The following is a 56,797-nucleotide window of genomic DNA, read 5'->3' on the forward strand; positions in this document are numbered from 1 at the left end:
TTCGAATTCACCCACCGCGAATTCAACAAGCTGTGGTCGCGCGGCTCCGAGCACGTGAGCGTGTACGAGTCGTTCGCCTGGTTCTACGCGGTGAACACCGGCCAGATCTCGATCCGGCACGGCATGCGGGGACCGAGCAGTGCGCTGGTCGCCGATCAGGCCGGCGGCCTGGACGCGGTCGGCCATGCCCGGCGCACCGTGCGCCGCGGCACACCCCTGGTCGTCACCGGTGGCGTCGATTCGGCGCTCGACCCGTGGGGTTGGGTCTCCCACATCGCGGCCGGAACGGTCAGTACCGCAACCGATCCCGCGCGCGCCTATCTGCCGTTCGACGCGCAGGCGGCGGGCAACGTGCCGGGCGAGGGCGGAGCCATGCTGGTCCTCGAGGACGCAGCGGCGGCCCAGGCCCGGGGTGTGCCCGACTGTTACGGCGAAATCGCCGGCTACGCGCAGACATTCGATCCGCCGCCGGGTTCGCCGCGCCCGCCGGGACTGCAGCGGGCCATCGAGCTGGCGCTCGCCGATGCCGGACTGCGCAACGACGACATCGATGTCGTCTTCGCCGATGCCGCCGGTGTCCCCGACGCCGACCGTGCCGAGGCGGCGGCACTCGAGGCCGTCTTCGGTCCGGGCGGGGTAGCGGTGACCGCCACGAAACCGCTCACCGGGCGGCTGTTCTCCGGCGCGGGCCCCCTCGACATCGTCACCTGCCTGCTGGCCATGCGCGACGCGGTGATCCCGCCGACCGTGGCTACCACCGAACTCGCCGAAGGATGCCGGATCGATCTGGTCCGCGGCGAACCGCGCTCGGCCGACCTCGGCGCCGGGTTGGTGCTCGCGCGCGGCCGGTGGGGTTTCAACTCCGCGGTGGTCGTCCGCGCCCACCCGCGCTGACCCCGCAACAACAGCAACCGCACTATCCGTTCGAATGCACTCAGGAGCAGATCATGACCATCACCATCGACACCCTGCGCCGAATTCTCGTGGCCTGCGCCGGCGGCGACGAGGACGCCCCCGAACTCGCCGGCGACATCGCCGAGGTCGAGTTCGAGGAACTCGGCTACGACTCGCTGGCCCTGATCGAAACCGCCTCGCGTATCCAGCGCGAGTTCGGGGTGACGGTCCCCGAGGAACAGCTCATCGACGTCAAAACCCCGCAGGAGCTGATCGACATCGTCAACCAGCAGTTGGCGGGTGTGGCATGACCATCCGCACGACTCACACCCGTGTCGTCGAGGCGCCCGCGGACGAGGTCTACGGGCTGGTCGCCGACGTCGGCCGCTGGCCGGTGATCTTCGAACCCAGTGTGCTGGTGCGGCATCTGCACCGGGGCGCCGACGAGGAGCGGTTCCGGCTGTGGGCGACGGTGAACGGGCAGGTCACCGACTGGACCTCGCGCCGGACCCTGGACTCCGCCGGGCGGCGCATCACCTTCGAACAGGAACGCAGCCGGGCGCCGATCGCCTCCATGGGCGGGCAGTGGAGGTTCGACGAAACCGGTCCGCGCACAACGACTGTCACCCTCGACCACCACTTCACCGTGGCCGACGGTGTGGATCCGGACGTGATCACCGGCGCGGTCGACCGCAACAGCGTGGCCGAGCTGGCGGCGCTGGCACGGATCGCCGAGCTGGGCCATCCGGTCGACGACATCATCGTCACCTTCGAGGATCGCGTGACACTGGACGCAACGGCAGCCGAGCTCTACGACTTCGTCTATCACAGCGACCGCTGGCCCGATCACGTACCGCACGTCGGCCGGGTGGATCTGACCGAGGACGCCGACGGGGTGCAGCTGATGGAGATGGACACCGTCACCGAGGGCGGTATCCCGCACACCACCCGGTCGGTCCGAATCTGTGTCCCGGCCGAGCGCATCGACTACAAACAGCAGCTGCCGCCCGCGATGCTGTTCGGGCACAGTGGCGCATGGGAATTCGCCGACGATCCCGCCGGCGTGGTGGTCACCGCCCGCCACACGGTGGCGATCAACCCCGCCGCCGCGCGCGAAATCCTCGGTCCCGGTACCGGACTCGCCGAGGCACGCGCCTATCTCGGCGAGGCGCTGGGCACCAACAGCCGCAACACCCTGCTGTGCGCGGTGCGATACATCGCGGCCCGCCGCGCCGAATCCGCGAAAGCCCCGTCATGACGGCGACCGGAAGTTCGCGCCTGGCCGAGCCGGTGGTGCAGGAGGTGGCCGACGGTGTCTTCGCCTACACCCACGGCCACGGCGGCTGGTGCGTCAGCAACGCCGGCGTCGTCGCCGGGCCCGACGGTGCGCTCGTGATCGACACGCTCGCCACCGAGGACCGCACCCGCGGCCTGATCGAACACGTCGATCGGGTCGCCGGCGGGCCGGCGCGCACCGTGGTCAACACCCATCACCACGGCGACCACAATTTCGGCAACCATCTGTTCGGGCCCGCCGCGGTCCGCATCGGACACGACCGGATCCGCGCCGAGATGATCGAGACCGGGCTGGCCCTGACGCAATTGTGGCCGCAGGTCCGCTGGGGCGACGTACGAGTCACGCCACCCGCCGTCACCTTCTCCGACCGGCTGACCCTCCACGTCGGCGACCGGCGAGTCGAGCTGATCCATCTGGGTCCGGCGGCGCACACCACCAACGACGTGGTGGCCTGGCTGCCCGCGGAGAAGGTGCTGTTCGCCGGGGATCTGGTGATGTCGGGTGCGGCACCGTTCTGCTTGTTCGGTTCGGTCGAGGGCACCCTCGCCGCGGTCCGGACACTGGCCGAGCTGGGCGCGGAAACCGTTGTGGCGGGCCACGGCCCGGTCACCGGACCGGGGATCTTCGAGGACACGATCCGGTACCTGGAGTGGATCGGCAGGTTGGCGCTCGACGGCCGGGCATTGGGGCTGACTCCGCTCGGCATCGCCCTCGAGGCCGATCCCGGCGAGTTCGCCGATCTGGTGGATGCCGAACGAGTGGTCGGCAATCTGCATCGCGCATACGCCGAAGCGGACGGCGCGGCACCGGGGGCGCCGCTGGATGTGCTCGCCATCTTCGACGAGATGGTCGGTTACAACCACGGCCGGGTACCGGCGTGCCTGGCATGAGCGAGCGGGAAATAGGCACAGCCGAGCGGGAAATAGGCAGCGCCGAGCGGGAAATAGGCAGCGCCGAGCGGGAAATAGGCAGCGCCGAGCGGGAAATAGGCACCGAGACCGTCGATGCGTGTGTGGTCGGCGGCGGACCGGCGGGGCTGGTCGCCGGTGTGCTGCTGGCCCGGTCCGGAGCGAAAGTTATCGTGCTGGAGAAACATCCGGACTTCCTGCGCGACTTCCGCGGTGACACGGTTCATCCGTCGACGCTGACGGTGATGGACGAGCTCGGGCTCGCCGAGGAGTTTCTCCGGCTGCCGCATGTGCGGGCTCCGCAGCTGCCGATGGCGACCGCGCTGGGGCCGGTCGTGTTCGCGGACTTCCGCCGGCTGCCCGGCCGGTTTCCGTTCGTGGCGTTCATGCCGCAGTGGGACGTGTTGAACTTCCTCGCCGAAACCGGTCGCCGGTATCCGGGATTCCGTCTGCTGCAGCGGGCGGAGGTCACCGAACTGCTCGAGTCCGGCGGCACCGTCACCGGCGTGCGCGCTGCCACCCCGGACGGTCCGGTCGAGGTGCGAGCCCGTCTCGTGATCGCCGCCGACGGACGTCATTCGCTGGTGCGCACCAGCGGTACGCTCGCGGTGGCGGCCAGCCGGGCGCCGATGGACGTGTTGTGGTTCCGGGTGGGCAAACCGGCGGGCGAGAGCCTGCCGACGGTCCGCAGCGGCAAGGGCTTCTTCATCGTCTGCATCGATCGCGGCGACTACCTGCAGGTCGCCTACATGATCCCCAAAGGCGGATTCGAGGCGATCCGGGCCGGCGGGCTGCCCGGGTTCCGGGCGCAGCTCGCGGCCATCTATCCGGTGCTGGCGCCGGGTCTCGAGGCCGCGATCCGCGACTGGGACGATGTGAAGCCGCTCGATGTGCGGGTGGACCGGCTGCGCCACTGGTGCGGGCCCGGTCTGCTGGCGATCGGTGATGCCGCGCACGCGATGTCGCCGGCGGGCGGTGTCGGTATCAACCTCGCGGTCCAGGACGCGGTCGCCGCCGCGCGGCTGCTGGCGCCCACGCTGGCCGCCGGCGGTGTGCCGAGTCTCGCGCAGTTGCGCGCGGTGCAGCGCCGCCGCGAATTTCCCATGCGGGTGGTGCAATTCGCGCAGTTGCGACTGCTCGCCGACCTGTATCCGAACGCGGGCGGACCCAGCACCGACAAGCCGCTGCTGGCCCGGCTGCTGCGTCGCTTCCCCGGACTCTCGCACGTGGTGGCACGGGTGATCGGCCTCGGGATCCGGCCCGAGCACATCCCGCCGGCACACGGCGACCGTCTCATCGTTTCCGGTACCCAGTTTCGAGCACCCACCTAGTTCCGAGCACCACCTAGTTCCGAGCACCACCTAGTTCCGAGCACCCAGGAGGACCTGTCGTGTCGACCTATCTCCTCGTTCACGGCGCGTTTCACGGCGGCTGGGCCTGGCAGCGGGTGACCCCGCTGCTCACCGCGGCCGGCCACCGTGTCTTCGCGCCCTCACTCGCCGGCATGGGCGAACGCGCCGACGAACTCACCCCCGACGTGGGACTCGACACCCACGTCGACGATCTCGCCGACCTGATCGTCGCCGAGGATCTGCGGGAGCTGATCCTGGTGGGCCACAGCTATGCCGGGATCGTCGTCACCGCGCTCGCGGACCGGTTCCCGGACCGCATCGCCGAGCTGATCTACGTGGATACCTTCGTGCCACGAGACGGCGAAGCCGTCGCCGACATCATGCCGGAGATGGTCGAGGCGTTCACCACCGCGGCCGCCGCCGTCGGAGACGGCTGGCGCGTGCCCCCGCCGACCGAGCCGATGGGTGACAGCGGAATCAACGGCGTCACCGAGGAACCCGATCTGAGCTGGGTGGCCTCGATGCTGACGGCCCAGTCGCTGAAGACTTTCCACCAGCCGCTGACGCTGCGCAATCCGGACGATCTGGCGCTCGTTCCCGTCACTCACATCCACTGCAGTGAGGGCGGCGAGGCCTTCCAGGCGATGCGAGCGGCGATGCCGCGGACACTTCCCCCGGCGGACCTGCCCGCCGAACGGCTCAAGGTCCTGCCGACCGGCCACGACTGCATGATCACCATGCCGCGCGAATTCGCCGAGCTGCTGCTGGAGTCGGCGGCTCAGCGTTCGCCCGCGTCGTAGGCGGCGCGAGCCGCCAGCACCTCCGCCAGGTGCTCGTTCGACCACCGCGCGAGACCGTCGAACAACGGAGTGAGGGTGCCGGCCAGCGCGGTGGCCGCGTACTCGACGCGAGGGGGGACCTCGGGGTGGTAGGTGCGCCGCACCAGACCGTCGCGTTCGAGCTGGCGCAGCCGCTGGGTCAGCACCTTGGGCGTGACGCCCGGAATACGTTGCTGCACTTCGTTGAAACGCATCCGTCCGTCGTGGATCAGCACCCACAGCACCTGGGTGGACCAGCGGCCGAAGAACAGGTCGACCACCGGCGAGATCGGGCACGGATCCGCGACGGGCGGCGGCGTGACGGGCGTCATGAGCCCTCCTGGGCACTTTCCATTTGGTAACTACTATACTTTGGAAACTACTGTGTGACCAGAAGCCTTCACCGGCGCGAGAGGAGCACAGTGATGACTGCGACGGCACCGCACGGAAACCCGCGCCTGCCCCGGCGGCGCGGCGAACGCCCGCTCACCCGGCCACACAATCCGCATCAGCAGCTCACCCAGAATCCGGACGTCCGGCTCCAGGAAGCACTGTGGGCGCGCATGGCCACACTCGATGGCGTGCTGGCCGCCCGCAGTACGGTCTCGCTGCCCGACACCCGCGCCCTGCATCTGCATCCCGATCTCGCACACGGCCCCGAGGACGCCTTCCTGGCCGGCACCGAATTCGCGCACCTACACGGGCACGCCGACGGCAGCCTGCATCTGCGCCTGCCGGAATCCGCTGCCGCCGAGGCTATTTCGGCCGGCTGGGCCGAACAGCATCCGATGGCTCGCGCCGGCGTCCTGCCGGCGACGCTGCTGATGGTCTACGGCCCGCGCGACGCCGACGAACTGGAACAGGTCTGGCAACTGGTGCGCGCCTCCTACGACTACGCCCGCGGGAACGCTCGAGCATGATTCGAGCGGCGGCACGCATCGTGAGGACCATGACTGCGACTGATCTCGTCGGCACCTGGGAACTGGTGTCCTACTACGACATCGACGACGCGGACGTGCGCAGCGAGGGGCCACTGGGCCCGGCGCCGCGTGGTCTGCTGATCTATACCGCACAGGGCTCGGTCTCGGTGAGCATGATGCGCACCGGCGACACCGCCGCGGCGACCCCGTTCATGGGCTACGCCGGAACCTGGCGCACGGCGGGAACGGCGGTGGTGCACGCGATCAGTGTCTGCTCCAATCCGGCCTGGGCCGGCACCGAGCAGGTACGCCAGATGTCACTCGACGGTGACGTGCTGACCCTGATCGGCGCCGCGCAGGTGGACGGGCGGACCCAGCGCCGCATTCTCACCTGGCGCAGGTCCACCCGTCCGTGGTGATCACTCCGGCGAGTACGAGAACAGAGGTTCGTCGAATTGCACGGATTCACCGTCCTGTTTGAGGATCGCGGTGACGACCCCGCCCGCCTCGGCCGTCACCGGGATCATCAGCTTCATCGCCTCCACGATGCCGACCTGACGCCCCGGCGACACACGGTCGCCGACCGCCACGAACGGCTCGGCACCGGGCTGCGGGCTCCGATAGAACACTCCCACGCTGGGTGCGCGGATCACCGGATCGGCGACCGTCACCTCGCTCGCGGAATCGGTCGCGGGTGCCGGGGCCGCGCCCGCACCCACGACCGCCTCCGCCGGCCCCTGTGGCCACTGGGCCTCGACGGTCACCGCACCGACCTGGATCCGCAACCCGCTGGGCTGTGCGGGGAAGCCGGCCAGCAGCCGCAGCGCGCCCGACTGGATGGCGTCGAGCACTTGCAGATAGTCGTGCTGAGCGGCATCGAGTTCCCGTGCAGGGGTGACGTTCTCGTCCATTGTTGTCATGACGGCGCTCCGTGGTCAGTAGTTGCCCAGGCCGCCACAGACATTCAATGCCTGTGCGGTCACGGCGGTGGCGGCCGGCGAGATCAGGTAGTCGATCATCGCGGCCACCTCGTCGACCCGGACATAGCGGCCGATCGGCACGCGGGCGCTCACCTGCGCGTGTACCTCGTCGGTGTCGACACCCCACAGACCCGAGTACACCTCCCGAACCCGTTCGGCCATCGGCGTTTCCACGAACCCCGGGCAGACCGCGTTCACCGTGATTCCGGTCTTGGCCAGCTCCAGCCCCAGCGCCTTGGTGAAGCCGACGACCCCGTGCTTGGAGGCCGAATAGGGCGCGCCGTGGAGGACACCCTGCTTACCCCCGGTCGAGGCGATGTTGACGATCCGCCCGCTGCCCCGGTCGAGCATGCCGCCGGCCGTGAGCGCGGCCTTGGTGGCATAGAAGACGCTGTGCAGGTTGGTTTCGATCACATCGAGCCACAGCTCGTCCTCGATCTGCGCGGTCACGCCGCCACCGCTGCGCCCGGCGTTGTTGACCAGGATGTCGACCGGCCCGAATCGCCGTACCCCGGCGTCGACGTACTCCCGGATCTGGGCGGCGTCGCGGACGTCGCAGCCCACTCCGTCCACCGCGAATCCGTCGTCCTGCAACTGCTTGGCCGTATCGGCCACCCGCTGCTCGTCCCGGGCACAGATGAACACCGCAACACCCTGTGCCGCCAGGTTTTTCGTGATCTGCAAGCCCATCCCGCTGGTCGCTCCGCTGACCAACGCCACGCGCTGACTGTCCGCCATATCTCCTCCATCGGTGCTGGATCCGGTTACACCGGCCCGTCCGGCCACCAGCGTCGCGAAAGGCCCTATAAGACCGGTCAAACCGGTGCGGGCTCGACCGAATCTCGAGTGCCGTCGGCGACCGTGGAGCGCGATCGAGGTCCGCCCGGAATCCCGGCGGCCGCCACACCGTCTTCCGAGGAGCCGTCCATGACCACTGTCGCCAGCCGTGCCGAGCTGTACGCCGAGGTCCAGCAGTTCTACGCCGATCAGATGCAGCGCCTGGACAACCGCGACATCACCGGCTACGCCGAAACCTTCACCGAAGACGCCGAATTCGAGCACACACCGGGCCGCCCGCCCGCGCGCACCCGCGCCGGGATCGTGTCGGATCTGGTGGAGTTCCACAAACGCTTCGACAGCGATCCGATGCAACGCCGGCACTGGTTCAACATGATCAACCTCTCCCCGCGCGAGGACGGCAGCATCGTCGCCACGATGTACTGCCTGGTGGTCAAGATCCGGCCCGGCGCCGCGCCGGAGATCGCGCCGAGCTGTGTGGTGCACGACGTGCTCGTCCGCATCGACGGTGAACTGCGCACCCGCTCCCGCCGAGTCACCCACGACTGACCGAAACCACAACCCCGACAAGGAGTTACGCTGTGAGCACCGCTCAACCCACCACCCGCCTGACCCTCGCGGCGCAAGCCCAGGACCTGCTGTTCCGCACGGCCCGCACCGCCAACACCTTCACCGACGAACCGGTGAGCGACGAGCAGATCCGCGACATCTACGACCTGATCAAATACGCGCCGACCTCGATGAATCAGCAGCCGCTGCGTATCGTGCTGGTGCGCGGCGCCGAGGCCCGCGCCGCCCTCGTCGAGCATATGCTCGACAACAACAAGCCCAAGACCGAGAAGGCGCCGCTGACCGCGATTCTGGCCGCAGACCTGAACTTCCACGACCACCTGCCGAAGGTCTTCCCGCACGCGCCCGACGCCAAGGACTACTTCGCCGACGACGACTACCGGGCCGAATCGGCACGGTTCAACGCACTGATCCAGGTGGGCTACTTCATCCTCGGCGTCCGCGCCGCGGGCCTGGCCGCCGGTCCGATGAACGGGTTCGACGCCGCCGGTGTCGACAAGGAGTTCTTCCCCGAGGGCACGCACCGTGCGCTGGTCGTGGTCAATATCGGCAAGCCGGGCCCCGACGCCTGGTACCCGCGCTCCCCGCGGCTGGAGTACGACGAGGTCGTCACAACCGTCTGACCTCGGCCCCCCGAAGCCCGATCGGAATATCCGATCGGGCATTTCGTGGTTTCTCGAAGGGACTTTCGGCTCTTGGGCGCCACCGTCGGCGTCGGCACAGTTGTCGTGCGTCGAAACGGGTCGGGTGAGCGAAAGAGGGCGAGCGGGTGTTGCGGGAATCTCAGGCATGGTCGTCGGCAGCGTTCCCGGACATCGTCATCTTCACCTGCGGGCCGGTACCCGCACTCGAGGCCGAGCGCGTGGCCGGGGCGGTGGGCCGGCTGCTGGCGCGCCACACCGTTACCGGCGGCGCCCGGGTACGGGTGACCGCCGCTCCCGGTGAGACCGAATCCCTGCTGGTTCAAGTGAATCTCGTACTACCCGATCGCCCGGTCCGGATGCAGGTGCGCACCCGCGGGCCCAACGAGGTGCTGTCGGTGGTGGTCCGGCTGGAACGGCAACTCACCGGCGCAACCGCCCGGGAGTGGCCGGATCCGGCGCGACCGGCGCTGGCCGACCCTGGAGTCGGAAAGATCGTGCGCCGCAAGGTGTTCCCACTCGACACCGTGCGCCCGAAGTCGGCCGCGGCGATGATGGACACGCTCGACTTCGACGTGCACCTGTTCGTCGACGCCGAAACCGGTGAGGATGCCGTCGTCTACCGCGCGGGCCCGTCGGGGCTGCGGCTGGCGCGCCGGTCGCGGATGCATCCGCCGTCCGATACCGGGGGCCGGGTCTTCACGGTGCACTCGCGCCCGACACCCATCCTCACCGAAGCCGCGGCGGTGGAGCGCCTGTGCGAGCACGGCCTGCCGTTCCTGTTCTACGCCGACGCCTGCACCGGGCGGGGACATCTGCTGTACCGCCGCTACGACGCGGACCTCACCCTCGTCACACCCTGTGCCGAGGTCGCATTCGACACCGAAAGGTAGATCACCAGCGTGGCACGCGAGTTGACGCAACGGGAAATCCTCACCGAACTCGAACCGGTCGCCGCCACGGCAGTGGACCGGCATCTGTCGATGGTCAAGGAGTGGCATCCGCACGACTACGTCCCCTGGGACGTCGGCCGCAACTTCGCCATGCTGGGCGGAACCGATTGGGAGCCCGGGCAATCCACGCTCAGCGAGGTGGCGAAGGCGGCGCTAGTGACCAACCTGCTCACCGAGGACAACCTGCCCTCCTACCACCGCGAGATCGCCGAGAACTTCTCTCAGGACGGCGCCTGGGGAACGTGGGTGGGCCGCTGGACCGCCGAGGAGAACCGCCACTCCGTCGTGCTGCGCGACTACCTCGTGATCACCCGTGGCGTCGACCCGGTCGCGCTCGAGAACACCCGCATGACCCATATGACCAACGGCTTCACCCCGGGGGTGGCCCGGCTCCTCGACGGCGAAGCGGGTTTCCTGTATTCGGTTGCGTACGTCAGCTTTCAGGAACTGGCCACCCGCGTCAGCCACCGCAACACCGCCAAGGTGTGCGCCGATCCGATCGCCGACCGCATGTTGCAGCGCGTCGCGCTCGACGAGAACCTGCACATGATCTTCTACCGGACCATGTGCGCCGCCGCGTTGGATCTCGTTCCCGATCAGGCGATGACGGCCATCGACATCATCGTCGAGAACTTCAAGATGCCCGGCGCCGGAATGCCCAACTTCCGCCGCAACGGAGTGCTGATGGCCAAACACGGCGTCTACGATCTGCGCCAGCACTACGAGGACGTGCTCGAACCGGTGATCCGGCAATGGGACATCTTCGGCCGCAACGACTTCGGTCCACGCGGCGAACAGGCCCGGGAACGACTGGGCGCCTTTCTGGAGAATATGGAACTGGTGCAGATCCCGCGCTTCGAGGAGCACCGCGATCGATCCCTGGCCCGCGAGCGGGCCCGCGCCTGATTCAGCGGGGACGGCGCGGTATGCGGGTGTGAGCGGTGAGCAGCAGGTGGTCGAAGGCGGTGAGCGTGTGCGGCTGCGCTTCCGGAAGCGTCTCCAGTTCGGCGACCAGCTGGGCGGCCAGGTCGCGGAGTTTGGTGTTGGTCTCCTGAGAGCGCCAGGACAGAATCTTGAACGCTTGTTCGGCATTGACGCGATACATCCACATCAGCACACCCTTGGCCTGTTCGATCACCGCGCGGTGCTCGATCACGTCGGGCAGGGCCGCCGACAGAGTTTCGCGCTCGCTCTCGGCCAGGGTCTCGGTGAGGTCGATGTAGAAGCCGGCCGTACCGATGACTGCTCCGGCATCGTCGTAGAGGCGGTCGGCGACCACCATCACGTGGTGCACCTGCCCTGCGGTGTCGATGAACCGATGCCGGCTGGAGAACGATTCGCCCATATCGACCGCGCGGGCGATGCGAGCCGCCACATCGTCGCGGTCGTCGGGGTGTTTGTGCGAGAGCAGCAGCTCGGTGGTCGGCACCACGCTGCCGGGGCGGTAGCCGTGCATCCGGTACACCTCTTCCGACCACTCCCAGCACCGCGTCGCGAACCAGAACCGGAAGGATCCGACCCGCGGCACAATGCTCGGATCAGCTGCTGCCGTTTCTCCCGCCGTGTGCTCGGGGTCGTTGTCCATGCCGTTGCGCCGCACGACACAATTATGGCCGGTGGAGATCGTTCCGGTAGCGCGGTCCGTGACGACTCTTCACATGAAGGGCCACAGGTCCGCATCGCGGTGGGTGGACCGCGCCAGCCGGGGATCGTCGGCCGAACGCAGCCAGCGCACCGGTACCCGGATCGGTTCGATCGAGGGCAGGCACGCCACTCGGCCGGTACGGTCCACGAGTGATCCCACCATGCGATATCCCTGTTTCGTTGCCAAGCCCAGGGCTGCGGCCTGGTCGTCGGTGAGCGTGATCTCGGTGTGCGAGCGTTCGATGAGTCGCAGACCCTCGACCGTCACCGGATCGGTGTCGTAGTCGACGTTGGAGACCGTGAGCCGGAAACGGGCGCCGGTGAGCAGGCTCGCCACCCACATCGATGTCCCCAGTCGCTCGCGGTCGGGATAGCGGGCGACCGGCAGTCGATGCGGGACCAGCACCACATAGGTATGCCCGATCTCCACGTCACGGGCGCGCATGGCTTCCAGAATCGTCCTCCCGGCGTGCCAGTGCAACGTTGCCGTTACAAGGCTCGCCGCGGTATCGCCCGCCTCGACCAGCGCGTCGGCGCTCCCGTGGGTTACGCCACCCGGCGGCGTTCTGCCGTCGGGTCAGCGCGCGGCGACGCCGGCACTGGGCAGATCGTCGTACACCGAGACCATCCGATCCAGGCCGGTGACCTGGATGACCCGTTTGGCGGCCCCGGACGCGACCACCCGCAACCGGCGGGGAGTCACCGTGGTCGCGGCCGCGTGCAGCACGCTCAGACCGGCTGAGCCCAGGAAACCCACTCCGGACAGATCGATCACCGGCGCGGCCTGATCGGCATCCTCGAACGCCGCGCTCATCCGGTCGAGCACACGCTGCAACTGATCGGCCGTCATCGCGTCGACATCGCCGTGCGCCGATATGACGAGCGCGCCGCCGGTCCGGTCGACCTCGACGCTCAAGCCGCTGTCATCCACCAAGACACTCATCTCCTCGCCACCGCCGTACATCACACTCGTATACAACCCCCGCCGCGCGGGCCCAAACCTCTTTTTTCTCGGCGCTCGTCGGCGGCTGTGTGCTGTTCCCACGTCGGCCGCGTATTTTCGTGATATCCACGCGAGTGGATCCGAACCGCCGAACAGTCACGGGCGGGCCGGTAGCTTGGCCTCGCCTCGCCCCACTCGGTCCGGCGCGGTGAGCGGCAGGTCCGAACGGATGGAGGTGTATCAGTGAGCAACCGGGTTCCCCACGGCCGTATCTCGCGTGGCAGCAAAGTGGGCCGGCTCGCCGCGGGACAGGCGCTGCGCGGGGTCGGCACCCGGCTGTCGATGGTGGGCCGCACCGAAGAAGCGCGCCGGCGCTTGAGTGAACGCTCGGCGATGCAGGCCGCCCAGCAGCTGGTCACCGTGCTCGGCGGGATGAAGGGCGCGGCGATGAAGCTCGGGCAGATGCTGTCGGTGCTCGACCTCGACCTCCTTCCCGAAGAACAACGCGAGATGTTCCGCACCAAACTCGCGCAACTGCGCGACCAGGCGCCGGCGTTCCCGTTCCCCGCCATGCGCGCGGTGATCGAGAACGATCTCGGCCCGATGGCGCGGATCTTCGCCGACTTCGACGAAACGCCGATCGCCGCCGCCTCCATCGGGCAGGTCTACCGCGCGCGACTACGCGACGGACGAGCGGTCGCGGTCAAGGTCAAATACCCCGGCGTCGACCGCGCCGTCGACGCCGATATGCGCAACCTGATGATGATCAGCCGCCTGTGGAAGGCGATCCTGCCCAGCGCCGCCGACGACGACGTGCTCGCCGAAATCGCCCGCAACATCGGCAGCGAACTCGACTACCACCGCGAGGCCCGCACCCAGCACCACGTCGCGACCCGTTACCGCGGCCATCCCTACATCAGCGTGCCCGACAGCATCGAACACTGCTGCGGACCCAACGTTCTGGTCACCGAGCTGGTCGTCGGCGAACCGTTCCAGCACCTGCAATCCCTGCCCGACGCCGACCGCACCCGCATCGGCGAGCTGATCTACCGCTTCTACATCACTTCCCTGTTCACCGACCACGAGTTCTGCGGCGACCCGCATCCGGGCAATATTCTGCTCACCTCGGACGGGCGACTCGCGTTCGTCGATTTCGGGCTCTACACCGCCATGAGTCCCGCCGACGTCGAACTCGAACGCGAGATCATCCGCGCCGCAGGCGAATACCGCGCCGAGCACATCTACCACTCCTGGGTCGCACGGGGCATCGTCGATCCCGACGCCGGAGTCACGCCCGAGGAATGCCTCGGCTACATCTGGGCCGCGACCGGCTGGCACCTGATCGACGAGGACATCACCGTCACCCCCGAATTGGCCACCAGCGCAGTGGTTCTCGCCGTCGACCCCCGCACGGCCGAGTTCCGCGGCATGCGCCACCAGCGCCTCCCACCCGAGCACGTGTTCTCCCGCCGCGCGGACCTGTTCACCTACGCCGTACTCGGACAACTACACACCACCAACAACTGGCACCGCCTCGCCCGCGAATGGCTCTATCACGAACCACCCGCGACCGACATCGGCGCCGATATCGCCCGCTGGCGGTTCACGGCACGATCGTCGTGATCGGCACCGCGCCGGGATAGCCTCCGTCGCGGGCATACCAGCACAGGAAGCCGTCACTGTCGGCCCACAGATCGGTCACCCACCAGCGTTCCATCCCGCCCACAGCGGAAACCGCCACCACCGCGTGATCAACAGCACGAGCAGCCCGCCACCAAGGATCGACAACTCACGTCATGCGAACGGGGGCAGGTGATCCGAGGCGTGACCCAGCAGTGGCAATGGCGGCGCTCATCGGCGCCCCTCCCACCGCGCAGACCCGACGGGCGGCATATCGGCAGCCCTACGATCGATCAGATACTGTGTCCGACAACGACTTTCGTCTCGATCACTGCTGTCGGTCACAGCGTTCCCCGGCCGCCTTCCGGGACGAATGCCGAGGTGCGCCAGCACGAGCTTCGGCCGTGGGCTGCACCAGGTAGGGGTGCGCGTTCTCCGGACCGGGCCGGCCGTACGCCCCATTCGGGTCACGTGCGGGCGCACACCGCGGCGTCGAATACGTGCTGCAGGGCTGTGGCGGAGGCGGGATCGGTGGGTCGCTGATTGGCCACCACGGTCACCGCGCGGCCCACGGCTGTGACCCCCGCGTAGGTGCGAAAGCCTGGGATCGATCCGCCGTGCCCCCACACCTGGGTGTCGCACGGTACTGCCAACCGGGCCAGGCCGAGTCCGTAGTCGATACCGGCGGGCCGGTTGGTGAGTGGTGCGATGTCGCGTTGCATCTGCGCCAGTTGGGTCGGCGCCACGAGTTTTCCGGCGAGCAGCGCGGTGAAGAATCGGTTCAGCTCCTCGCCGGTGGAGACCAGCGCACCGGCTGCTCCCGCCCAGGTGGTGTCCAACCGCGTGACGTCGACGCGGGCGCCGTTGTCGTCTTCATAGCTCTGTGGATGCGGGTCGCGCAGCCCGAGGTCACCGGCGGCCGGAAAATACGTGTGGCGCAAATCGAGTGGCTCGATGATTCGGCGGGTGACCTCTTCGCCGACGGGATGCCCGGTTACCTTTTCGAGGACCATCCCCACCAGCAGATAGTTGGTGTTGCTGTACTCGGCCTTCTCGCCCGGAGGGAAGTGCGCCGGCATGGTCGACAGCGCGCGTTGCACCAGATCGGCGGCGTCGTGGTGTTGGGTGAGCATCACGTCGTAGTCGACGTCGAGCTCCGGTAGCTCCAGATACTCCGGCACACCGCTGGTGTGCTGCATCAGATTTCGCACGGTGATGCGGCTGCCCTCGATCCTCTCGCCTCGCACCGTTCCCGGCAGATACCTTTCCACCGGTGCATCCAGGTCGACCCGCCCCTCGGCCACCAGCTGCATCATCGCCGCGGCGACGAAGGCCTTGGTGTTGCTGCCGGCCCGGACGACAGCATGATTCGGGAACGGCGCCGCGGAATCGATGTTTCCCACACCTGCCGAGGCGGTCCAGTCCCGGCCGCCCTCGGTGACGACCACTTGCACACCGGGCAGACCGGTCGCCACCGCCGCGTCCAGCGCCTGCCGCACCGCGGCCCGATCACTGTCGGAAAGCGGTTGCACATCGGTATTGCGACCCGAGTCGCAGGCCGTCAGGGCGAACATCGCGGCGACCCCGCCCGCCACGATCCGCCGAATCCTCCGCATCGAACCCATACCTGCACGGTGACACGACCACACCGAGCCCCGCATCGCCCGCAGGTCTGACCCGACCACAGGGAATGCCCCGACCCCACCCTGAGCCCGAGACCGTTCGTGTGTCCTCGAGCTGGAACGACGATCCGAATGAACAGGCGTGCGGTTGGTCAACTTCCGAGGCCCACGCCGAGTTCTGGTCCGCGAGATGAGCTGGCAGTTCCGGGCGCTGACGGCCGCATCGAAGATCCCCGCCGTGCTATCCCGATTCGGGAAAAGGCGTAATGGGCGGCCGACGCCCTGCCCACTGCTGAGAGCTTCGATTCGCCGCTGACCGGCCACGACCCGCGCCGGTCCCCGCGTCGAAGGCCGTGCGCTGTATCGTCCGACTGGCGTGACACCACAACGTGGAGGAGCAGCATGACAGGGGCGAAAGGCACCATCGGAGGCGGCCCCGCGTTCGAGGTGGAACCAGGTCAGCCGCCGAGCCAGCGCGATACCGTGCGCTGGGGTGTCGTGGTCGGCGCCCTGGGCGTGGTGTTCGGCGATATCGGGACGAGCCCGATCTACACCCTGCAAACCGTCTTCGACCCCGGCGACCCCCATCCCGTGCCGGTGAACACGAGCAACGTGTTCGGCGTGGTGTCGTTGGTGTTCTGGTCGGTGATGATCATCGTCACCGTCACCTACGTTCTGCTCGCGATGCGCGCCGACAACGACGGCGAGGGCGGCATCATGGCCTTGATCACGCTACTGCGCCGGTGGAGTTCACCACGCGGGCGAAAGACGGCCATCGGCCTGGCCGCGCTCGGAATCTTCGGCGCCTCATTGTTTTTCGGTGACAGCATGATCACGCCGGCAATCTCGGTACTGTCCTCGGTCGAGGGCATCAAGGTCGTCGAGCCGGCGTTGAAAGACCTTGTCATCCCGGTGACGGTCGTGATCATCGTGGCGCTGTTCATCGTGCAACGCCGCGGCACCGCCACGGTCGGACGGCTGTTCGGCCCCATCATGATCGCCTGGTTCCTCACCATCGGGACCTGCGGCATCGGCGGCATCGCGCACAATCCCCGCATCCTGCAAGCGCTTTCGCCCACGTATGCGCTGGGGTTTCTGGCCGGACACTTCGGGACCGCGTTCTTCGCGCTCGCCGCGATCGTGCTCGCGGTGACCGGCGCCGAGGCGCTCTACGCGGACATGGGGCATTTCGGGCGTCGCTCCATCACCCGCGCGTGGCTGATCCTCGTCTTTCCCGCCTGCACACTCAGCTACCTCGGGCAAGGCGCCCTCATCCTCGACGACGCCGGGAATATCAGCAGCCCCTTCTTCCTGTTGGCACCGGGCTGGGCACGACTGCCACTGGTGCTGCTGGCCACCGCCGCCACGGTCATCGCCTCACAAGCGGTGATCACCGGCGCGTATTCCGTCGCCTCCCAGGCCGCGCAACTGGGCTACCTGCCGCGGCTGCGCATCGCCCACACCTCCGAATCCACGATCGGCCAGATCTACGTCCCGTGGATCAACTGGTTGCTGATGGTCTCGGTACTCACCCTCGTCTTCGCGTTCCGCAGCTCGACCGCGCTGGCCTTCGCCTTCGGCATGGCCGTGACGGGAACCATCACCATCACCACCCTGCTCTTCTTCTACGTCGCACGAAGCCGCTGGCACATCCCCCACTGGATACTCGCCGCCGGAGCACTCCCCCTGCTGACCGTCGATCTGCTGTTCGTCGCCGCCAATCTCACCAAATTCGCGCACGGCGCATGGCTGCCACTGCTGATCGGCCTCACCGCATTCACAGTCATGACAACGTGGCAACGCGGCCGCCAGATCGTGACCGCCGAACGAATCCGACGAGAAGGATCACTGCGGCAATTCGTCGACGAACTCGCCGAAGGCACACCCACCGCGACGCTTGTTCCCGGCACCGCCATCTTCCTCAACCGCGGCAAGGAAACCGCTCCACTCGCGTTGCGGGCCAACGTCGAACACAACCACGTGCGCCACCACCACATCGTGATCCTGTCCATTCACACCGAACCCGTCCCCCGCATCCCCGACAGTGAACGCATCACCACCGACCCGCTGGGGCCGCCCGACGACGGCATCACCCACGTCACCGCCCGCTACGGCTACATGGAAACCCCCGACATTCCCCACGCACTCACACTCGTCGACCCACGAGACACCGAAGGCCCCCTCGACCTCGACCGCGCCTCGTACTTCCTGTCCACCATCGAACTCCGCCGCGGCGCCGCGCCCACCATGGCCTCATGGCGCAAACGCCTGTTCATCGCCACCTCCTACATCACCGCCGACGCCGCCGACTACTTCGGCCTCCCGCGCGACCGGACCATCATCATGGGCTCACAAATCGAGGTATAGACCGCGAGACCGATGCCCGAATCCGAAAGCCCTTGCCCCGGCGTGACGAGTCACAGGCACCTTCGGGAGGTCGAGCACCACACGCACTCCGCCATGGGGTGAGCCGCCGACGGGCCCTGCCGACACTGGACGGCTCAGATCGGCGCGTGGGTCCACCAGTTGTCATAGACATCGGCTGCACCCGAGCCGCCCGAGGCCGTCACCACGCAGAAATCGCGGCCCGGATCGTCGAATGCCACCGATAACAAGCCGAATCCGGAATAGCTGTCACTGGCCCAGCGCACAGTTCCGGTGCCGGAGGTCCGAGTCCAGCGCTGCTCGTGCACGTCCGCCAAGCCCGGATCGGCGGAGTAGGTTTGCGGCGTCCGACCCGGATCACACCATATATTGACGCTGAAACCCTGCTCCGACGGACAGTGCAGGCGGCGCGCGTCGGATTCCCCGAGATCGCACCGTAGGCCTTGATAGCCGGTGCCGTCCGGGGTGGCCGGCAATAGCCCCGGAAAAGTGTCGACGATATAGGCGACCGGTCCCCACGCCGCCGATCCTTGGGCGGTGGTCGTCACCGTCGCGCTGAAACGCCCGGTACTCGGTTCGGTTGCCACCGCTGACGTGGTGACGGGGGCAGCGGTTGCGGTGTCTGACGGGATGGCACGGCCGGAACCGAAGGCACCGAATCGCACGGCGATCGCGATCACCACCGCGATCAGAACCACCGCGGCGAGGCCACCACCGATCAGCATCAGCCGGGAACTTCCGGACGCGGGCCCAGGCCTCCCTCCGCGCGCAGGATGCGTCGTGGCACCGCCGGGCCGCTGTAACGCGCGATTGCCGACCCCGCCGATAGTTTGCGCCGATCCGGAAGAGCTACCGGTGCCGAACGTCGCATGCGTTCTCTCGCTCGGGAACACCTGGCCGCCTCGAGGATTCACGCGCCCGCCGAGGCCGATGCCCGCACCCGAGGATCCCTCCCCGGGAACCGGTATCGGTCCGCCTCGGGAAATGACAGATGTGTTGGGCTGCGGCACAGGGTTGTTCATGCTCGAAGGTGGCAGCCCTTCGACCGATGCCCGCCGCGCCGCATCCGCCAGTTCAGCACAGCTGGAATACCGTTCGCGCGGGTTCTTCGCCATCGCTCGGGCTATGACCTCGTCCATCGCTACGGGAAGGTGGCCGCCCGCTGTGGAGGGTCGCGGCGGTGGCGCGCTCAGATGCGCGGCCATGATCGCGGCGGGTGCTCGTCCAGCGAATGGAGCTGTGCCGGTGAGTAATTCGTACAATGTCGCGCCGAGTGCGTAGACGTCGGCGCGGTGGTCGATCGCCCCGCCCTCGAATTGTTCCGGCGCCGCATACGCGATACTGGCCAGGATCGTGCCGGTGCGGGTCAGCGCGGTGCCGGATTCAGCCGGGCGGGCAATGCCGAAATCGGTGATGCGTACCGCACCGTCGGTGGACAGTAGAATGTTGGGCGGTTTCACGTCTCGATGGAGTAGTCCGGCCTGGTGCACCGCGTCCAGTCCTGCTGCCGCCTCGGTGATGATTCGTACCGCCCGCTCCGGCGACAGCGGTCCCTGTGCACGTAGCAGTGCCGCCGCGTCCTGGCCCTCGACGTATTGCATCGCGATCCAAGCCAGATCCCCCTCCACACCACGATCGCGTACCGCGACCACGTTCGGATGGTCGATGCGCGCCGCCAACTCGGCCTCACGCTGGAAACGCGCCCGAAACTCCGGATCGGTGGCCAGTTCTGGAGCCAGGATCTTGATCGCGTCGAGGCGCGGTAGTCGCGGATGCTCCGCAACGTACACCGTGCCCATTCCGCCGGCCCCAAGCCGCCGCACAATCCGATAGCCGGCGAATATCTCGCCGGGCAGCAATCGCGTCACCACCCGTACCTCCCGGCGGGCACCTTATCGCACCCGGACTGGAATGCCTCACGAACCGGACATACCGCAGAAGACGACAAGGATCTGTTAAGCAGCGTCCACGATAATCGGGCCACTCTCCGTACAACCGAAAGCAGTGAGGCCATGAAAGCAGCGAAACCGGCATCGGCAGTGAGCAGTTCGACGCAGCGACATACCGTAGCGGCCCGCCCGTCGAACGAACCGGCTGCCCTCTCGAATCGAGCTAGAACGTCTGCGCCGCAGGGCGGCCCGAATTCCAGTCACCCAGCCTCCGAGCATGATTCGACGCGCAACCGCCGGAGGCTACAGCGGCTCACCACGACGGTCGCGGCGCCCGTCGCGCTACTCGTCGCGGCGGCCGGGGCGGCGTGGGCCCACCCCGGCGGAGATCAGCACTCCTACAGCGCGTTTCGCACACCGTCGTCGAATATCGCCTGCGCTATCGAATCCGACGGCACCGGCGTGCGCTGCGACATCGTGGACTACACATTCACCCCGCCACCACGTCCCGCCGGCGGCTGCGGCGACACCGGTTACGGCCACTCGGTCGCGATGTCGGTCGATCGAGCCCCGCAGTTCATTTGCGCCGGCGATACCGTCGCCGCGCCCGATCTACCGGTCCTCGACTACGGCCAGACCACCCGCCTCGGCCACGTGGAGTGCTACTCCACCACCGACTACGTGTACTGCGACATCGACGACGGCCGCACCTCGTTCCAACTCGCCCGCGACTTCTACCGGCTCTGACAGCGAAACCGGACATCGCGGACGAGAATCTCCGGAATGTACACCGATGTACGTTCCCGAGACAACCAACTATTGATCATTGGCGGTTGCTGCCGTTAGCAGTGCTGCTTGTTCGGAAATGACACGACACCGTTCTGCAAGGTGGGTATCACCTCAACCCGACGGCACCCGCTCCTATGACGGCCTCGATGTGTTTCTGAGAGTGGGCGAGATGTTCGCGCACAGCCTCTCCCGCTGCGACCGCGTCTCGGCGCCGCAGAGCGGCGGTTATCTTGCGGTGTTCGGTATCGGCTTCAGCGCGATAGCCGCTGCCGCTCGATGCAGCCTGGGAAAGAAACCGAAGATACACGGCAGAGGCGTCGCGGAGCTGATCGATGATCCCCGACAGGCGGGGGCGATCGGCCTTGGCGTAGATCTGTGCGTGCAACTCGCGGTTGAGCCGGTCACGACGGATAGGATCGGTCGTCTCGTGCATCTCGGTGATGATTGCGTCGAGCATGTCGATGTCGACATCGGCGAGTCGGGGTGTCGCAAGCCGTGTAGCCAGAGGCTCCAGTTCGAGACGAATCTCGTATGTCTCGCGCAGTTCATGAACTGACGGTTCGAAGACAACGACGCCGCGATTCGCGTCGCGCCGCATCAGCCCCTCCTGGGACAGTGTCGCGAATGCCTCTCGAACCGGGGTGGTACTCACTCCGAATCGAGCGGCAACCTCGCTCTGCCGAAGCCGTGCGCCAGGTTTGATTACTCCCTGCAGCACCTCCTGCCGCAGGCGCTCGGCGACTTCGAGCGAACGGGTGGCCTGCGCTCTCGACGCGACACCCGGTCCGAAAGCTGTCATGCGCCGATTTTAGCCCAATCCATCGGTCGCTCAGCACACCGAACATGTCGATTGTGTACAATATCGCATCGGTTGCGCGACACTGAGCGGTCGAGCGCCGGGGATGCACTGGGAACCGCCCCTGGTTCGAATACAGCCGAATCCATTGCGCAACCAAGTCGAAAGATATGCGATTTCGACCGCAGTGCACTATTTGAGCAGTTGACATACAATTCGGCGAAGCTTGCCTTGCAAGGAGATCGACCCATGACGAGTACATCGACGGGGGATTACGGACGGTCGTAGTTACCGGGTGTAGTTCCGGAATCGGCGCGGCGACGGCCACTCAGTTGCTGGAGCGCGGCGCCCGAGTCATCGGACTGGACTTGAAGGCGCCGGCACTGGGCTTCGAATTCCATCAGGTCGATCTCGACGAACCGGAATCGATCGCGGCAGCGGCCCGGAAGATCGGAGACGGCGTCGACGGCTTGGTCAGGGGCGGGTTACAACCTCGCCAAGGAGGCGGTGGTTTGCTACACCGCAGCGAAGGCCTTGGAGTTTGCGCGGCGAGGAATCCGGATCAACTGCGCCGCACAGGGACTCACCGAGACGCCGATTCTCGACTACAGCGTCAGATCGCTGGGCCAGGATTATCTCGACGCGATCCCCAAACCGCTCGGCCGCTTGGCGACAGCCGAGGAACAGGCCAGCGTGCTCTGCTTCCTTGTCGGTACAGGTGCCAGCTATCTGAGCGGCCAGACCATCTGGGTGGATGGGGGCTACCTCGCCGGGGTCGAATCCGGCCTGGACGGCACCGGGCGGCTGGACTGTCGGAGAGGAACATGCTGAGCTGCCGGCTTGCGGAGGGAGGCCTCGGGATCCCGAGCGGGCCTACGAGATCCCGAAGCTGAGTTACCTCGCCCAGCCGAAATGAAGCTGACTACTGCGCTGTGGCCTCTTCGGATGCCTTTCGGCGGAGCAACCCCGCGAAGCCGGATCATAGGCCTACTTGACGACGAACCCAGCGTCGACCGGCAGCGTCACTCCGGTGACGTACCGGGCTTCGTCGGACACGAGCCATGCGACGGCGGCGCTGACATCGCTGGATTCGAGCGCGGGCACATCCAGCAGATTGGTCAGTGCGGACATCTGATCCGCCGAGCTCTGGAGGTACTCGGCCATGGAGTCATTCACAATCATCGGGGTGTTGACTCCGGTCGGGTGCACGCTGTTGACGCGGATCGAGTGCTGCGCGAGCCAATTCGCGTAGGAGCGCATGAGGCCGACTAGACCATGCTTGCTGGCGACGTAGCCGTCCATGCCGCCGGTGCCGTTGCCGCCGCGGCCGGTGAGGCCTTGAGTGGAACTCGTCAGCACGATCGAACCACCCTCGCCACGCTCTATCATCCTGCCGACCGCAGCGTGGACGGTGTTGCGGACCCCGTAGAGGTTCACGGCAACGGTGTCCAGGAAAGCCTGGTTCGGATCCTTCTCGTGCAAGGTCATAGGCGCAATACCTGCGTTGGCCAGAATGATGTCGATTCGACCGAGTTCTGCATAGCCCTCTTCGAACGCGTTACGAAGGGCCTCGAAATCTCGGACGTCCGCTTGGCGCGCAACGATCCGCCGGTCGAGCTTTTCCACCTGGCGGGCGGTCTCCTCGAGATCCGCGGGTGTGCTCATCGGATACGGAACGCTGGCGATCTGATCGCAGATATCAATAGCAATGATGTCGGCGCCTTCTTGCGCCAAACGGAGGGCGTGGCTGCGACCCTGGCCGCGCGCGGCGCCGGTGATCAGAGCGACCTTACCGTCAAGGGATCCCATAAATCTTCCTTTTCTCAGGCGATTGTCTGCGAGCACGAGGCCCGGTTGGCTTCGGGCTCCGTGCTTGCGTTGCCCCACCGGCCCTCCACTCAGCTGATGGCGTGAAGGACCGGCTTCGGTCAGCCTAGCCCCTTTATTGACACAAAACCAGAGTATAATGCACAATGTGTCGCCAGGATGCGTCATTCGGAGGCTTGCTCATGGTGAACGGCTCGCGTATCGATCCACTGACGCCGAGACCATCTATTCGGCCTCGAAAGCGGCGGTCATTCACCTGACCCGTATCGCCGCCCTCGAACTCGGAAAAGCCGGGATCCGCGTCAACGCCATCTGCCCCGGGAGCGACCCGGACGGCGATGACAGCGCCCTTCTTCAACGAGGAATACGTCAGGCTCACCAAAGAGTTGACCCCGCTGGGTGAAGTGGGCAAACCCGAATACATTGCCGACGGCATCGTGAACGTGTTGCGCTCGGACTGGATCACAGGCCAAGCGATCGTTGTCGACGGCGGCGCCGGGCTCGTCACTGCCCGAGGAAGTAAACGCGACATCGACAGCATCAGCCCCAAGTGAACTGCCCCCTCAGCGTTGGCCGCTACTGGAATGCTCCCGGAAGTTTGGCCTGAGGAAATCGGTTCCAATTGATCACCGGCGCGCCACGACCTCTCAGCGATTCCACAGCCGCCCCGCCCCACGGTGGTGGCCATGACCCCGGTTTCCCACGATCTGATGTGGCTGCTGCTCGACGACGACACCGGTCGATTACTGGTCGACAGGCATACCGCCAGCCGCGCCTTAGCCGTCGCTGCCCTCGCCGACAACGCCAGTGGCGCAGCGAACTACCGGCCGACGGTGTCACCGCGGCGGCTTCGCCAGCGGTCGCTGGACGCACTACACTCCGCCGGCCGGGTGCGCCGCGACCGGATCAGGCTCGGCGGCGTGATCTCGCGCACGACATGGCCCACCGCCGATCTGCCCGGCAAGCAGGCGCTGCGCCGTTCACTGCAACGCGCGCTGTTCGACGCCCAGCCCGCCGAGGACCCCACGCGCGCATTGATCGCGATCCTGCACACCGCGGGCGCCTTGGCCATCCAGTGCCCGCGATGGCCGAACCGCGAAACCATCTACTGGGCACAGCAATTCATCGCCCAGCACCACGACTGCACTCACCTCGCCGAATCGCTGACTGATATCGAACGCCAGGCACTCGCCGACTCCCTGAGCTTCGGAGCTCGGCCATTGTTCGCGAGCAATGATCAAACCCTGTGGATGACCGGGGAGGGAGTACCTTCCCGGATGATCTTCGAATCCGAGGTTTGATCAGTCCTGGCGCGCCAACGCCGGGTGGGAAGGTAGGTCCCATGCTCAAAATAGTCGACGGCGGCTCCGAGTCCGATCAGGGTGGTGCTGGGGCCGGTGGGTCGGGTTCACCGATCGATGAGATCGCGCGTGAGGGGCTCCGGGGCCGGGCCCTCGCCGGCGTCGGTCACCCGGCTGACCGGCCAGTGGCAGACGAGGCCACCGCGTTCGCTTGCTGGGACCTCTCGGGCACCGATTACGCGTATCTGTAGGTCGACGGCATCCACGTCGAAGTGCGCTTGGAGCAGGAGAAACTCTGCTTGCTGGTGATGATCGGGGTCCGCACCGACGGCCGCAAGGAACTGGTCGCGATCACTGACGGCTATCGCGAATCGACCGAGTCATGGGCTGATCTGCTGCGTGATGCCTGTCGCCGCGGCATGACCGCCCCGGTGCTCGCGGTCGGTGACGGCGCGCTCGGGTTCTGGAAAGCGCTGCGCGATGTGTTCCCGCAAACCCGGGAGCAACGATGCTGGTTCCATAAATCCGCGAACGTTCTCGCCGCGCTCCCGAAATCAGCGCATCCCGGTGCGCCCCGGCGATGAAGGATATCTACAACGCCGAGGACATCGACAAGGCCCAGCTCGCAGTGAAGTCCGATCGAATCCACCTTCGCCACGGTGAGACTTCGCACGAAGGTCACCAAGGGGCCGGGCTCACGCGCGGCCGGAATCGCCATGGCCTACAAGCTGATCGAGGCAGCCCAGACCCGGTGGCGCACAGCCAACGCCCCCGAACTCGTCGCCCTCGTCCGCAACCGAGCCCTGTTCCACCAAGGCAAGCTGCTCGAACGACCCCGCGACATCAACCCCGGCGTCATCAACGGACCCCGCCGACACCACCGGATCGGAAGTCGCCTGAAACTCACCGAACCACAGGTTTTGACAATTCCTCCCAATTCGGCGATGAACTGACCGATGTCATCGGCGCCTGATGGCGGTGGGGGCGGGCCACTTCAGAACTCGACTTCGAGTTCGGGGCTTGTGGGCCGGGCCTGGCAGGCGAGGATGTAGCCGTCGGCGACATCGTCCGGGTCGAGCGCCTCGGTGCGACCAGGGTCCACAGTGCCCGCGGTGAGGCTACACATACATGAACCGCAGTCGCCTTCGCGGCACGAGAACGGTGCGTCGATCCCGGCGTCGAGCATGACATCGACGAGGTTCGCCGACGCCGGCCAGGCCAGGGTATGGGTCTCGCCGTCCAGTCGGACGGTCACAGTAGAGGCGTTGCCTGTATCGGTGAGTGGCGCGGCGGGACGGAAGGGGTCGCCGGTCAGGGATATGAACTCCTCCACGTGGATACGCGAGCGCTCGACACCGAGATCGCGCAACGCCTCGCCCACTGCCTGCATGAAGGGGGCCGGCCCGCACAGGTAAGCGTCACGGCTGGAGTGTGTGCGGGCAAACTCGGCGATGCCCGCCGGTGTCGGCAGGCCTTGTTCGCTTTCGAGCCAGTGCTGCACCGTCAGGCGTCCCGGGAACCGCTCGCTCAACCCTCGCAACTCCGCCTCGAAGATGATTGAACTCGGGTCACGGTTGGCGTAGAACAGTGCTACCCGACCGTCGGCGTGGGCGAGGACGCTTTTGAGAATCGACATGACCGGGGTGATGCCGCTGCCTGCGGCGAACAGCAGGAAATCGCCGCGAAGGTCGCCGGGGGCAAAGGTGCCCGAGGGCGGCAGCACATGAAGTTGCGAACCCTCATCGACGTTGTCGCAGAGCCAGTTCGAGCCGTATCCGCCGCTGACGCGCTTCACCGTTACCTTGAGTTCGTCGTCGGTGTGAGGCGAGCTCGCCAGTGAGTAGCAACGCGCGACCGAGCCGGTGCGTTCACTGGGCACCCGAACTGTGAGGAACTGGCCGGGCCGGTAGGCGAACTTGTCGCGCAGTTCGGCGGGGACCGACAAAACGATCGATCGCGCGTCGGGTGTCTCCTCGATCACACGACGCACAGTTATTGCGTAACCCAGCAAGGGAAGAGTTCGGGTCATAAAGGGCATCTTTCGGACACGATGGCCCTACAGGGCCGGGAAAGGTCTCGGGAGGAACGGAGCGGTCAGGACAGCGAAGCTCTGTCGTCGTGCACGAGTGGCAGCGCGCGGAACCAGACCTCGCCGATCGCCTTGCCGAGTTCGTCGATACGTTCACGCCGCGGCGTAGCGTTGACGAGGCCGACATGGATGTAGGCCATCTGCTCGGTCATACATCCCAGGGTTTCGGCGAGCAGTACGGTATCGGCCTCACCGATGCGCCCGTTGTCCTGGAGCCGCTGCAGCCAGCGTTGAATCCGTTTCACGAAGTCGCCGCGTATGTTCAGCCACAGCTGCGCGAAGCCTTCGTTCGCGCTGGCGGCTGCCGCTTCACGTAACAAGCGCAGCACCTTGCGATGGCGCGAGTAAGCGTGAAGGTATGCGACGTTCACATCGACGAGAACCGTCATTTCGTCCTCGTTCGACAGCCGTCGCGACATTGCGTCGGCCAGCTCGGCCAGGCCAGGCCGCAGGACAGCGAGGAAAACATCATCGAGGCTCGAGAAGTGCCGGTAGAAGTTTCCCTGGGAGATATCCGCACGGTGGGTGATGTCGGAGATACGAGTGCGGGTGTATCCGTATTCGCTGAAGCATTCAGTGGCCGCCTGGACGATCTTCGCGCGGGTTTGTTCGCCGCGGCGATTAGGACGCTTGGCCACCGGAGCCTCCGCACCGAGGAGCCCCGCATCTGTGAATGCGTCGTCAACGGTGCGGGACGCACGAGCCGGTTCCGGAACGGAGTTCTGCGTCATGGTCCGCCTTTCACCCGAAAGCTCGTTTGCGACGAAGTTATCACTAACCGTAGCGTCCCGTTGACCGGCGGCGTGTCGCGTCCGCCGCGGTGCAAGTGCACCGGTCGAGGGCTCAGCTGCTCTGGGGGCCATGAGCATTACGCCCGTTCGAGACTGCGCGCGAGCGGCGCCAGAGGATGGTCCCGGGGCACGGGCACAGGCAGATACGACAGCAACTCGGTCAGGTACTCGTCGTACTCGGCGATCTCGGTGGAGGTGGCGTTGCCGTCGAAGATCCTGCCGGTTGTGCCGTCGACGGTGACGGTCCGCCCGTTGAGGGTCGACATCGTTCCTTCACCGCAGCCGACGACACACGGAAGTCCGATTTCCCGGCACACCAGTGCGGCATGTGACGTCGCGCCACCGAATTCGGTTACCACGGCCGCCGATTCGAACATTGCGGGAACGTCGTCGGGCGCGGTGGCCGGCCGTACCAGGACCACGGCCACACCCTCGGCGGCCAGTTCTCGGGCGGTGTCGAGATCGGCGACTGCCTGGCCGACCGCGATGCCCGGGCCGGCCGCGATACCCGAGGCCAGCACCTCGCGATCGGTGTGAACGGATCCGGTCGCGGCGATCATTTCGGCCTGTTCGGCCGAGATGCGGCGCAGTGCTTCCTCCTTGTCGATGGCGCCTGCGCGCACGAACTCTACGGCGATTCGGACTGCGGCGGTCGGAGACCGCTTGCCTGCACGGCACTGCAGCACGTAGAGCCGGTCGCTTTCGACTGTGAATTCGATGTCGACCAGGTCGGCGTGTTCTGCCTCCAGTGTCGAGGCGATGTTCGCCAACGCATCGTAGAGGTCTGCGCGTTCGGTGCGCAGTGTGTCGAGCGGAGAAGGTGTCTTCTCGCCGGAAACGACGTCCTCCCCCTGGGCCCGGGCCAGCCACTCACCGTAGAGCCGGGCAGCGCCGGTTGCCGGGTCACGACTGAACATGACGCCGGTGCCCGAGCACTCGTCACGGTTGCCGAAGACCATGGCCTGCACCGTCACTGCCGTGCCGCCGCCGGTGCCGAGGCCGTGACGCTCGCGGTAGGCGCGCACCCGCTCATTGGTCCAGGAATCGAATACCGCCCCGATAGCGGCCCGCAACTGCTCATACGGGTCCGCCGGCGGCTCACTGCCAGGTTGCTTACTGACGATCGCGGCGTAGCTCGTTCGGAAGCGGTTCCATGTGTCCTCCGCCCATTCTGGATCGCCGGTCTCGGCGGCCAGTGCCGCACGCAACTCGGGTGTCAATCCGAGGTTCAGCACCGTGTCCATCATGCCCGGCATGCTTTGGGCAGCGCCGGAGCGCACCGAGACCAGCAAGGGTGACGGTCCTGCGCCGAAGCGGCGGCCCGTCTGGCGTTCCAGCTCTCCCATCTGCTGCAAGACCTGCTGCCACACTGTGTCGGGCAAAACGCGACCGTTGTCGTGGTACTTCGCGCACACATGTGTCGGCAGCGCGAAGGCCGGTGGCACCGGAAGCCCGAGTGACCGCATCTTGTTGACGCTGTAGGCCTTGCCGCCGAGGGTTTCTTTGGTACCCGGTGTCATACCGTCGAGCGCGACGACGTCGGACAGTGGCGAGGATGCATTCATCGGTGAAGTCCTTCTGCAACAGGAAAGGGCGCCGAGCGAGTAGCGAACAGGCCACCCTCGACGGGTATATCGATGCCGTTGACCCACGAGGCGTCCGGCGACAGCATGAAATCGATGACCGCCGCGATCTCTTCGGGTCGTCCGTGGCGGCCGACCGCGCCCGCCGAACGCTCCATCGCCTCGATCCCCATGCTGGCGGTGAAATCGGCCAGGATCGGGGTTTCGACCGGGCCAGGGCTGATGCTCAGCGCCCGGATGCCGCGTCCTACCAGATGAGCGGCCAGCGCGCGGGTCCAGTCGACCAATACGCGCTTGGAGGTGTCGTAGGCGGCGGGGCCGTCGGTCGGGTGCCGCCGCAGCCACTCGTCGAGCTCGCCGAGTCCGCGGGCGGCCGCCAGTTCGGCGATTGCTTCAGGCGACCGAGTATTGCGATGTGCGGCGACCGACGCGACGTTGACAATCGTGGCGCCTGCGCCCATGCGACCTAGCAGATCAGCGACCAATAGTTGGGGGGCAAGCACATTGACCGCCAACACCGTGTGTGGGGAGGCAGTTCCGGGCACCCCTGCCACATTTGCCAGTCCGGAGAGGGCGGCGGGCAGCTGGCTCGTTGTCGCGTGGATCGCGGTGGGATCGGCCAGATCGCAGGTGAAGGTAACCACCCCGGGGACCGGGCACATATTGCGGTCGATGACGACGACGTCGGATCGAGCGTGCAGGCGTTGAACCAGAGCCAGGCCTATGCCCGAGGACCCGCCGGTGACCACGATGGGGGCGCTCATGCCATCACCGCCCGGACCTCGATGAACTCCTCGATGCCGAGCGTGCCGAGCTCCCTGCCGTAGCCGGAATTCTTGCGCCCGCCGAACGGCACGGACGGCCGCGTTCGGGTGCGTACTCCGTTGATCTTGACCTGTCCCACGTCCAGGCGGCTGGCCACCGTCTTGGCACGGTCGGTGTCGGCGGACCAGATTTCGGCCGAGAGCCCGTACTCGCAGTCGTTGGCGATGCGCACGGCGTCGTCGGTATCGGTATAAGTCTGGATCACGATGACCGGTCCGAAAATTTCCTCCCGCACCGCTCGGGCGTTCTCATCCAGATCGGTGATGACGGTCGGGTCGACGAAATAGCCGTGGTCGCAGGCTTGGGAAGGCTTGGCGGAGCCGGTTATCAGGGTGGCTCCCGCAGCGATCGCGCCGTCGATATATTCCAGCACCCGGTCGCGCTGACGCGCCGACGCCAACGGGCCGAGCCGGGTGGCCGGATCGGCTGGGTCACCCAGGGTGTATCGCTCGATGTGGGCGTGCACCAAGGCGCCGACGTCGGCGAGGGCGGCGGCCGGCACCAGCATGCGAGTGGTCGCATTGCACGCCTGCCCGGAGTTGACCAGCCCGCTGCCGAGCGCTCCTTCGACTGCGGCATCCATATCCGCATCCGGCAACAACAGCACAGGCGATTTGCCACCCAGTTCGAGGGTGCAACGGGTCAAGGTACGTGCGGCCAAGCCCGCGACGGTGCGCCCCGCGCCCACGCTCCCGGTGAACGTGACGTGTCCCAGTCCGGGATGCCCGGCCAGCGCCGCACCGCTCACCGGCCCGGTGCCGGTGACGATATTGAGCACGCCGGGCGGACAGCCGGCTTCAAGGAACAATTCGGCAAGGACGCCTGCGTCGAAGGGGGTCAGCTCGGAGGGTTTGAGCACGATAGTGCAGCCTGCGGCCAGCGCGGCGGCAACCTTCGCGACGATTTGGTGGACCGGGAAATTCCACGGCGTGATCGCGGCGACCACCCCTGCGGCTCCGCGTTCGAGGGTGGCGCCTTCGATAAGCTCCGACCACGGAAACTGTCTCGCGGACTCGGCAGTGGCACGGAGCACGGCGGCCGGCAACTCCGCCTGGGTGGCCCGTGACAGCGCCACGGGCATGCCCATCTCCTGACTGACCAGCCCAGCGATGGTGTCGGTGTCACGCAACAGCTTGTCTGCGACGCGTTCGAGCAGTTCGGCGCGCTCTTCGACAGCGGTAGCGGCCCAGCCTGCCGATGCCTCGTCCGCAGCAGCGACGGCTTGCGCGACCAGGTCGGGCCCACACTCGCCGACCTCGCCGATAGGTTGCTCGGTGAACGGGTCGATCACCGGTATGCCGTCTCCATCGGGAGTGATCCACTCGCCAGCGATGAGGGATCGTGCTCGTCCGTACTCAGCCATCGATTCGCTCCATCTCCACCGGAAGCGTCTTGATTCCACGGAAGAAGTTGCTGCGCAAGCGCGCCGGCTCGCCGACGACGCGCACGTCGATTCCGCGTTCGATCAAGCGGGTGAACAGCAGCCGCGCTTCCAGGCGTGCGAGGTGGTTGCCGAGACAGGCGTGCTCGCCCCATCCGAAACCGAGGTGTTCGTTGGGGAAGCGGTCTCCGATGAACAGGTCCGCATCGGTGAAGGCGCGCTCGTCGCGGTTGGCCGAGCAGAACCACATCACGACCTTGTCGCCGGCCTTGATCGTCTTGCCGTGCATCTCGACATCGCGGGTCGCGGTGCGGCGCATCGACAGCACGGGCGACACGAAACGGATCATCTCTTCCACCAGCACCCGGATCCGGTTCGGGTTTTCCCGAATCACCTCCCACCATTGCGGGTTCTCGTGCAGGGCCAGTACGCCACCACTGAGCAGATTGCGGGTGGTTTCGTTGCCGGCGACCATCAGGATCAGGTAGTAGGCGTCCAGATAACCGCGCTCGAGCTTTTTGCCGTCGACCTCCGCCGCCGTCAGCACGCTGACCAGATCCTCGGCGGGGCATTCGCGTCGTTGCGCTTCCAGCGCGCGGAAGTAGTCGAAGACTTCGTCGCGGGCGCGGACCGCGGTTTCGGGACCGGCAGAGTAATCCGGGTCCTCCGAGGCCATCTGATTGGTCCACCGCAGCAGATGCGGGCAGTCCTGGATCGGCGCCCCGAGCAGGCGTCCGATCATGACCAACGGCAATTGCGCGGCGATCTCGGCGACGAAGTCGATCCGCCCAGCCCCGACCGCCTTGTCCAGCAACATGTCGATCACCGCCGTGATGTCGGCTTCGAGCGCCTTCACCTTCGAGGGTCGCACGTGCGGAGTCACGATCTTGCGCAGCGGCCCGTGTTCGGGCGGGTCGACGTGGTGGATACTGCGGCCACCTTCACCTTCGGCGCGACGACTTGCTATCTGGGTACCCTCGACCACAGTGAAACGTGCGTAGTCGGCCGCGACCGCTTTGACATCGGCGTAGCGGGTGACCGACCAGAAACCGGGCCCATCGGGCTCCTCGTTCCAATGCAACGGGTCCTCGTCACGCAAGCGTGCGAATAGCCGGTCGTCCTCACCACACTCGAAGGCTCGCAGGTCCATCAGATCGATGTCACTGCTGATTGCCATCTCGGCCTCCCGATACTCAGCTTTCCAGTTTGCGACTGTATCTTCACTAAATCACAGAACGGGAAGTTTGGAAACATCCCTTGTAGACCGACATGGGCGCAAGCTAGCCTGAAGTCCGATAAGCGACTACCCAGTCACAAAAGAGGTAATGTGTATCCCCCAATCATCGCAGCCGAGCGCCCGGACGATACTGCGTTCGTGATGGCGGCGTCCGGGACGTCGCTGACCTACGCCGAGCTCGACCGTCAGTCCAACCAGCTTGCACACCTGTTACGTGCCAGAGGGGTCGCCGCCGGCACTTCCCTGCTCATCGTCATGGAAAACCGGATCGAATGGCCGGTGATAGTCGCCGCGGGTATGCGCTCGGGCATGTTCGTCACCCCGGTCAACCGGTATCTGAGTGCCCCGGAGTTGGCGGCGTTGTTCGCCGAGGCCGATCCGGCTGCTGTCGTCACGACCGCCCCGTTGCGTGACGCCGTCACCGAAGCCCTGGGCGAGCGCGAGGGCGTCGTGCGGCTGTGCGCGGACGGTGCAGATGACAACTTCGAGGACCTGGCCACCGCAATTGCCGATCAGCCTGACAGCCCGATCGCCGACGAGACTCTAGGCGCACGAGTCATGTACAGCGGCGGCACCACAGGGCGTCCCAAGGCCTTTCGCCAGCAACTGCTAGGAGTACATCCCGCGCAGGCTCCAGCGCGTCACGGCCCGCTCGCACAAGCGCTCGGGATCGATTCCGACACGGTATTGCTCTCCCCGGCGCCCAACTATCACGCCGCGCCGTTCACCTTCCAACTGATGGTCTTGGCTGCCGGCGGGACGGTCGTCTGCATGGAGCGATTCGACGCTGCGGCGGCGATGACCGCCATCGAGCGGTATCAGGTCACCCACTCTCAATGGGTACCCACCATGCTTCTGCGACTTCTGCGGCTCGATGACCGCGAGCGGATTCCACTCGCTCCGAGCCACCGAGTCGCAGTCACCTCCGGCGCCCCGTGCCCGGTAGAGGTCAAAGAGCAAATCAATGATTGGTGGGGCACGATTCTGCACGAGTACTACGGCGCTTCCGAGGGATACGGCTACACCTATATCTCCGCCGAGGAGTCGCGCACCCACCCTGGTTCGGTCGGCCGGCCACTGGGCGCAACGAAGGTACGTATCGGCGATCGGGACGGCACACCGCTACCCACCGGGGCGGTTGGTCGGGTCTACTTTGCCCGGCCCACCGACGCGGCATACCGCAACACCGACGAGGCCACCGATGGCAGCACGTGGCGCAGCATGGGCGATTCCGGATACGTCGACGACGAAGGATTTCTCTACCTCGCGGGCCGCGAGAGCTTCATGATCATCTCCGGTGGCGTCAATATCTATCCCGAGCAGATCGAGGAAGTACTCGTTACCCATCCCGATGTGGCCGATGCCGCGGTCTTCGGCGTTCCGGATCCGGAGTTCGGCGAACGGGTGACCGCCCTGGTAGAACTTCGCCCAGGCCGAGCGGGCGACGCGCAGACCGCTCGCGCGCTGATCGAGCACTGCCGCGCCGCCATGGCAGCGTTCAAAGCGCCGAAGACGATCGAGTTCGTCGAGGCGCTGCCCCGCACGGATACCGGCAAACTCAATAAAAAGAACCTGCGCGCCGACTACCTGGCCGCGCGATCTGTGTCCCGATGACACCCGACACCCAGGAGGCAATGATGCCCGAGACGTTCGACCTGTTGCACGCACTCCGTGTCAAAGGACTGTCCAACGACGAAGTGCTGGCCGAACTGTCCGGAGTCCCCGCGCCCGAACTGACCGATCAGCTTGCGCCGCTGATCGAGCAGGGGCTGGTGACCCGTCGAGAAGGCCGCCTAGCTGGTTCGACGCTGACTCCTGCCGGGCGTGACAAACACCAGAATCTCCTTCTCGCCGACCCGGAGACTGCCAGCGCTCGCCCGCAGATCGAGGCCTTCTACGAGTCGTTCTTGCCGGTGAACGGCCAGTTCAAGGAAATCTGCCGAGACTGGCAAATGCGTTCGGAGACCGAACCCAACGACCACAGCGACGCCGACTACGACCAACGCGTCATCGCGCGACTGACCGAGGTGGACAAGGAACTCGAACCCAGCCTGCTCACCTTGGGTAGCCAGCTTCCCCGATTCGGGCGCTACCGCAACCGCCTCAGTGCCGCGCTCGACCGCGTCCGCGGTGGCGACAATGCCGCCTTCGCCCGACCGATGTACAACAGCTACCACGACATTTGGATGGAACTCCACCAAGATCTGCTGCTGAGCTTGGACCGCACCCGCGGTCAGCACGACGAAGGCTGACCCACTCGCCAGGTCGACAGACGTGATCCGGGCGCCGCACACATGAACTCGTGCGGCACCCGGATCTTCGTCGTCGATCGATGCCACGCTCTGGTTGTGACCTTGGCCCCCGGACCGGCGCCGAAAACGCGGGAGGCGGTACCAGGTTTACCGGTACCGCCTTCTCGCTTCCACTGGTGTCGTACTACCTCGGCGCCATCCGGATCGCGCCGTCGAGGCGGATCACCTCGCCGTTGAGCAGGATTGGAGACTATGTGCCCGACCAGCGCAGATAGGGCACGCAGCAGACCGAACAGAGCGTCGCTGCCCACGGAGTGCGTGGGCCCTTCTCTCCTTTGGTCCGTGATGGAGCGGTTCTAGTCGTGGGCCGATACCGGAAGGGGGCGGCCCAGAAGGGTGTCCTCGATCGCTGAGGCAGCGTCGTGTCCGTCCGGCCCACTCTCGGTGGCGACGCCGCGCAAGACACTCAGCGCCACGAAACCGTCCCGGACGGCGGCGGAATCCGTACCGACGCCGAGTCGCTCGGTATTGTCGAAACGCAGCAGGCGGATTGCCTCGGTTGAACGTTCGAGGCTCAGGCCCATCAGCCCGCGCGGCGCGAGGGTCGTGGTGCGCACTCCCTTGATTTCCTGCAGCTCGACATCGGGGACGTTGAGGTTGAGCATCGTGGGCTCGGGACGGTCCGCAAGCCACCCCACAGCAGCAACGGCCACCGCGGCCGCAGTATCGAAACGGTGGACGGGAGCGAACCCACAGCTGACAGCAACAGCCCGGAGGCCAAGCGCGGTCGCGCACAGCGCGGCGCCGACCGTGCTCGAATGCAGAACCAGCCGGCCGGTGTTGTGCCCTGGGTTGACTCCGCTGACCACAAGCTCGGGCGGGGGCCCGAACAGGCCGAATCGGTAGGCCATCACACCGAAAGCAGGCGGGGCATCGAACCCGATCACCCGCACCTCAGGCAGCTCGGGAAATCGCGTCTCCTGATAGGCGATCTCGGCGCCGTGCTCCAGGGTCCCCAGAGAGGAGCCGCTACCACTGTGGTCGGTCAACGGCGCGGCCACCTCGATCTCGTAGCCCGCCGCGTGCAACTGCCGTGCCAGCGTCCGCAATCCGGACGAGCCGATCCCATCGTCGTTGGTGACCATGATCCGCATCTCGTCGATCCCTTCTCCGCCGCTCCACTCGAACACGACTGACAGCCATTAATTGTGACTATATGTTCACATACTAGTCTCACCCTGTCACGATCAGGCTTCGACGCCGCGCACATCACGAGTTCACAGAAAGACCGCAGATAGAGGTCGAAAATGCGTTCAGAGTGGTCTTCGACCTGCAAGATGGACACGTCAGCGGTGGGGAGAAATTCCCACGAGACCGCTTGACACAGTGACTGCTATCACAGCAAACTGTGACTAGACAGTCGCTAAAAGCTCGACGCCGACCCTAGGTGCCGACCACGTGTGGAAAGAAGGCTTCAGATGGCCCCCTGGCCCATTGACGACGATGCGTCGAAAGTGTTTCCGTTGTACTCCCGGGCCAACGTCGGGGAGATCTTCCCCGACCCGATCAGCCCTCTGAACGCCTCGGCCGGCTTCCAGCACAACCTGGAGCCAGGCTGGCGTGACGCCTTCGTCGCGTGCCGAGTCTGGGATCACGAGCTGTACGACCGCGCCGCGGACAAGAACATCCTCCCCGCCTTCGGCAGCTACCTCTATATCAACATGTCGCTGATGCGGCTGTTCGGCGTCCGCGTGCCGGGTATGTCGCCTGAGGCGGTGGACTTGCAGTATTTCGGCGATATGCCCGGCATCCCCAGTTACGAGTCCGAGCGACGCGACTTCGACGAGAGCCCGGAGCACGAGCAGGCCGCGGGCGCGTGGTTGCTGGAAGAAGTTATCGGGGCGACCGCCCTGACCGAGTACGACAACGACCGGCGCGAAGTGCTCGAAATCCGCGCCAACCGGCCCGAGATGACTTCACTCAGCGACAGGGAACTGCGGGAGCGCCTGACATCGTTCGATTACATCCTGCGCCCCCTGTTCAAACACCACATCGAAGCGAGCCTCAAATGCGGCGTCGGCCTCGGCGCGATAGGACAAATCGCCACCGCGGTCGGACGCCCCGAACTTGCTCTCAGCCTGGTCAGCGGCATCGGTGACGTAGATTCCACCGGCCCGTCCACCCGGATGTGGACGTTGAGTCGCGCAGCCCAAGCCCCGGCGGTAGCCGAGGTGTTCGACGGCGGTCTCGACGGACTGTACGACCGTCTCGGATCCGCCACGGACCCCGCCGTCAAGCAGTTCGCTGCCGATCTCGACACTTTCTTGTCCGACTGGGACTTCCGTGGCCCCGCCGAATGGGAGATCCGCGCAGCGACCTGGGGGGTCAAGCCCGAATTGGCACTTGCCACCATCGATCGAATGCGTCAGGTCAGCGATGCCGAAGCGCCCGACGCCAAGAACGACGCCCGGGCCCGGGAGCGCGAATCCGCCACTGCCACCATCCGCGAACTGGTCGCCGCCGACGCCGAACTCAGTGCCCAGTTCGAAGCGACACTGGCCGCGGCCGCCCTGTGGTTGCGCGGGCGCGAGCGAGCCCGCACAACCGCGGCAATGGTCATCCACGAAATCCGGCTGCCCGCACTCGAACTCGGACGGCGAGGGGTGGCGGCCGGTGCGCTGGACGCGCCACAACACTTCTTCATGCTCTTCGCCGACGAACTCGACGACTACCTCGCGGATCCGCAGAAGTACACCACAGTGCTGCGCGAGCGCGAGGCCGCCTACCTCGACCTGTTCGACCGCGAACCCCCGTTCGTCGTCGCCGGCGCTCCCCCGGCTGTCGACACCTGGAAGCGTCGCTCCGAGCGCGAGAGCACTGCGCTCGAGGTCGGCGCCACACTGTCGGGAGTCTCCGGCTGTTCGGGTGTCGCCCGCGGCCGTGCCCGCGTCCTCACCTCTGCCGACGACCCTTCCGCGCTCGAACCGGGCGACATCCTCATCGCCCCGATCACGGACCCATCCTGGACGCCGCTGTTCGTCGCCGCGGCCGGCGTCGTCGTCGATGTGGGCGCGCCCTTCTCCCACGCCGCCATCGTCAGCCGGGAACTGGGAATCCCCTGTATCGTCTCCGCGACCGATGCGACCCGCAAGATCCCCGATGGTGCTTATGTTGAGGTCGACGGCACCAACGCCACCGTCACGATCCTGCCCGCCGAATAACTCCGCCAGCGAGCCTGTTCCGTGAATCGCGCCGCGCCACCGCGTTTCGGTGGCGCGGCGCAGCCACCAAGCCGTCGCTGCCTAAACGCAAGAAGCTCGTGCGGGTTCTTCCGCTCGCCGGCAAGCACCGAAGCGTCACGCCGCCGGCGCTACGGTCCCACTGATGACGCGCGTTGCGTTGTCGGCAGCACGTGAAAAATTCACGTCCCCATTGACATGCGTGCGCTGTCCGGAAAGTCGGTCGCGCCTACCTCGACCTGCTCCGCGAATGAACCCTGCTGAGCGACTGCACCATTCAGCAAGCAGAATTTACGGAAAGCGAGCCTGATCCAGCTTTCAACCGGAAGCAACACTGCTCGACTGCGATCTTCTTCAGATGTGTCACCGATGTCCCGCTATCCCGGGAGGCCCGGCCAGCGTGCTCTTAGCGCCGAGGAAGTGACCGACCTATACTGGCCGGGCCCTCAACCCACAGCTGTGCGCACGGTAGCAGTGGCAGGTCCATACAGCAATCGCTACAGATGTGGGCACGCAGGCCCGAAGGCCACTGTCGAAGCGCGGTAACGAAATTGCGAGCCTGTTGGAGCGTTGCACGAAATTCCAAGGCCGACCCTGCGAGCATGATTTCCACCCGGCACCATTGCTGATCCGAGTCGTCGTGTGTCGACATCGCGGAGACCACCTGAACCGAGGGCGTCACCCCTCGTCGTGTACGCCTTGTTCGCGGCCCCGGATCAATCTGGGGTGCTGACGCAATTGTGTCCAGATGTCGTGGTAGCTGTAGTACCTCGGCCGCGCGAAAGCCCTGAGGTCACCGCCCCGCCCGGCCCGTTCGGCGAGGGCCGTGCCGCCTGCAACCCCCTCGGCGCGCAGCGAGTGCAGTATCTCCAGCTCGTTCAGCATCATTACCTCCGGGTTTGCCGTGCCGGCGACGTGGTAGGCCGGCGGCGGCATGGCGATCTCTAGGGATCTACAACACCTCATTTGTGAACATTCAGTCGCTACTTGCCCAGAGTAGACGGCCAATAGCCCCATATACAAGGTGTAATTGCCTTCTCTCCTGAATTGATCTTGTGAATTTTGTGTCGCAAATTGGGGGACCGGGTAGAGGGCCGCTCGCCCATCCAGCGCAGGTGAAATCCCCCGTGGCCGGAACCGCCTCGGTCCTCAGCGTGTTGCTGGATCGGCAGTCTCTTTAACCAGGTTCGGACGGTGGTGCGAGTATTGGCGGGCCGTTCGGGTTCTGACGGCGCTACCGGTGTGGGTATCGCGTCGAACCTGCGATCCGCGAACGGAGGCGGTGTGTTCCCGCAGGGAATCCCACACCCGCATTCGACGAACCAATCGGTCGAAACCGGGGTAATCCGCTGGACTGGCTCGTCAACGCGCCCATCGATCGCGTTCCAGGATCGGGGTACGCGGTCGTTCTTGACGCGCGCCGCGCCGAGCCTCCCACTCGCACCGGCAGCGGCAGAATGATCACGGTGAGCGTCGCGTCGCCCGGAGTAGGTTTGGCAGTGTTGTGCCTGGTGCTCGTTGCCACATCGGCAGCGGTGTACCGGCTCGCATATCTGGGCTCGATGCTGATCGTGCCCGGTGCAGCAGTTCGCGCGATCGTGCAACTGAGTGTGGTCGCGCTCGTGCTCGCCGCAGCCCTGCGCCATCTGTGGTCCTCGTTTCTCGTTCTGGGCGTGATGTTCGCGGCCGCGGTGTTCACCTCCTCCCGCCGAGCACGAGCCGGACGCTCCGGAGCATGGCTGGCCGCAGCCCTCGCGACCGGATGGGCTGCGGTCCTGCCGCTGATGCTTCTCAGCGGGGTCGTTCCCCTCGCAGGGCCTGCGGTCGTCCCCGTCGGTGGCATCATCCTCGGCGGCGCCATGACCGCAACCTCACTGGCGGCACGCCGTGCCCTCGACGCCGTTCACGACCGGCGCGGCGAGATCGAGGCGGCTATGGCCTTGGGATTCACCGACCGCCACGCACGCCTGGAAATCATCAGATCCACAGCAGCCGACGCCCTGCTGCCAGGCGTCGACCAAACCCGCACGGTCGGATTGGTCACGCTGCCGGGCGCATTCGTCGGCGTCCTTATCGCCAGCGGCTCCGCTGTCCGCGCGGCCGCGTCCAAATACTGGTTCTCCTCGGCCTGCTCCTCGCGCAATCCTGTGCGGTCGCGGTCACCATCGAACTCGTCGCTCACGGCCGAATCCGACGACACACACACTGAGTACCCGGACATCGATACGCGTTCCACCGACAACAACGCGGAGTCTCGGTCAACCGTCGCGCGGCGCTAAGGATCCGTATGGATTGTCATCCGCACCTTGCGGCGGACGCGCTGCCGGCGGCACGGTGCGCGGTATGCGAGGGATCGGGCCGTTCGCCGCCGCACTGATTGCCACGATCTGCGTGACGGCCGGATGCTCGAGCCACACACAGCAGAATGCCGCCGTGCGGCCCGTCGACGATCCCAACCTGTTGGCCGGCTGCGGTCCGCTGTCCGATTCGGTCATCGCCGCCACGCTGCGGGTGCCCGCCGTGGAATCCGAGGGCGGCGGGTGGCGCGCTACCTACCCCGGCGCCGGCACAGCCGAGCTCACCTACGCGTGGTTGCGCGGCGACACCCTCGCCCGCGACGTGGACGTGGCCAACCAGCAGGGGTATCGGGTCGAGAAGATCGTGATCAAACGCTTCGGCGGAATGTACTGGCGCACTCCCCGCGACCCCGGCAGCTGCGCGGTCACGGTCGCCGATACCGGAACCGTGACCTGGTGGGTGAACAACCGCGACCACACCGACCGGCCCGACCCCTGCGCCGCGGCGATGAACCTGATGCAGGCCACCCTCTCGGTCGACGGTGTCTGACCGGTCGGCATGTCCTCCACCTCTACCCTGCCCCGGCGCGGCATCCATCGTTCAGGTAAATGTCGGCGTCGCGTAGTCGCCGGCGTGACCCAGACGGTGCAGAATCCGGATCACATCATCGGTGTCGGTCGGCGAGGTGGGAGTTGGACATGAGCGAAGACCTTTCGGCCGGCTCGACAACAACGGGCGGCACCCTACATCTGTCGCAGCTACTGAAGGCTCCGGTGATCGCGAAATCCGGCGAGACGATCGGCCGGGTGGAGGACCTGATCGTCCGTCTTCCCGGCGGGGACGCCTATCCGCCGGTGACCGGCGCGGTGGTCGGGATGGGCGGTCGCACCGTCTTCGTCGCCGCCGACACCATCCACGATTTCACCGTGGACCGAATCCTGTTGGCAGTCAACAAAGTCGACCTGCGCGGTTTCGAACGCCGCGAGGGCGAGGTGCTGCTGCGCGCCGACATTCTCGGGCATCGGCTGATCGACGTCTCGGCGGCGGAGCTGGTGCGCGCCTACGACGTCGAACTGGACGACACCGGCTCGGGCTGGGTTCTGGCGCGCCTCGATACCCGGCGTCCCGCCCGGTTGTTCGGGCTGGTCAAGACCGGCGCCGGACATGCGTCCCGGGATTGGAAGGCGTTCGAGCCGCTGATCGGGCACCCCGGTTCGATCACCGTGCGCCGTCTCAGTGGCCGGGTCGGCGCGTTGAAACCGGCGCAGATCGCCGACCTACTCGAAGACGCCACCAAAAACGAACAGGGCGAAATCCTCGACCGCGTGCACGACAACCCGGAGCTGGAAGCCGACGTCTTCGAAGAACTGGACCCCGACGAAGCCAGCCGCCTGCTCAAAGACATGCCCGATACGGAGGTGGCCGCGCTGCTGGGCCGCATGCGCGCCGACGACGCCGCCGACGCGGTCACCGATCTCCGCCAATCCCGCCGACGGCGGGTCCTGGATCTGATGCCCGCCGGGCAGCGCACCAAGGTGATCACCCTGATGGGATTCAATCCCGACAGCGCCGGCGGCCTGATGACCGTCGACTTCGCCACCTGCGCACCGAATACTACTGCGGCACAAGCACTCTCAATTATCTCCGACGCGCACGGCCTGCAGTCCGAGGCGCTGTTGAAAATCCATGTCATCGACGAGGGACGATTGGTGGGCGTGGTATCGGTGATCACCCTGTTGCAGAGCGAACCCGCCCGCACGGTGTCGGAGGTGATGGATGCCGACCCGGTCCGGGTCACCGCGGACGCCGACCTGACCGATATCGCGTTACTGATGGCCGACTACAACCTGTACGCGCTACCGGTGGTCGACGACACCGACCGCGTGCTGGGCGTGGTCACCGTCGACGACGTCCTGGAGGCCACGATCCCCGACGATTGGCGGCGCCGAGAACCCGCGCCCCGCCCGATCCGCGACATCGAACCGGCCGCCGACGCTACGAACCACGACCTACCGTTATGACCGACGCGCACGAAACCGGTTCCACCGCACCACAACCCACGCCGACGCCCCATCCGGTGCCGCCCGCGAGCACGCCGCCGGTGCCGCCTCGCTCGGCGGTCTTGGACTCGGCGCACCTCGGCGATATCGAGGGCGCTCTCGGCCGGATCCAGCTCAGCGACAGCGACCACCCCCGCACCTTCCGCACACGCGCACTGACACTGCTGGCCATCGTCGGCCCCGGCCTGATCGTGATGGTCGGCGACAACGACGCCGGCGGCGTGGCCACCTACGCACAAGCCGGGCAGAACTACGGCTACAGCCTGCTCTGGGTGCTGTTACTGCTGATCCCGGTACTGATCGTGAACCAGGAAATGGTCGTCCGCCTCGGCGCGGTCACCGGCGTCGGCCACGCCCGGCTCATCAACGAACGCTTCGGCCGCGGCTGGGGCTGGTTCTCCGTCGGAGACCTGTTCGTCCTCAACTTCCTGACCATCATCACCGAATTCATCGGTGTCACCCTCGCCGCGGACTACATCGGCATCTCCAAATACATCGTCGTCCCGACCGCCGCGGTCGCACTCGTGACGATCATGGCCAGCGGGAGCTTCCGCCGCTGGGAACGCGCGATGTTCGTCTTCATCGCCATCACCTTGCTGCAAATCCCCATGCTGCTGCTCTCACATCCCGAATGGGGTCGCGCGGCAAAGGATTTCGCCGTCCCGGGCGTGCGCGGCGGCGTCACCTCCGATGCGGTGCTGCTGATCATCGCCATCGTCGGCACCACCGTCGCGCCCTGGCAGTTGTTCTTCCAGCAATCCAACATCGTCGACAAACGCATCACCCCACGCTTCATCGGCTACGAACGCGCCGACACCACACTCGGCGCCGTTGTCGTCGTCATCGGCGCAGCGGCACTCATGATGACCGCCGACTACGCCGCCCGCACCACCGGAACAAGCGGGCAATTCACCGACGCCGGAGAAATCGCCCACCTACTCGGCGACATCAACCGAGCCCTCGGACCGATCTTCGCGATCGTGCTCCTCGACGCCTCCATCATCGGCGCGGCCGCGGTCACCCTCGCCACCAGCTACGCCTTCGGCGACGTCTTCGGCATCAAACACTCCCTGCACCGCGGCTTCCGCGACGCCAAACAGTTCTACCTGTCCTATATCGCCATGGTCACCCTCGCCGCAGCCATCGTCCTCATCCCGGGAGCCCCCCTCGGATTGATCACCACCGCGGTCCAAGCCCTCGCCGGCCTGCTGCTACCCAGCGCCAGCGTCTTCCTGCTCCTGCTGTGCAACGACCCCCAAGTCCTCGGCCCCTGGGTCAACCGCACCTGGCTCAACATCCTCGCCGGAATCATCGTCGCCGTCCTACTCCTGCTTTCCGGAATCCTGATGGCCACCACCCTCTTCCCCGACATCGACGTCGTCGCCACCGCCGAATGGCTCACCGGCACGCTGGTCGCCCTCACGGCCATCGCCGCCGCGGGGCTCAAATGGATCCAACACCGCACACCCACCCCACCGCCGGCACCGGTGGCCGACCACACCGACCGCGATCACTGGCGCATGCCCCCACTGACCCTGCTCGAACCCGTCACCTGGTCCGCAGCCACCAAACTCGGCATGCTCGCCCTGCGCACCTACCTGATCGTCGGCGCAATCCTGCTCCTGATCAAGGCAATTCAACTCGGACGCGGCTGAGTCGAGCCGCCGGCCACCTTCGAAGGCCCTCGCAATTCCCTTCATGAGCCGACAGGGTCGAACTTCTACCTCCGCCGTGCCGCCCGCCTGGGGCATCCGAACGTCGCTGGAAGCAGCCGTGGCCGACGAACAGTCCTCGACTCGCGAGATGCAGGCGAAACTGAACCGGCAACTGAAAGAACTGGACAAGAAGGAGAGACGCCTCATCGACCTGCTCGCCGACGACGGGGACTGCCCCGGATTTGATTGACTCGCGGGTTGTAGTGGTTTCAGGCGGCGAGTGAGCACCGACCTCGACGCCGACAATCACTGATCGGTTGTCCGGACGCGATATTCAGCGCCGTGAACCCGTCCAACGGCTCGCCAGACGACCAGGCTGCAACGCACACCACGTGCGCGAGCCCGTCTCCGGGGGAGCCCCGGCCGCAATCGTGGAACAGGTCACCGAGGCCGGTTTTCCATCCGCTCCGCCAAAGAGCCGAGGAGCAGGCCACGCTCGCCGCATTCGGCCACGATTCGCGGAATCGCACCGACGGTAGCGCGCCACGACCCGGATGCCGATGTGCAGTCGGAGTCGTGCAGGAGGATGGTGCCACCGGGACGGAGCTCGCGGACTACGCGGCCCGCCACCGTGTCCGGCGTGGCGGTCCGCGTCCAGTCCTTCCCGCACGCGGTCCACAGCACCGGCACCAGTTCCAGCCGTCGGGCCGTGGCCAGCGCCGCGGCCGAGAGTATCCCGTAGGGCGGTCGGTAGTGCCGCGGCCTGGAACCGGTCGTCTCCGCGATCAGGCCGTACGCGCGCGCAATGTCACGGTACGTCGATACCGGCGAGCGCGCGAGCAGGCAGCGGTGGCTCCAGCCGTGCAGCGCTACCTCGTGACCTTCCTCGACGATCCGAGCGCCGAGCTCAGGCGCCCGCTCGAGCATCGACCCGAGCAGGAAGAACGTCGCGTGCACGCGAGCGGCGGCCAGCGCGTCCAGGACGGCCGGTGTCGACGCCGGATCCGGGCCGTCGTCGAAGGTCAATGCGACCGTGCCGGTGTCCACGTATCCGGACAGGCGAGGGGTCAGGTGCTCGCGAACCGTGGAGATCGCCGTGACCGATGGGAGGGCGTTCAGCATCACCGCACCGGTACCGGCGATCGTTGCCTGCGCGACAGCGGATTTCATGCGCTCGTTCGCCCGCGTCGTCCAGCATCCCGCGCTTCCCATTCGCTGCACAGCATGTCCGCCAGTCCCAGCCGCGCGTGCCACCCCAGTTCCCGGCCGATTCTTGCGATATCGGCGATCACGCGGGGCGGATCGCCCGGCCGTCGGTCGCCGACCTCGTACTGGAGCCGCTCGCCGGTTACCGCGTGGGCGGCATCGAGAATTTCGAGTACCGAGTACCCGCGCCCGGTGCCGACGTTGTACACCGAGTTGCCCGTCTGACCGCACTCGAGCCGTTCGGCAGCGCTGACGTGCGCGTTCGCGACATCGAGCACGTGCACGAAGTCGCGGACGCAGGAGCCGTCCGGCGTCGGATAGTCCGCACCGAAGACGACCGGGGGACGGCCAGTCGAAATCGCTTGCAGGACATTGGGTATCAAGCCGGTCGCGTTTCGATCACCCAGCCCTGGGCCCCCCGCCCCCGCGACGTTGAAATAGCGCAATACCGTCGAACTCAGCGCGCCGCACGCCGCCGCGGCGTCGGCGACGATCCACTCGCATGCGAGCTTGCTGCGCCCATACGGGTTTATCGGCCGCGGCGGCGTCTGTTCGCATACCGATCCGTTCCCGACCTGCGAGCCGTATATCGCTGCGCTGGAGGAGAATACAAGATGTTCGACGCCGGCAGCGCCCATCGCGGCGAGCAAGGTGCGGGTACCGCCGGTGTTCTGCTCGTAGTACTCGAGCGGGTGGGTCACCGAGTCCACTGCCGATTTCCGGCCGGCGAGGTGGGCGACTCCGGTGATTTCGTGGTCGCGCAGAGCGGCGGTCACGGCCGCGAAGTCGGTGACCGACGCTGCGACCGTAACGACATCATCCGGTATCGCGGCGCGGCGACCGGTGGAGAAATCGTCGAGTACGACCACGGACCGGCCGGTCGCGCGTAGCGCTCGCACCACATGCGATCCGATATAACCGCCACCACCGGTCACCAGCCAGGTCACCCTACCCTCCTCGGGGTCGAGTCGGTCTGTGCCTCGATCCTGCGCTCGGCCGACGCGCGATCGCGACCGAGACATGTCACGCCGACAGCGACCGCCAGCAACGCGAGTACGAAGGCGGCACCCGCGCCACCGCCGGGGACCTCGTCGCCGAGCACGGTGACCCCGAGCACGACGGGAACGAACGAGGACAGAAAGCTGGTGACCGGAAAGGTGAGGACCGCCGCGCCCGCTTGCAGACCGCGCTGCAGCAGGCTGATCGCGAGCACCGAGCACACCGCGAGCACGTAGGGCGTCGGGGTGGTGAGCATCGTCCACGGGCGGTGTACGTCGAAGGTGAGTCCGACCTGGCGTGTCGCGACCGTGGCGATGCCGTAGGCGATTCCGGCCGCGGTACCGAAACCGAGCGCCGTGACCCATGGTCGTGGGGTTCTCGTCCCCAGGTCGCCGACAACCGCCCCAGCCCCGGCGGCCACTGCGCCGACAACGACGAACAGGAGCATCTGTACGTTCGACGCGGGCGAACCGAGTGCCGATTCGTCGTTGAACGCATACGCCATCAGGCCGGTGCCGAGCATCATCGCGGCGATCCCGGATCGCCCCACGGCCGCCAACCGCTCACCGAGTCCGCGCCGGGCAAGCACAACGAGAAACACCATGTCCAGGGTCAGCAATGGCGCGACCAGAGTCGCCGGCGCCACCGAGAACGCGTATGCCTCGGCCGCGAAACCGCCTATCTCGCAACCCAATCCGAACAGCCACAGCGGCCGCACGGCGAGCCGCGCCAGCAACAACAGTCCCAGGCCGCCGCCGTGAGCGGTCCGCCGCGCCGCCGTGGCCTGGACCGCCGGCGCACAGCCGTACAGCGCCGCGGCTACGATCACCGCCGGCAATCCGTGGGTCAGGGACTGGTTCACGGCGCCGGCGCCGCCCAGCCCCCCAGCCCGACCCGGTCCAGCGTGGCGCCGAACGCCTCCTCCCATGCCTCGGGCTCGACGGCAACCCGAGTCGACGGTGGTTCGACCCGCTCCAGACAAGCCAGAACGGAACGCCGGATCGCATCCGGCTGCGCGGATGTCACCGCCGCACCGCCACGTACGAGCTCCTGATGGAGGTTCTCTCTGCCGTGTCCGGGTACGACGTCGAGCAGTAGCAACTCGCGGCCGATCACTCTGGCCTCGGTGCAGGTGTCCCCCGACGAGGTGATGACGAGGTCGGCGGCAGACATCAGCACGGGGATCTCCTCGGTGAAACCGAAGGGGACAATCCGCTGCGTTCCGGCGGCCATCGACCGCAGCCGGGCTTCCAGTCCCTGATTGCGGCCCGCGACCACGAGCACGTGAACGCCTGCGCGTGCGATCAGGTCGGCTGCCTCGGCCAGCGGACCGACACCCCACGCCCCCGACATGAGCAACACGCATTTCACGTCCTGAGGCACGCCCAGCGCGTTCCGCGCCACGGCCTGCGGCGGCGCCTGATAGAACTGCGGGCGCACCGGCGCCGGTACCACCGCGATCTCCGCGTCCGGTTCGAAGCGCCGGATGTAGCGGGCGGCCGGCTCCGAGGTGACCAGGTAGAGATCGGTGTTGCGGTGCACCCACAGCCGATGTGGGCAGGCGTCAGTACAGAACACCGCGTTCACCACATCGGGGTGACGATCCTTGATCCGGCTGGCCGCGGCGGCGCCGGTAGCGAACACCGACACCAGCAACTGCACCGGCCGGTCGCGCAGCCGGGCGTTCAGAGCGGGAACCAGGTAACGGCAGGATGCCGCGTCGATGAACCGGGCAAGGCGACCTCCGGAGCGCAGGTGCCCGAAGTGGAAGGCGTCGTACAGGCCGGGCACGGCGAGCATGCCGCGAAACACCCCTTCGCCGAGCCCACCTCGACGGTTGCCCATCAGGCGCATGCTGTCGACGGTGTCGGTCGTCCAGCCGCGCCGACGCAGCGACACCGCGCACGCGTCGGCCATCACATCGTGTCCCATACCGAGCGAGCCGGACAGCAGCAGCGCGGAGGGAGTCGCCATGACTACCCGTTTCCGCGGACCGCGGCCGTGTCCGGATGCTGCGCCAGATACCACTCGACGTATCGCCGGACGCCGTCCTGGAACGAGGTCGTGGGTCGCCATCCGATCAGCTTCTCGGCCAGGGCGTTCGAAACATCGATGCCCCGGAAATCACCGGGCCGCGCCGGAACATGCTCGATGGGGGTACCGGGAAAGCGCGCCTGTACCGCCTCCGCCATATCGAGCACACTCACGCGCTCGCTGCCCTCGAGCGCGATCACCTGGTTCTCCGCGGCCTCATCGAGCACCCGTGCATGCGCGTCGGCGAGGTCCTCGACGAAAACGTAATTGCGGAACTGTTTGCCGTCTCCGGCGACAGTCAACGGCTCACCCGCGATGGCTTTGCGGACGAATCGGGCCAATACGAGTTCGTCTCTCATGCCGGGCCCATACGGCACGCCGTAGCGCAGGATCGTGAACGGCACCTCATAGGTCTCGGCATAGCTGTGGATCAGAAGCTCCGCGGCGATCTTGGTCGAGGTATAGATGTGGCCGGCCTTGGCCAACGCCATCGGCGCCGCCTCCGTCAGCGCCCGCGTCCCGTCCGAGACATCGAAGGCGGCCCCGTAGACCCACACGGTGCTGGCGAATACCACTCGGCGCAGGCCGTGGACACGGGCCGCGTCCAGAACATTGGCGGTGCCGTCCACGTTCAATCGCACCGTCCGCAGCGGATCCTGATGGGCGACATCGACATTCGACATACCTGCCAAATGGAAGATCACCTCGAGATCCGCCGAGGCGTCGACGACCGCAGTCGAGTCGAGCACGTCCAGCCGGCGGAATCGCGCGCGAGGGTCGGGCCTCGATGGGGCTACCGTATCCAGGGCGTACACGGTGTATCCGGCCTCGGCGAGCCGGCGAATCACGTGGGCTCCGATGAAGCCGGAGCCGCCTGTCACTCCGATCCGCATGTCTTGTTCAGCCTCCCATCAGTGTGTCTCGGACCTCGCGAAGCGCCGCCAGCACGTGATCGACCTCGGCATCGGACATGTCCGAATGCAGCGGGAGACAGATGTGCCGGGCGCAGATGTCGTCGGCGACCTCGAGCCGGCGCCGGCCGAAGCGCTCGAACACCGGTTGCCGATGCAGTGGCGCCTCGTACACCTCACCGGTCAGCGCGACCTCGAACCGTTCCTTGATCGCCTTCTTGAACTGCGCCCGGTCGATGTCGTCGGTGGGCAACACGATGTACTTGTAATAGTTGCTGCGCCCCTCGGGAGCGATGGCGAGCCGCTCGAATCCGTCCATCGCGTCGATCGCCGCGTCGTAGCGGTGCGCCGCGGCCTGGCGCACCCGCAGAAATTCGGGAAGGTGACGCAGATGAACCAGGCCGACCGCAGCATGCAGTTCGCTCATCCGCCAGGCATACCCCTCGCGGATGTGCACGTTTCCGAGGAAGCCGGCCTTACCCTGGTCTCGGTAAATCAGGGCTTCGTCGCGGATACGCTCGTCGGCGGTCACGATCATCCCGCCCTCGCCGCTGGTCAGCACCTTCGTCGGGTAGAACGAGAACGCACCCGCGACGCCGAAGGAGCCGGCGAACCGCCCGGCGTAGCTGCAGCCGTGGGCATGCGCCGCGTCCTCGACGAGCGCGATGCCACGCTCGTCGCACAGTTCCCGCAGGGCCGGCGCGGCGGGCGTGATCAATCCGCCGATATGGACGAGCACAACGGCCGCGGTGTCGGGTCCCAGCGCGGCTTCCACGGTCGCGGGCGACAGCGCGAAGGTGTCCCTGTCGATGTCGGCGAAGACGGGGTTGCCACCCGCGCGCAGCACCGAGAATCCGGTGGCGGCGAAGGTGTTCGCCGGCACGACCACATCACGTCCGGCAACGCCGATGCTGCGCAGAATTATCTCCAGCGCGGCGGTTCCGCTGCTCACGGCGACCGCGTAGGGCGCGTCGTGGGCGGCGGCGAAATCGGATTCGAACTCTCGCGTGTTGGGCCCGAGAGTCAGTGCACCGGTGCTCAGCGCGGTGGTGACACGACGGGCGATTTCGTCTCGATCATCGTCGGTGAACAGGATTCGCGCGGCCGGAATCTGCATGCGAGCCTTCCCTCGTCAGCGAAATATCCATTCGTCGGCTACCGCGGACGGCCATCGGACCACTCGAAATGCGCCGCCGTACTGCCACTACACAACCGGGCTACGCATGAACACGGAAGGCCGAAGGACCCACCGGCTCCAGCCGCGGCACTATTCATTTCGACCAAGCAGGACGCAATCTTACACGGGCGAATACCTCTACCAGCGATTATTCGACTACAACATCACAGATTCACCGCATCGGGCACCGAGTACGAGCCCACGGACAGCCGCCAGGGCACAACGGGTACTGCCCCCGCGCTCCGGCCAGCGTCTACGAACCTCTGCTACCGAGTTCGGCTGCGCGCACCGAGATTGTCGGCTAGCAGTTCGAACGACTCGCGTCGGTCGTGAGGGTCGTAGAGGTCGGTCTTGAACCGATCGCCGTAAACTGCCGAGTCACGCCGGCCCACGTGTCCGGATCACCTCAGATTCCTCGTCGACACCCGCCACCGCATTGTCGACGGCGAGTGCCAGGATTGCCTCTGCTAGCGCACGCAGCGATTCGGCTGCCAAGTCGGTGTCTCTGTCCGCAAGCCAGGCAAGCATCGTACCGTCGACGGTGATGGCCACCATTCGCGCCAGTACATCAACTGGTACCCGCCAGTGCACATTGAAACGCTCGGCTACCCCATCGAGGAGCCGAGCGGCGCGATCGGTGTAGAGACGGTACTGCCAAGCTCCGAACCGGCCAGGATTGTCACCGGTCCGGAGATCGAGCAAGGTAAGTTCGTACAAGACGGTTTGACGCCCAGGGTCGGCTATTCCTGCGGCAAGCAACCGCTCCATCGCGGCCAGCAGTGCTGTCCGCAAGGACTCGGTAGCGACGCTCACATCCGCCAGCGTGCTGGTCTGCGCGCTCACCACCGCCTCGGCCAGCTCCTGCCGCAGTTCTTCTTTCGACCTGAACGCGTAATGAAATGCGCTTTGCGGCATCCCCGCTTGCGCGCATATCGCACGCGTCGTCGCCGCAGCGACGCCCTTGCTGACCATCACCTCGAATGCCGCGTCCACGAGCATCCGCCGCCGCTCGTCCACTTTCAATCGCCCCACCGCACATCCCTCCGCCACCCAGCGCCGCTCTGTGCCCACCATCTGGCCGCCACCTTACTCGGTCAATTGCCCCAGTCACCTCCGGCGCCCGTCTATCGACACACCGCCGCGATCGACCGGCGGGCCCACACGCGCGCTCATCGCAGGTTTCCCACCACGTTCGACTGACTTCGTAAGAGATCCGCCGAGTTGGTCAGTTGATCAGTTTGTAACACGAATCCGTAGCGAAGGCGGGGCGCAAGCGGCTACCCTCAGAGAAACTTGGTCAACTGACCTGTTCAACCGACTCAATAATGCGAGAAGGGGAGTGCCGATGGCATCTGATAAGTACGCATTGGTCACCGGCGCGGCCGGAGGGATCGGCCTGGAGGTGGCCCAACGGTTCGCCAAGCGTGGTTACCGAGTGCTGGCCGCCGAACGCACCGACGACTTGGCGGCACGCGCAGTCGAGAAGATCGGCTCCGGCGCCGAACCTGTCGCCTGCGACCTCGCCGATGCCGATGCGGTCGCAGGCCTGTGTGAGCGCATCGAAAAGGAGTGGGGGACCGATCTCGAGATCTGTTTCCTCAACGCGGGCATCATCGTTCCAGGCGACGTCCTGGACACCACACCCGAGCAGATCGACCTGCAATTGCAGATCATGCTCGTCGCCACGATCAAGCTCGCTCGATCTGCCGCTGCCGCTTTGGCCGCCAGCGGTGGCGGGCAGATCGTGGCGACGGTGTCACAGGGAGCCGTGCTCGCGCTGCCCGGCTCGGCAACCTATTCCACTGCCAAAGCCGGCCTGCGCGCATTCCTGGCGGCCTTCCACCTGGAAATGCGCGGTACCGGAGTCAGCATCAGTGGCGTGTATCCGAGCGCGGTCGACACGCCGATGCTGCGGCACGAAGCTGTGCACGGCGGAAGCCTGCTCAATTTCGTGGGCACCGTCTCGTCGGTGTCCGATGTCGCCGACGCGGTCGACAAGGCTATCCGCACCGGACGTGTCGAGATCCATCTTCCAGTCTCCGACGGGCTGACCGCAAAGTTCTTGCAGTTCGCTCCCCGCCTCGTCCCCCTGCTGCTGCCCTTCGCCAACCGAATCGGCGAGAAGGGGCGCAAGCGCTACCTCTCCCGAACCACACATCAGTAGCCGGCCACGCAGTGCGGCACCCGCTACCCACTCCCCCACAGCCGATCCTATGGAGGTTCCCATGACCACATCCCCGAAAACCGAAGGCCACGCCCGGCCCAGCACCGAGTCCCCTGTACACCCGGAGCGCGAGATCGTCGGCCGCGACTCCGCTGTGGCGATCATCGGAGCCGGGCCCGCAGGCTTGAGCGCCGCTCGCATGCTGCGTCACTACGGAATCGACTACGACCATTTCGAACGTCACAGTGACGTCGGTGGTCTCTGGGACATCGACAATCCAGGCACTCCGATGTACGAATCAGCGCACTTCATCTCGTCACGCGATGTGTCCGGCTTCTACGACTTCCCCATGCCCAAAACCTTCGGCGATTACCCCAGCCGAAGGCAGATCCTGGAATACACGCGCGATTTCGCCAAGACGTTCCAGCTGCGCGAGAACATCGAATTCAGCACTCCGGTTTCGTCAGTCGTTCCCGACGGTGATAACTGGCTGGTGTCCGCCTCGGGCGGTGTCCAACGCCGATACTGTGGGGTGATTTGCGCGACCGGCACCAACTGGCATCCCCGAATGCCACAGCATCCTGGACATTTCGATGGCGAAATCCGTCACGCCATTACCCACCGCCGCGCCGGCGACTTCGCCGGCAAGCGCGTCCTCGTCGTCGGCCTGGGCAACTCGGGCGCCGACATCGCCTGTGATGCAGCCCAAGCCGCCGATGCGGCCTTCATCAGCGTCCGGCGCGGATATCACATCGTGCCCAAGCACATCTTCGGTATACCCGCCGACCAATTCGACGAAGGTAGTGTCTCTGTGCCTCGTTGGATCGAGCGGCCCGTGGTCAGCGCCCTGCTGCGCCTGATCGTCGGTGACGTCACCCGCTGGGGTCTGCCCAGGCCCGACCATAAGCTGTTCGAAACGCACCCGCTGCTCAACAGCCAGTTGCTGCATCATCTCCAGCACGCCGACATCGCCGTGAAACCCGACATTGCTCGCTTCGACGGTCACGAGGTCGTATTCACCGATGGATCTCACGAACGCATCGACCTGATTATCTACGCGACAGGGTACGAAATGCGTATTCCATACGTCGATCCCGATCTATTCAAATGGAACGGGGACCGGCCCGCGCAGTACCTGACCGCCTTCAACCGCCAATACCACAACCTGTTCACCCTGGGATACCTCGAAGTCAATTCCAGCGCATACACCCTGTTCGACAACATCTCGAACATAGTCGCTCAATACCTGCGCGACCAGACCACACGGCCAGCGGTCGCCGCTCAGTTCGACCGGCTCATCGCTACCGATCACCCGGATCTCGCCGGCGGCCTGCACATGGTCAGTTCGGCCCGCCATGCCGGATACGTCGACGCCAAGTCCTACAAGAAGATCCTGGCCAAGGTCCGCAAACAAATGGGGTGGACGGACCTCGCCCCCGGCTTCGCCGACCACCTCACCGACCCGGCAACCATGGCAGCGGCACGTTGAAACACAAAGGGGCGCTTGCTTTACGACACGAGTGAACCCTATGTGAGGTTCCCGGCCAATCCGGCTTCTCCCGGATACGCTGCGTGTTGTACCAGCCATCAATGCAGGAGAACAGAGGATCTTCGACGTCTTCCCTTGTGCGCCAGGAGTTCCGGTACACGAAGTCGTCCTCAGCGTGGCGCAGAAGTTCGCCATGAGCGCATCGTCGTAACTGTCTCCGAACGGACCCAGCTGAGCACTCCCGTTGTCGGCCAACCTATTCCAGATCGTATCGCCGTGTGTGCTGCACGCCAATCGATTGCGGCTCAGCGGCCGCGGCGCCGGTAGTACTCCTGGTCGCGGCAACCGGGGCAGCACAGGCCCACCCCGGCGGAGACCAGCACTCCTACAGCGCGTTTCGCACACCGCCTTCGAATATCGCCTGCGCTATCGAATCCGACGGGCCGGACGCGGATCTGTTCTGGGCCACCGTGGGCGGAATGGGCCTGACCGGCATCGTCGTGCGTGCCCGAATCAGGATGAAGCACACCGAAACCGCGTACTTCCGCCTTACCCGACTGATTACCCACCCTCCGAGACCATGATGGCGGGATCGTTGTCCGGCGGTCCAGCCCGATCGGGTGGACATGGCGCGCCTCGGGACCGGGTAGTCATCGCACCCCATGCTTTGCGCCAGCAAAGAGCCATCGCGATGTCCTGCGCCGGTCCCGAAGGCCCTCGATCAACGTCCCGGCAGCGCCGGGAAGGTTCCGTCGTGCCAGCCGGTGTACTCCTGCCATGCTCGAATGTAGTTGGGAGCGAATATCGGTCCCGGTAGCTCGATTTCGAAACTGTCGAGGATCAGCGGCAGGTTCGAGAGCAAGACGTGCTGATGTTGGCGCAGCCCTGCGGCGACTTCGGAGATCTGCGGGGCAGCAGTGAACCACAAAGCATGCGCCGCAATCCTTTCCAGAGCGTACGCGGCGGCTGCGCTGGCAATCACATCGCGCGCCAGATGAGCCGACGCCTTTCGGCTCTCGATCACCAACGCGGTGGCAGCGAGGCGTTCACCGGTAGCGGTAGCCAAGGCAACCGCGCCCGACTCGGGTCCGCGCGAGGTGCTCGCAGGGTCCGGGATTCCGGTTTCCACCTCGCGAGCGAGACGGAGCTCCCGATCGATCAACATCCGGACATACCACGGCAACTCTTCTGGAGTGTCCGGGAGCTGCAGCGTGGAAACGACCGCAGACCTGCCCGCGGTCGCTGCCATGATCCGGTTCTCCCCTTCCGCTGTCGCGATAGCTTCCACATTGGAGATCCAGTCGGCGATGTGGTTGTTCCTCAGGGCACCTTGCGCAGCAACGCGGCGCCGGCAAGTAGCCAGCACTTGCGCGGCGGTGTCGGAGAGCAGCGGCTTGACCAGCATCGGCCACAACACATGCGTCGCATCATCACCGGCCGTACTCGGCACGCTTCGCATATCCCTCACCACGCGCCCGAGCGTGCCGACAGCCAGCGTCGCCGCCAACCCGGTCGCGAGGTCCTGCTGGACCGAATCACGGTCCGCCATCAACGTCCTCGACGGCCGCCGCTGCGCTGCGTAGTTTGCCGTGCCGACGAGCGCGGCGCGAGCGCTGGCGATCGCCGCGTTGGCCAAATCGAGGCGGCCGTTGTCGAGCACGCCGATCGCGCGATGGAACCGCTGGCGTGGTGTCAGGTCGCACTGGAGACGGCCCTGATCGTCCATCCGCGCCCACTCGCCTCCCAGGAGGGCATCGCGAGGAACCCAAGCTCGGTCGAATCGAATGATCGCGTGATCCATCGGCGCCCCGGCCTTGTCCGGGAGCGTGACGACCTGCACGCCGTCGGCGAGGCCGTCCTCGGTCCGCAGGCGGATCAGGAACGGCAGCACGCCTTCGTCCTTGCCGCCCACGATCAGCCGGGCGGTGACCACCACGGTCTTGGGCACCGCCGTCGAAGCGACATTCGGCATGAATTTCGCCGCATCCATCGACGGAGTGGTGATCCAGAACCCATCAGAATCGGAATCATAGACGGCCGTGGTTTTTTGGTCCGCGCCGTTGGTGCCTCCGAGTTCTGTCAGCATCAGCACCCCCACTGCGGAGGCATCGTCCAACTCGGACAGGCATTGCTGTTGGTACGACGAATCGTTGCCATGGCGGTTGATCGCACCCATAGCCAGGTCGAAATGCCCGGTCAAGATGAGCAGCAACCGTGGCGCCGTGATCTGGGCCCAGTCGCACAGCGCACCTCGCAGCTGTGTATCGGCGGCGATCTCGCGAGCGCTGACGCCGAGACCGGCAAGCGCTCCCTTGAGCAGAGCCGGCGCGAGCTCGGCTTGCTCGAGCGCCGTTATGTCGCTACGTGGCTGGTCGGGCAGCGACGCGATCACGTCGCGAACTCGACGATGCAGAGCTAGGTGATCTCCGAAAATCAACTGCCGCAAATCATCCCGAACCT

55 protein-coding genes and 4 pseudogenes (2 of these 59 cut by a window edge) are annotated in these 56,797 nt (G+C 66.2%); 31 read left to right on the forward strand and 28 right to left on the reverse strand.

Features of this window, described 5'->3' with window-relative positions; all coding sequences use genetic code 11:
* The 6 genes in view from C5E41_RS21010 to C5E41_RS21035 are tightly spaced (at most 59 nt apart) and all read left to right on the forward strand, a layout consistent with a single transcriptional unit that may run on beyond the window.
* On the forward strand, positions 1-894 hold the 3' portion of the coding sequence (locus C5E41_RS21010; protein WP_104377507.1) for a ketosynthase chain-length factor. The gene continues 321 nt to the left of window position 1, outside the view; the window shows 894 of its 1,215 coding nt (coding positions 322-1,215); its start codon lies beyond the left edge, outside the window; the stop codon is at positions 892-894.
* Positions 895-947: 53 nt separating this feature from the next.
* Entirely contained in the window at positions 948-1,205 is a 258-nt protein-coding gene (locus C5E41_RS21015) for an acyl carrier protein (RefSeq protein WP_030515841.1), read from the forward strand.
* A complete protein-coding gene (locus C5E41_RS21020) occupies positions 1,202-2,152 on the forward strand; it encodes an aromatase/cyclase (RefSeq protein WP_104377508.1) in 951 nt (316 codons plus the stop codon). The genes C5E41_RS21015 and C5E41_RS21020 overlap by 4 nt, the downstream gene beginning before the upstream one ends.
* Positions 2,149-3,081, forward strand: coding sequence for an MBL fold metallo-hydrolase (locus C5E41_RS21025; protein ID WP_104377509.1), 933 nt, complete (start codon positions 2,149-2,151; stop codon positions 3,079-3,081). Before C5E41_RS21020 ends, C5E41_RS21025 begins: the two co-directional genes overlap by 4 nt.
* Positions 3,078-4,430 carry an FAD-dependent oxidoreductase gene (locus tag C5E41_RS21030; RefSeq protein WP_104377577.1) on the forward strand — a complete coding sequence of 451 codons (1,353 nt, stop codon included), beginning with the start codon at positions 3,078-3,080 and terminating at the stop codon, positions 4,428-4,430. Before C5E41_RS21025 ends, C5E41_RS21030 begins: the two co-directional genes overlap by 4 nt.
* A 59-nt stretch (positions 4,431-4,489) precedes the next feature.
* Complete coding sequence (locus C5E41_RS21035; RefSeq protein WP_104377510.1) at positions 4,490-5,251, forward strand: alpha/beta fold hydrolase; 762 nt, start codon at positions 4,490-4,492, stop codon at positions 5,249-5,251.
* On the opposite strand, the gene C5E41_RS21040 is transcribed toward C5E41_RS21035, so the two are convergent.
* Positions 5,230-5,601 (reverse strand): winged helix-turn-helix transcriptional regulator, encoded by a 372-nt coding sequence (locus tag C5E41_RS21040; RefSeq protein ID WP_104377511.1) that lies wholly within the window; start codon positions 5,599-5,601, stop codon positions 5,230-5,232. The genes C5E41_RS21035 and C5E41_RS21040 overlap by 22 nt on opposite strands.
* A gap of 93 nt (positions 5,602-5,694) precedes the next feature.
* Between C5E41_RS21040 and C5E41_RS21045 the strand changes: the two genes are divergently transcribed.
* Positions 5,695-6,189: a luciferase domain-containing protein gene (locus tag C5E41_RS21045; RefSeq protein WP_104377512.1), complete on the forward strand. Its 495-nt coding sequence runs from the start codon at positions 5,695-5,697 to the stop codon at positions 6,187-6,189.
* Between the two features lie 29 nt (positions 6,190-6,218).
* The gene (locus C5E41_RS21050; RefSeq protein ID WP_104377513.1) at positions 6,219-6,608 is read left to right on the forward strand and encodes a lipocalin-like domain-containing protein; all 390 of its coding nucleotides are present in this window, start codon (positions 6,219-6,221) and stop codon (positions 6,606-6,608) included.
* On the opposite strand, the gene C5E41_RS21055 is transcribed toward C5E41_RS21050, so the two are convergent.
* Positions 6,609-7,109, reverse strand: a complete 501-nt coding sequence (locus C5E41_RS21055; RefSeq protein WP_104377514.1) for an acetyl-CoA carboxylase biotin carboxyl carrier protein — start codon at positions 7,107-7,109, stop codon at positions 6,609-6,611.
* A 15-nt stretch (positions 7,110-7,124) separates the two neighbouring features.
* Positions 7,125-7,907, reverse strand: coding sequence for an SDR family NAD(P)-dependent oxidoreductase (locus C5E41_RS21060; protein WP_104377515.1), 783 nt, complete (start codon positions 7,905-7,907; stop codon positions 7,125-7,127).
* A gap of 189 nt (positions 7,908-8,096) precedes the next feature.
* Between C5E41_RS21060 and C5E41_RS21065 the strand changes: the two genes are divergently transcribed.
* The 4 genes from C5E41_RS21065 (at position 8,097) to C5E41_RS21080 (ending at position 11,037) form a co-directional block, all read left to right on the forward strand.
* Positions 8,097-8,516, forward strand: a complete 420-nt coding sequence (locus C5E41_RS21065; RefSeq protein ID WP_104377578.1) for a nuclear transport factor 2 family protein — start codon at positions 8,097-8,099, stop codon at positions 8,514-8,516.
* 32 nt (positions 8,517-8,548) lie between these two features.
* The gene (locus C5E41_RS21070; RefSeq protein WP_104377516.1) at positions 8,549-9,160 is read left to right on the forward strand and encodes a malonic semialdehyde reductase; all 612 of its coding nucleotides are present in this window, start codon (positions 8,549-8,551) and stop codon (positions 9,158-9,160) included.
* Between the two features lie 146 nt (positions 9,161-9,306).
* Complete coding sequence (locus C5E41_RS21075) at positions 9,307-10,071, forward strand: sigma 54 modulation/S30EA ribosomal C-terminal domain-containing protein (RefSeq protein WP_104377517.1); 765 nt, start codon at positions 9,307-9,309, stop codon at positions 10,069-10,071.
* A 9-nt stretch (positions 10,072-10,080) separates the two neighbouring features.
* Positions 10,081-11,037 (forward strand): acyl-ACP desaturase, encoded by a 957-nt coding sequence (locus C5E41_RS21080; RefSeq protein ID WP_104377518.1) that lies wholly within the window; start codon positions 10,081-10,083, stop codon positions 11,035-11,037.
* 1 nt (position 11,038) lies between these two features.
* On the opposite strand, the gene C5E41_RS21085 is transcribed toward C5E41_RS21080, so the two are convergent.
* The 3 genes from C5E41_RS21085 to C5E41_RS21095 form a co-directional block, all read right to left on the reverse strand.
* Positions 11,039-11,731, reverse strand: a complete 693-nt coding sequence (locus C5E41_RS21085) for a PAS and ANTAR domain-containing protein (protein ID WP_258081137.1) — start codon at positions 11,729-11,731, stop codon at positions 11,039-11,041.
* Between the two features lie 54 nt (positions 11,732-11,785).
* Positions 11,786-12,220, reverse strand: coding sequence for a hypothetical protein (locus C5E41_RS21090; protein WP_104377519.1), 435 nt, complete (start codon positions 12,218-12,220; stop codon positions 11,786-11,788).
* A gap of 132 nt (positions 12,221-12,352) precedes the next feature.
* Complete coding sequence (locus C5E41_RS21095; RefSeq protein WP_181063345.1) at positions 12,353-12,718, reverse strand: STAS domain-containing protein; 366 nt, start codon at positions 12,716-12,718, stop codon at positions 12,353-12,355.
* Between the two features lie 243 nt (positions 12,719-12,961).
* On the opposite strand from C5E41_RS21095, the gene C5E41_RS21100 reads away from it, so the two are divergent.
* Complete coding sequence (locus C5E41_RS21100) at positions 12,962-14,341, forward strand: ABC1 kinase family protein (protein ID WP_104377521.1); 1,380 nt, start codon at positions 12,962-12,964, stop codon at positions 14,339-14,341.
* On the opposite strand, the gene C5E41_RS34010 is transcribed toward C5E41_RS21100, so the two are convergent.
* Positions 14,322-14,459, reverse strand: coding sequence for a hypothetical protein (locus C5E41_RS34010; RefSeq protein ID WP_181063346.1), 138 nt, complete (start codon positions 14,457-14,459; stop codon positions 14,322-14,324). The genes C5E41_RS21100 and C5E41_RS34010 overlap by 20 nt on opposite strands.
* A gap of 346 nt (positions 14,460-14,805) precedes the next feature.
* Entirely contained in the window at positions 14,806-15,963 is a 1,158-nt protein-coding gene (locus C5E41_RS21105) for a serine hydrolase domain-containing protein (RefSeq protein ID WP_181063347.1), read from the reverse strand.
* A 399-nt stretch (positions 15,964-16,362) separates the two neighbouring features.
* Between C5E41_RS21105 and C5E41_RS21110 the strand changes: the two genes are divergently transcribed.
* Positions 16,363-18,327 (forward strand): potassium transporter Kup, encoded by a 1,965-nt coding sequence (locus C5E41_RS21110; protein ID WP_104377523.1) that lies wholly within the window; start codon positions 16,363-16,365, stop codon positions 18,325-18,327.
* A 134-nt stretch (positions 18,328-18,461) separates the two neighbouring features.
* Here C5E41_RS21110 and C5E41_RS21115 read toward each other — a convergent pair whose 3' ends face one another.
* Positions 18,462-20,213 carry a serine/threonine-protein kinase gene (locus tag C5E41_RS21115; RefSeq protein ID WP_258081138.1) on the reverse strand — a complete coding sequence of 584 codons (1,752 nt, stop codon included), beginning with the start codon at positions 20,211-20,213 and terminating at the stop codon, positions 18,462-18,464.
* 144 nt (positions 20,214-20,357) lie between these two features.
* Between C5E41_RS21115 and C5E41_RS33390 the strand changes: the two genes are divergently transcribed.
* The gene (locus C5E41_RS33390) at positions 20,358-20,981 is read left to right on the forward strand and encodes a DUF6636 domain-containing protein (protein ID WP_146097625.1); all 624 of its coding nucleotides are present in this window, start codon (positions 20,358-20,360) and stop codon (positions 20,979-20,981) included.
* A gap of 148 nt (positions 20,982-21,129) precedes the next feature.
* Here the strand turns inward: C5E41_RS33390 and C5E41_RS21125 are convergent, their stop codons facing one another.
* Complete coding sequence (locus C5E41_RS21125) at positions 21,130-21,822, reverse strand: GntR family transcriptional regulator (RefSeq protein ID WP_104377526.1); 693 nt, start codon at positions 21,820-21,822, stop codon at positions 21,130-21,132.
* Positions 21,823-22,151: 329 nt separating this feature from the next.
* On the opposite strand from C5E41_RS21125, the pseudogene C5E41_RS36265 reads away from it, so the two are divergent.
* Both C5E41_RS36265 and C5E41_RS36270 read left to right on the forward strand, forming a co-directional pair.
* Positions 22,152-22,211 (forward strand): annotated as a pseudogene (locus C5E41_RS36265) (hypothetical protein); the annotation flags it as partial.
* 115 nt (positions 22,212-22,326) lie between these two features.
* Complete coding sequence (locus C5E41_RS36270; protein ID WP_439956452.1) at positions 22,327-22,650, forward strand: SDR family oxidoreductase; 324 nt, start codon at positions 22,327-22,329, stop codon at positions 22,648-22,650.
* Between the two features lie 156 nt (positions 22,651-22,806).
* Here C5E41_RS36270 and C5E41_RS21135 read toward each other — a convergent pair whose 3' ends face one another.
* Positions 22,807-23,628, reverse strand: a complete 822-nt coding sequence (locus C5E41_RS21135; protein ID WP_104377527.1) for a mycofactocin-coupled SDR family oxidoreductase — start codon at positions 23,626-23,628, stop codon at positions 22,807-22,809.
* 157 nt (positions 23,629-23,785) lie between these two features.
* Between C5E41_RS21135 and C5E41_RS36275 the strand changes: the two genes are divergently transcribed.
* The 4 genes and pseudogenes from C5E41_RS36275 to C5E41_RS21150 all read left to right on the forward strand — a co-directional run.
* Positions 23,786-24,049, forward strand: coding sequence for an SDR family oxidoreductase (locus C5E41_RS36275; RefSeq protein ID WP_104377528.1), 264 nt, complete (start codon positions 23,786-23,788; stop codon positions 24,047-24,049).
* The gene (locus C5E41_RS33395; RefSeq protein WP_146097626.1) at positions 23,985-24,200 is read left to right on the forward strand and encodes a hypothetical protein; all 216 of its coding nucleotides are present in this window, start codon (positions 23,985-23,987) and stop codon (positions 24,198-24,200) included. The genes C5E41_RS36275 and C5E41_RS33395 overlap by 65 nt, the downstream gene beginning before the upstream one ends.
* Before the next feature lie 132 nt (positions 24,201-24,332).
* Positions 24,333-24,947, forward strand: coding sequence for a GPP34 family phosphoprotein (locus C5E41_RS21145; protein ID WP_104377529.1), 615 nt, complete (start codon positions 24,333-24,335; stop codon positions 24,945-24,947).
* A 135-nt stretch (positions 24,948-25,082) separates the two neighbouring features.
* Positions 25,083-25,847: pseudogene (locus C5E41_RS21150) on the forward strand (transposase); the annotation flags it as partial.
* A 94-nt stretch (positions 25,848-25,941) separates the two neighbouring features.
* Here the strand turns inward: C5E41_RS21150 and C5E41_RS21155 are convergent.
* From C5E41_RS21155 to C5E41_RS21180, 6 genes are all read right to left on the reverse strand, one after another.
* Positions 25,942-26,976: a ferredoxin--NADP reductase gene (locus C5E41_RS21155; RefSeq protein ID WP_104377530.1), complete on the reverse strand. Its 1,035-nt coding sequence runs from the start codon at positions 26,974-26,976 to the stop codon at positions 25,942-25,944.
* Positions 26,977-27,041: 65 nt separating this feature from the next.
* Positions 27,042-27,767, reverse strand: a complete 726-nt coding sequence (locus C5E41_RS21160; RefSeq protein WP_104377531.1) for a TetR/AcrR family transcriptional regulator — start codon at positions 27,765-27,767, stop codon at positions 27,042-27,044.
* A gap of 137 nt (positions 27,768-27,904) precedes the next feature.
* Positions 27,905-29,392 (reverse strand): pyruvate, phosphate dikinase, encoded by a 1,488-nt coding sequence (locus C5E41_RS21165; protein ID WP_104377532.1) that lies wholly within the window; start codon positions 29,390-29,392, stop codon positions 27,905-27,907.
* Positions 29,389-30,174 (reverse strand): SDR family oxidoreductase, encoded by a 786-nt coding sequence (locus C5E41_RS21170; RefSeq protein WP_104377533.1) that lies wholly within the window; start codon positions 30,172-30,174, stop codon positions 29,389-29,391. Before C5E41_RS21170 ends, C5E41_RS21165 begins: the two co-directional genes overlap by 4 nt.
* A complete protein-coding gene (locus C5E41_RS21175) occupies positions 30,171-31,598 on the reverse strand; it encodes an aldehyde dehydrogenase family protein (RefSeq protein WP_104377534.1) in 1,428 nt (475 codons plus the stop codon). The genes C5E41_RS21170 and C5E41_RS21175 overlap by 4 nt, the downstream gene beginning before the upstream one ends.
* Positions 31,591-32,793 (reverse strand): cytochrome P450, encoded by a 1,203-nt coding sequence (locus C5E41_RS21180; protein WP_104377535.1) that lies wholly within the window; start codon positions 32,791-32,793, stop codon positions 31,591-31,593. Before C5E41_RS21180 ends, C5E41_RS21175 begins: the two co-directional genes overlap by 8 nt.
* Before the next feature lie 150 nt (positions 32,794-32,943).
* Here C5E41_RS21180 and C5E41_RS21185 point away from each other — a divergent pair, with 150 nt between their 5' ends.
* Both C5E41_RS21185 and C5E41_RS21190 read left to right on the forward strand, forming a co-directional pair.
* A complete protein-coding gene (locus C5E41_RS21185; protein WP_104377536.1) occupies positions 32,944-34,467 on the forward strand; it encodes an AMP-binding protein in 1,524 nt (507 codons plus the stop codon).
* Positions 34,464-35,105, forward strand: a complete 642-nt coding sequence (locus tag C5E41_RS21190; protein WP_258081139.1) for a MarR family transcriptional regulator — start codon at positions 34,464-34,466, stop codon at positions 35,103-35,105. Before C5E41_RS21185 ends, C5E41_RS21190 begins: the two co-directional genes overlap by 4 nt.
* A gap of 184 nt (positions 35,106-35,289) precedes the next feature.
* Here C5E41_RS21190 and C5E41_RS36280 read toward each other — a convergent pair.
* A pseudogene (locus C5E41_RS36280) lies at positions 35,290-35,374 on the reverse strand (3-hydroxyacyl-CoA dehydrogenase); the annotation flags it as partial.
* Between the two features lie 87 nt (positions 35,375-35,461).
* A complete protein-coding gene (gene surE / locus C5E41_RS21195) occupies positions 35,462-36,295 on the reverse strand; it encodes a 5'/3'-nucleotidase SurE (RefSeq protein WP_258081140.1) in 834 nt (277 codons plus the stop codon).
* A 288-nt stretch (positions 36,296-36,583) separates the two neighbouring features.
* On the opposite strand from surE, the gene C5E41_RS21200 reads away from it, so the two are divergent.
* Complete coding sequence (locus C5E41_RS21200; RefSeq protein ID WP_104377538.1) at positions 36,584-38,326, forward strand: PEP-utilizing enzyme; 1,743 nt, start codon at positions 36,584-36,586, stop codon at positions 38,324-38,326.
* Between the two features lie 696 nt (positions 38,327-39,022).
* Here the strand turns inward: C5E41_RS21200 and C5E41_RS21205 are convergent.
* Complete coding sequence (locus tag C5E41_RS21205; protein WP_146097627.1) at positions 39,023-39,232, reverse strand: hypothetical protein; 210 nt, start codon at positions 39,230-39,232, stop codon at positions 39,023-39,025.
* A gap of 569 nt (positions 39,233-39,801) precedes the next feature.
* Between C5E41_RS21205 and C5E41_RS21210 the strand changes: the two are divergent.
* The 5 genes and pseudogenes from C5E41_RS21210 (at position 39,802) to C5E41_RS35260 (ending at position 44,607) form a co-directional block, all read left to right on the forward strand.
* Positions 39,802-40,553 (forward strand): annotated as a pseudogene (locus tag C5E41_RS21210) (ABC transporter permease).
* Between the two features lie 134 nt (positions 40,554-40,687).
* Positions 40,688-41,191 (forward strand): DUF3558 family protein, encoded by a 504-nt coding sequence (locus C5E41_RS21215; RefSeq protein WP_104377540.1) that lies wholly within the window; start codon positions 40,688-40,690, stop codon positions 41,189-41,191.
* Positions 41,192-41,340: 149 nt separating this feature from the next.
* On the forward strand, positions 41,341-42,663 hold the full coding sequence (locus tag C5E41_RS21220) for a magnesium transporter MgtE N-terminal domain-containing protein (RefSeq protein ID WP_104377541.1): 1,323 nt from the start codon (positions 41,341-41,343) through the stop codon (positions 42,661-42,663).
* Positions 42,660-44,357: an Nramp family divalent metal transporter gene (locus C5E41_RS21225; protein WP_104377542.1), complete on the forward strand. Its 1,698-nt coding sequence runs from the start codon at positions 42,660-42,662 to the stop codon at positions 44,355-44,357. Before C5E41_RS21220 ends, C5E41_RS21225 begins: the two co-directional genes overlap by 4 nt.
* A gap of 118 nt (positions 44,358-44,475) precedes the next feature.
* On the forward strand, positions 44,476-44,607 hold the full coding sequence (locus C5E41_RS35260) for a hypothetical protein (protein ID WP_258081141.1): 132 nt from the start codon (positions 44,476-44,478) through the stop codon (positions 44,605-44,607).
* Between the two features lie 191 nt (positions 44,608-44,798).
* On the opposite strand, the gene C5E41_RS21230 is transcribed toward C5E41_RS35260, so the two are convergent.
* From C5E41_RS21230 to C5E41_RS21260, 7 genes are all read right to left on the reverse strand, one after another.
* Positions 44,799-45,527 (reverse strand): polysaccharide deacetylase family protein, encoded by a 729-nt coding sequence (locus C5E41_RS21230; protein WP_219823217.1) that lies wholly within the window; start codon positions 45,525-45,527, stop codon positions 44,799-44,801.
* Positions 45,524-46,510 (reverse strand): UDP-glucose 4-epimerase GalE, encoded by a 987-nt coding sequence (galE, locus tag C5E41_RS21235; protein ID WP_104377543.1) that lies wholly within the window; start codon positions 46,508-46,510, stop codon positions 45,524-45,526. Before galE ends, C5E41_RS21230 begins: the two co-directional genes overlap by 4 nt.
* Entirely contained in the window at positions 46,507-47,424 is a 918-nt protein-coding gene (locus C5E41_RS21240) for a DMT family transporter (protein WP_104377544.1), read from the reverse strand. The genes galE and C5E41_RS21240 overlap by 4 nt, the downstream gene beginning before the upstream one ends.
* Entirely contained in the window at positions 47,421-48,536 is a 1,116-nt protein-coding gene (locus C5E41_RS21245) for an MGDG synthase family glycosyltransferase (RefSeq protein WP_104377545.1), read from the reverse strand. The genes C5E41_RS21240 and C5E41_RS21245 overlap by 4 nt, the downstream gene beginning before the upstream one ends.
* Positions 48,537-48,538: 2 nt before the next feature.
* Entirely contained in the window at positions 48,539-49,477 is a 939-nt protein-coding gene (locus C5E41_RS21250) for an NAD-dependent epimerase/dehydratase family protein (protein WP_219823218.1), read from the reverse strand.
* Positions 49,478-49,496: 19 nt separating this feature from the next.
* Complete coding sequence (locus C5E41_RS21255; RefSeq protein ID WP_104377547.1) at positions 49,497-50,624, reverse strand: DegT/DnrJ/EryC1/StrS family aminotransferase; 1,128 nt, start codon at positions 50,622-50,624, stop codon at positions 49,497-49,499.
* A gap of 438 nt (positions 50,625-51,062) precedes the next feature.
* Positions 51,063-51,758, reverse strand: coding sequence for a TetR/AcrR family transcriptional regulator (locus C5E41_RS21260; RefSeq protein ID WP_104377548.1), 696 nt, complete (start codon positions 51,756-51,758; stop codon positions 51,063-51,065).
* A 271-nt stretch (positions 51,759-52,029) separates the two neighbouring features.
* On the opposite strand from C5E41_RS21260, the gene C5E41_RS21265 reads away from it, so the two are divergent.
* Together C5E41_RS21265 and C5E41_RS21270 are read left to right on the forward strand one after the other, a co-directional pair.
* On the forward strand, positions 52,030-52,848 hold the full coding sequence (locus tag C5E41_RS21265) for an SDR family NAD(P)-dependent oxidoreductase (RefSeq protein ID WP_104377549.1): 819 nt from the start codon (positions 52,030-52,032) through the stop codon (positions 52,846-52,848).
* A gap of 61 nt (positions 52,849-52,909) precedes the next feature.
* Positions 52,910-54,337 carry a flavin-containing monooxygenase gene (locus C5E41_RS21270; protein WP_104377582.1) on the forward strand — a complete coding sequence of 476 codons (1,428 nt, stop codon included), beginning with the start codon at positions 52,910-52,912 and terminating at the stop codon, positions 54,335-54,337.
* A 721-nt stretch (positions 54,338-55,058) separates the two neighbouring features.
* Here the strand turns inward: C5E41_RS21270 and C5E41_RS21280 are convergent.
* Positions 55,059-56,797, reverse strand: partial view of an acyl-CoA dehydrogenase family protein gene (locus tag C5E41_RS21280; RefSeq protein ID WP_104377551.1) — the 3' portion only. 94 nt of this gene lie beyond the right edge of the window; only the last 1,739 of its 1,833 coding nucleotides appear in the window; the start codon falls outside the window, past its right edge; it ends in the stop codon at positions 55,059-55,061.

Origin of the sequence: Nocardia nova (assembly GCF_002933465.1) — a bacterium.
In the GTDB taxonomy this organism is placed as follows: domain Bacteria; phylum Actinomycetota; class Actinomycetes; order Mycobacteriales; family Mycobacteriaceae; genus Nocardia; species Nocardia nova_B.

Coding starts and splice junctions, on each gene's coding strand:
- C5E41_RS21015 (WP_030515841.1), top strand. CDS start 948: ATGACCATCACCATCGACACCCTGCGCCGAATTCTCGTGGCCTGCGCC.
- C5E41_RS21020 (WP_104377508.1), top strand. CDS start 1,202: ATGACCATCCGCACGACTCACACCCGTGTCGTCGAGGCGCCCGCGGAC.
- C5E41_RS21025 (WP_104377509.1), top strand. CDS start 2,149: ATGACGGCGACCGGAAGTTCGCGCCTGGCCGAGCCGGTGGTGCAGGAG.
- C5E41_RS21030 (WP_104377577.1), top strand. CDS start 3,078: ATGAGCGAGCGGGAAATAGGCACAGCCGAGCGGGAAATAGGCAGCGCC.
- C5E41_RS21040 (WP_104377511.1), bottom strand. CDS start 5,601: ATGACGCCCGTCACGCCGCCGCCCGTCGCGGATCCGTGCCCGATCTCG.
- C5E41_RS21045 (WP_104377512.1), top strand. CDS start 5,695: ATGACTGCGACGGCACCGCACGGAAACCCGCGCCTGCCCCGGCGGCGC.
- C5E41_RS21050 (WP_104377513.1), top strand. CDS start 6,219: ATGACTGCGACTGATCTCGTCGGCACCTGGGAACTGGTGTCCTACTAC.
- C5E41_RS21055 (WP_104377514.1), bottom strand. CDS start 7,109: ATGACAACAATGGACGAGAACGTCACCCCTGCACGGGAACTCGATGCC.
- C5E41_RS21060 (WP_104377515.1), bottom strand. CDS start 7,907: ATGGCGGACAGTCAGCGCGTGGCGTTGGTCAGCGGAGCGACCAGCGGG.
- C5E41_RS21065 (WP_104377578.1), top strand. CDS start 8,097: ATGACCACTGTCGCCAGCCGTGCCGAGCTGTACGCCGAGGTCCAGCAG.
- C5E41_RS21090 (WP_104377519.1), bottom strand. CDS start 12,220: ATGCGCGCCCGTGACGTGGAGATCGGGCATACCTATGTGGTGCTGGTC.
- C5E41_RS21095 (WP_181063345.1), bottom strand. CDS start 12,718: ATGAGTGTCTTGGTGGATGACAGCGGCTTGAGCGTCGAGGTCGACCGG.
- C5E41_RS21105 (WP_181063347.1), bottom strand. CDS start 15,963: ATGGGTTCGATGCGGAGGATTCGGCGGATCGTGGCGGGCGGGGTCGCC.
- C5E41_RS21110 (WP_104377523.1), top strand. CDS start 16,363: ATGACAGGGGCGAAAGGCACCATCGGAGGCGGCCCCGCGTTCGAGGTG.
- C5E41_RS33390 (WP_146097625.1), top strand. CDS start 20,358: ATGAAAGCAGCGAAACCGGCATCGGCAGTGAGCAGTTCGACGCAGCGA.
- C5E41_RS21125 (WP_104377526.1), bottom strand. CDS start 21,822: ATGACAGCTTTCGGACCGGGTGTCGCGTCGAGAGCGCAGGCCACCCGT.
- C5E41_RS21135 (WP_104377527.1), bottom strand. CDS start 23,628: ATGGGATCCCTTGACGGTAAGGTCGCTCTGATCACCGGCGCCGCGCGC.
- C5E41_RS36275 (WP_104377528.1), top strand. CDS start 23,786: ATGCACAATGTGTCGCCAGGATGCGTCATTCGGAGGCTTGCTCATGGT.
- C5E41_RS33395 (WP_146097626.1), top strand. CDS start 23,985: ATGACAGCGCCCTTCTTCAACGAGGAATACGTCAGGCTCACCAAAGAG.
- C5E41_RS21145 (WP_104377529.1), top strand. CDS start 24,333: ATGACCCCGGTTTCCCACGATCTGATGTGGCTGCTGCTCGACGACGAC.
- C5E41_RS21155 (WP_104377530.1), bottom strand. CDS start 26,976: ATGACCCGAACTCTTCCCTTGCTGGGTTACGCAATAACTGTGCGTCGT.
- C5E41_RS21160 (WP_104377531.1), bottom strand. CDS start 27,767: ATGACGCAGAACTCCGTTCCGGAACCGGCTCGTGCGTCCCGCACCGTT.
- C5E41_RS21165 (WP_104377532.1), bottom strand. CDS start 29,392: ATGAATGCATCCTCGCCACTGTCCGACGTCGTCGCGCTCGACGGTATG.
- C5E41_RS21170 (WP_104377533.1), bottom strand. CDS start 30,174: ATGAGCGCCCCCATCGTGGTCACCGGCGGGTCCTCGGGCATAGGCCTG.
- C5E41_RS21175 (WP_104377534.1), bottom strand. CDS start 31,598: ATGGCTGAGTACGGACGAGCACGATCCCTCATCGCTGGCGAGTGGATC.
- C5E41_RS21180 (WP_104377535.1), bottom strand. CDS start 32,793: ATGGCAATCAGCAGTGACATCGATCTGATGGACCTGCGAGCCTTCGAG.
- C5E41_RS21190 (WP_258081139.1), top strand. CDS start 34,464: ATGACACCCGACACCCAGGAGGCAATGATGCCCGAGACGTTCGACCTG.
- C5E41_RS21200 (WP_104377538.1), top strand. CDS start 36,584: ATGGCCCCCTGGCCCATTGACGACGATGCGTCGAAAGTGTTTCCGTTG.
- C5E41_RS21205 (WP_146097627.1), bottom strand. CDS start 39,232: ATGATGCTGAACGAGCTGGAGATACTGCACTCGCTGCGCGCCGAGGGG.
- C5E41_RS21215 (WP_104377540.1), top strand. CDS start 40,688: ATGCGAGGGATCGGGCCGTTCGCCGCCGCACTGATTGCCACGATCTGC.
- C5E41_RS21220 (WP_104377541.1), top strand. CDS start 41,341: ATGAGCGAAGACCTTTCGGCCGGCTCGACAACAACGGGCGGCACCCTA.
- C5E41_RS21225 (WP_104377542.1), top strand. CDS start 42,660: ATGACCGACGCGCACGAAACCGGTTCCACCGCACCACAACCCACGCCG.
- C5E41_RS21230 (WP_219823217.1), bottom strand. CDS start 45,527: ATGAAATCCGCTGTCGCGCAGGCAACGATCGCCGGTACCGGTGCGGTG.
- C5E41_RS21245 (WP_104377545.1), bottom strand. CDS start 48,536: ATGGCGACTCCCTCCGCGCTGCTGCTGTCCGGCTCGCTCGGTATGGGA.
- C5E41_RS21255 (WP_104377547.1), bottom strand. CDS start 50,624: ATGCAGATTCCGGCCGCGCGAATCCTGTTCACCGACGATGATCGAGAC.
- C5E41_RS21260 (WP_104377548.1), bottom strand. CDS start 51,758: ATGGTGGGCACAGAGCGGCGCTGGGTGGCGGAGGGATGTGCGGTGGGG.
- C5E41_RS21265 (WP_104377549.1), top strand. CDS start 52,030: ATGGCATCTGATAAGTACGCATTGGTCACCGGCGCGGCCGGAGGGATC.
- C5E41_RS21270 (WP_104377582.1), top strand. CDS start 52,910: ATGACCACATCCCCGAAAACCGAAGGCCACGCCCGGCCCAGCACCGAG.